Source organism: Sphingomonas sp. Leaf357 (genome assembly GCF_001423845.1).
Taxonomy (GTDB): domain Bacteria; phylum Pseudomonadota; class Alphaproteobacteria; order Sphingomonadales; family Sphingomonadaceae; genus Sphingomonas.
Genome location: NZ_LMPM01000001.1, coordinates 1,606,869 through 1,664,539, shown reverse-complemented (window position 1 = coordinate 1,664,539; position 57,671 = coordinate 1,606,869). Strand labels below are relative to the sequence as shown.

Here is a 57,671-nt window from a genome sequence, read left to right as displayed (position 1 = left end):
GTCGGATCGTGCACCAATGGCCGGATCGAGGATCTTCGCGCCGCCGCCGGCGTCGTCACCGGACATCGTGTCGCGGACGGGGTGCGGGCGATGATCGTGCCGGGGTCCGGGCTGGTCAAGCGCCAGGCCGAGGCGGAGGGGCTGCGCGACACGTTCGAGGCGGCCGGGTTCGAATGGCGCGATCCGGGCTGTTCGCTATGCGTTGCGATGAACGACGACCGGCTGCGACCGGGGGAACGCTGCGCCTCGACCTCCAATCGCAATTTCGAGGGGCGGCAAGGCGTCGGCGCGCGCACGCACCTGATGAGCCCGGCGATGGCGGCGGCGGCGGCGATCACCGGATGCATCACGGACGTCCGGAGGCTCGGCCAGTGACGCCCTTCACCAGCCTCACCGCGATCGCCGCGCCGTTGCCGGAGGACAATGTCGATACCGACATCATCGTCCCCGCGCGCTTCCTGCTCATCACCGAGAAGAAGGGGCTGGGGCGGTATGCCTTTTACGAACGGCGTTACGAGACCGACGGGCGACCCAAGCCCGATTTCGTGCTCAACCAGCCGCGTTTCGCCAGCGCGGCGATCCTGATCGCCGGGGCGAATTTCGGCTGCGGATCGAGCCGCGAACATGCCCCCTGGGCGCTTGCCGATCTCGGCTTCCGCGCGATCATCGCCCCCAGCTTCGGCGAGATCTTCGCCGGCAACTGCATCAAGAACGGCATGCCGCCGGTCGTCGTCGCCGATGTCGCGCCGCTGATCGCCGATGCCGAGGCGGGCCGCGCCGTCACTATCGATCTCGTCGCACGGTCGGTGGTGCGCGCCGGCGGGACCGTCATTCGCTTCGCGATCGGCGACGGCGCACGCGAGGCGTTGCTCAACGGCTGGGACGATATCGAGACGATTCTCGGCCGGCACGGCGGCGACATCACCAATTTCGAAACCCGCCAGCGCGCCGACCAGCCCTGGCTCTGGAGCAACGGATAATGGCCACCCCCCTGCTGCGCGGTCGGCTGACCGCCGGACAGTTCATCACCGCGCCCGGCGTGCAGGACATGATCGCCGCGGTGGTGGCGGGCAAGGTCGGCTTCGACGTGCTGTACGGCAGCGGCTATTGGCTCACCGCCTCCGCCTATGGCCTGCCCGATGCGGGGATCGCGACCTACACGCAGATGCTCGACCGGATGGCGACGTTGGTCCGCACCACCGACGCCGCCGTGATCGCCGATGCCGACACCGGCTATGGCGGCCTGCTCAACGTGCATCACACGGTGCGCGGATACGAGGATGCGGGGATCGCCGCGATCCAGATCGAGGACCAGGAATTTCCCAAGAAATGCGGCCATACGCCGTTCAAGCGCCTGATCGCCGAGGACGACATGGTCGAGAAGATCCGCGTCGCGGTCGATGCACGGCGCGATCCCGATTTCCTGATCATCGCCCGCACCGATGCGCGTGCCAGCGAGGGGCTGAACGGCGCGATCGGGCGGGCTCGGGCCTATGGCGAGGCGGGGGCCGACATCCTGTTCGTCGAGGCGCTGGAGAGCGAGGACGAGATGCGCCAGGCCTGCGACACGCTCGACCGTCCGATGATGGCGAACATGTCGAACGGCGGGCTGACGCCGATGCGCACCGCGCCCGAACTCGCCGATATCGGCTTCGCGCTGGCGATCTTCCCGGCGATGACCAGCCTGGTCGCGGCGGCGGCGATGGAACAGGCGTTGCGGCGGTTGAAGGCGGACGGCGAAGGCCATCCGGCGGAGATGCCGATCTTCGATTTCAAGGAATTCTGCGGCCTGATCGGGTTTCAGGAGGTGTGGGATTTCGAGAAGAAATGGGCGCGGTGAGGCTATTTGCCAACAAACCAATTCGTCACCCCGGACGTGTTCCGGGGACCACCGTGCCGCAAACCCAGCGATCACATCTCTACGGATATCGAAAGCCGCTTGGTGGACCCCGGAACACGTCCGGGGTGACGGCCGTGGTGATCGATCGTGATGTTCGTGAGTGTTCACATCGGCGCGGTTACCGGATCATAGCCCAAGATCGACGGATCCGCCGCCGGGGCCGCGGCGTGCACGTAATGATCCGGATCGCGCGCCTGGGTCAGCGCGCCCTGCTCGACCGACTTGGCGTGGATCAGCGTCGTGCGCGGCACCCGCGCCGCTTCGTAGCGGGCGAAGGCGGGGGCGACATCGCCCTCCGCCGCGAAGGCCCGCGCGAGGATCATCGCATCCTCGATCGCCATCGCCGCGCCCATGCCGAGGAACGGCAGCATCGCGTGCGCCGCATCGCCGAGCAGGGTCACCCGGCCCCTGCTCCAGCCGGGCAGCGGGGCGTGATCGAATATGCCCCATTTGATCAGGCGATCCGCCTCGCCCATCAATCCGGTGGCGGCGGGATGCCAGCCATGGAACGTCGCCAGCAATTCGTCGCGGGTGGCGGGCGTCGACCAGCCTTCGCCGACCCAGGCGTCAGTCGCGGCGATGCCCACGCAATTGAGCACGTCTCCGCCGCGCAACGTGTAGCGGTTGAAGGTCGCGCCGGGGCCGAGGAACACCGCCCCCCGGCCATGGTCGAGAAACGGCACGGCGCGCGCGCGATCGACCAGGAAGCGATACGCCATCTGGCCGGTGAAGCGCGGCGCGCTTTCGCCCCACAAGATCGCGCGTGCCACCGACCGCACGCCATCGGCGGCGATCAGCGCATCGCCCTCCGCGCTGCCGCCATCGGCGAAGCGGGCGCGGACGCCGTGCGCGGTTTCCTCGATCCCGATCAGGCTGTGGCCGAGATGCAGCGGGCCATCGAACGCCGCCGCGAGGACGCCGTGCAGATCCGCGCGGTGGCATTGGCGCGAGACGTCGGCAATGCCGTCGTCGGGCAGGCCCACGCCGTGATCGATCGCGCCGGCCAGCACCGCGCCGGTGCGATAGTGCAGGAAGGGGAAGCCACTCGACGGCGTCGAGAAGCGCGCCACCGCATCCTGCACGCCGACATGGCGGAACACGCTCTGCGCGCCCCGGCTGAGCGTCAGCCCCGCGCCGACCTCGCCCAGTTGCGGCGCGGCCTCGTGCACCTCGACCGCGAACCCGGCCTTGCGCAGCGCGAGCGCGGCGGTCAGCCCGCCCAGACCCGCGCCGATCACCAGCAGCCGCGCGCTCATGGCTTGGGCCCCAGATTGATGCTGATCGCCTTGGTCTTCAGATAGCCGTCCAGCCCCTCGCGTCCGAACTCCCGGCCCCAGCCCGACTGGCGGTTGCCGCCGAACGGGGTCTCCGCGCTCATCGCGGCATGGATGTTGATCCCGACCTGCCCCGAATCGACCCGCTTCGCGACCCTGAGCGCGCGGGCGATGTCGCGCGTCCATACCGATCCGGACAGGCCGTAGGGCGTGCCGTTGACCGCATCGACCATCGTATCCTCGTCGTCGAAACGGATCGCGGACAATACGGGACCGAACACCTCCTCCTGCTCGATCCGCATGCCGGGCGAAACGCCGGTCAACAGAACCGGGCCGACGAAATGGCCAGGGCCGTCGAAGGTGGCGCTGTCGAGCGCAGCGGTCGCGCCTTCGGCCTTGGCGATGTCGATATAGTCGAGCACCCGCGCCTTCTGCCGGGCGGAGATCATCGGACCCAGCACCGTAGCGGGATCGAGCCCGTCACCGACCTTGAGCGTCCGCGCGAACGTGGCGACGCCCTCCACGACGCGGTCGTGGATATCGGCATGCAGGAACAGGCGCGAACCGGCCATGCATTGCTGCCCGGTCGAGAGATAACAGGCCATCGCCGCCGCCGGGATCACCGCATCGAGATCGGCATCGGGGAACACGATCACCGGGGATTTCCCGCCGAGTTCGAGACTGACCTTCTTCAGATTGCCGGTCGCCGCCTCGACGATCCTGCGGCCGACGGCGGTCGATCCGGTGAAGGCGATCTTGTCGATGCCCGGATGCGCCGCCATCGCCGCGCCCATATCCTCGCCGTGCCCGTGGATCAGGTTGAACGCGCCCGCCGGGCCGCCCGCCTCGATCCACAATTGCGCGAACAGTTCGCCGACCAGCGGCGCCAGTTCGGCGGTCTTCAGCACCAAGGTGCAACCCGCCGCCAGCGCGGGCGCCATCTTCAGCGCCATCATGCCGGGCGGCGCGTTCCACGGCACGATCGCGCCGACCACGCCGATCGGATCGCGCGTGGTGGCGACCATGATGTCGAGCGTGGGCCGCGCGGTGAGGCTCGGCTGGAAACTCTCGCCGGCGATCTTGCTCGCCCAGCCGGCATAATAGCGGAACAACTCGGCGGCGAGGTGCTGCACGACCATCCGGGACGACAGCAACGGCGATCCGTTGTCGAGCGTCATCACCTCGCCGATCAGATCGGCGCGCGCCTCGAGCAGATCGGCGAAGCGATCGAGGATCACGCCGCGATCGCGCCCGCCGAGCCGGCTCCAGTCGCCATGCAAGGCCGATCGCGCCGCGCTCACCGCCTGGTCGAGCTGGTCGAGCGACGCAGCGCGCACCTCGGCGATGATCTCGCCGCGCGCCGGATTTTCCACCGCGATGCCGCGCCCCTCCCCCTCCACCCACTCGCCGCCGATCAGCAGGCGGTGCGGGCCATCGAGAAAGGCGCGGGCGGCGGCGGAGGGAGCGATGGTCATGATCGGGAGATGGGGACGGCGGCGGGTGGTTCGCTATCCGTGCGGTGGATGGCAACCGAAATGCGGAGAGGGCGACGGGTGCGGAAGTTCACACAAGTTCACACGATCTGGCGGGTGGCGAGTGAAGTGCGGAGGGGGTGACAGCGGCGAAGCTCACACAAGTTCACACGATCTGGCGCATGGAAATCGACATGCGGAAAGGGCAGCAGGGTGATCAGGACAAAGGACTGTGACGGAACCGCTCATCCGACAATTTATGCGCGATTTGTGATCGTGTAGGACAGCGAAAATCATGCGCGGCGGGTTTCGACGCTTCCCCTTGAAACAAGTCCATCGACATTAATTGGCTCGGTGGGTTCATCCCAAATTCCCGTCACCCCGGACCGGTTCGGCGCTTATACCTCTCGAGCAAGTATAAGGCCGTCATCCCCGCGAAGGCGGGGATCCGTCAGCTCTGACGCCGCTTACGAAGCGAAAGGTAAGCCAGTGTGGATTCCCGCCTGCGCGGGAATGACGAATACTCGTTCGAAGGGGATAAGCACCGACTAGTTCCGGGGTCCACCGTGCCGCGAACTCGGCGATCATGCCGTTACCTGTATCGAAAGCCGCCTGGTGGCTTCCCGGAACCAGTCCGGGGTGACGGTTTTGATGGGGGAAGCCCCCTCAAATCACCGGCGCGGGATTTTCCTGGAAGGCCAGGCGTTCGATGTCCGCCGCCATCGTCTTCAGGCGTGGCACGAAATCGCGCACGACCTGTTCGTGGGTCAGGCCGCGCGCGATGAAGACCATCAGCAGCACAGCCTTCACCTGTCCGCGTTCGAAGATCGGCACGCTGACGCTGCGTTCGGTGCCGAGATCGAGGCCGAAACTGTAGCCGCCCTCGCGCGCCTGTTGCAGCGCATAGCCGATGCGGTTCGCATCGCGCGCCGCTTCCTGCATCGGATCGTCCGATTCGCGCAGGATCTGCAGCATGATCCGTTGCTGTTCGGGATCGAGGAACGCGAGGTGGACGATCCCGCTGGACGACACGCCCATCGCGATTTCGGAGCCGATATGCCGACGGTGGATGTTGAGCGAGGTCGCCGGATCGGTCGTCAGCCGCGTGCGCATATATTCGCCCGCCGGAGTCGCGATGATCAGCGGCCAGCCGATCTCGCGCGTCGTTTCGAACAGCATCGGGGCGGCAACATGCGCGATCCAGCTTTCGTCCGAATAGCCGCCCGACAGCGCCCGGACCCGATCGGTGAGGAAGAAGCGCTTGGTCTGCGGATCGCGATCGACGAACCCTTCGGCGAGCAGGGTCATCAGCACCCGCTCGGCGGTCGTGCGCGGCAGGCCCAGACCGCGACTCAGTTCGGAAATGGCAAGCGACCCCTGGGCGTTGATGAGCATCATCGCCTTCAGGCCGCGCTTGAGCGATTTGAGTTCCTGGTCGGCTTCCATGCCGCCATGATGTTTCGGTCCGCGATGCTTGGCAAGCTTGCCGGATGCGCAATCCAATATGCGCATTCCGGCGTGGCGTGATGCCGGTGCTGCGATCAGGGTGAAGATGGAGGGCCGATGAAGACCGTTGCCGCGATACTCGACCAGATCGGCCATGCCGGGCCGTTTGCGGACTCCACGCCCTTGCGCTTGGCCGATGTCGATCTCGATCCGCCGCGCGCCGGCGAACTGCTCGTGCGGATCGATGCGGCGGGGCTGTGCCATTCCGACCTGTCGGTGATCAACGGCGATCGCCCGCGCCCGATGCCGATGGCGTTGGGCCACGAAGCGTCGGCGACAGTGGTGGCGCTGGGCGATTCCGACGACCGGATGTTCGCGGTCGGCGATCGGGTCGTTCTCGCGTTCCTGCCGGCGTGCGGCGAATGCGTCGCCTGCGTTTCGGGCGCAGGCTATATGTGCGCCAATGGCGCGGCGGCGAACGGGCGCGGCGAACTGCTCGGCGGCGGCTTCCGTTTGCACGATTGCGGTGCCGACGTGCATCATCACCTCGGCGTCTCGGCGTTCGCCAAACATGCCGTGGTCGATCGCCGATCGGCGGTGAAGATCGATGGCGACATACCGCCCGAGATCGCCGCTTTGTTCGGCTGCGCGGTGTTGACCGGGGTCGGCGCGGTGCTCAACAGCGCGGCGCTGCGGCCGGGCGAGAGCGTCGCGATCTACGGGCTGGGCGGCGTCGGTCTGGCGGCGTTGCTGGGCGCGGTCGCGGGGGGCGGCCATCCGATTTCGGTGATCGATCCGATGCCCGGGAAACGCGCGCTGGCGCTGGAACTCGGCGCGGCGGCGGCGTTCGCGCCCGGCGAGGAAGGCGGCATCGCCCCGCCCGATCTGGTGGTGGAAACGGTGGGCAAGGCGGTGGTGCTGGAACGCGCCTACGCGCTGGCCCGGCGCGGTGGCCGCGTCGTGACGGTCGGCCTGCCCAACCCGGCCGAGCTTTTCTCGATCCCCGCCGTCAGCCTGGTCGGCGACGGCAAGACGATCATCGGCAGCTACATGGGCAGCAGCATCCCGGCGCGCGACATCCCGCGCTATATCGGCCTGTGGCGCGCGGGGCGCTTGCCGGTCGAGCGGCTGCTGACCTCCGTCTCGCCGCTCGGCGACATCAACGCTTTGTTCGACACGCTCGCCTCCGGCCAGGCCGTACGGCAGGTCGTGATTCCATGAGGAAGACAGCATGACACCAGCCACCGACCTGTTCATCCCCGGCCGCGCCGGCAAGCTTTCCGTGCGGACCAAGGGGCTGGAGGGAAAGCCCGATCATGTCGTCATCCTCGTGCAGGGTGCGAACCTTTCGGGGCAATTGGGATATGATTTCAGCTTCGACGGGCGCAGCGATTATTCGTTCATGGAGGCTCTGGTCGCGCGCGGCTTCGGCGTCGTCACCTTCTCGATCCGCGGCTACCGCGACAGCGATCTGACCGACCATCCGCACAGCGTGCAGACCGAACAGGCGATCGAGGATACCGCGACGGTGATCGACTGGGTGATCGCGCAAGGCTTCGCGCGACCGCATCTGCTCGGCTGGTCGTGGGGCGGACGGATCGTCGCGCGCTATGCCGAGACCCGCGCCGATACGATCGGACGGATGGTGATGCTCGATCCCGCGATCGGCGGCGGCAACATCGTGCCGTTCCCGGAGAAGCATGATTGGTGGTCGAACACCGCCGCCTATTTCCGCGATCGGCTGGAACTGGAGTTCATGGAGGCGTCGGCGCACGAAGCGCTCGCCGCGCAGGCCGAGGCGGAAGAGCCGCGCTCGCCCAACGGCATCCGCGTCGAGAACGAGAATGGCAGCGTCGCGGCGGTCGCCGATCGCATCACCTGCCCGACGCTGATGCTCTACGGCTTCGCGGCGGGGATGCAGAATTACATGCAGGGCGGATCGGGCCGCGCGGATTTCTTCGAACGTCTGGCGACGCACGACAAGGCGCTGGTGATCGTGCCCGAGGGCGGCGATTACGGCCACCTGCAGAATGCGCGTTATCGCATGTGGAAGACGATCGCCGACTTCCTCGATGGTTGAGCCGTTCGACGCGTGGGTCGGCCGGTCGATCGAGGCGATCGATACGGTCACCGCCGCGCCGCTCGACCGGCTGGCGGCGACGCTCGATCGCGACCGGGCGCATTGGCCGGCGGGCGAACTGCCGCCGCTCGGGCACTGGCTGTTTCATCTGCCCGACGCCCCCCAATCGAAGCTCGGCGCGGACGGGCATCCCGCGAAGGGTGACGACGGCGGGTTCATGCCGCCGATCCCGCACCCGCGCCGCATGTGGGCCGGCGGGCGGCTGCACTTCCTCGCCCCGGTTCCGATCGGCGCGGTGCTGGTCAAACGCACCACGATCACCTCGATCATCGACAAAGGCGGCATGATCTTCGTAACATTGCTGCACCAGATCATGGCCGACGGCGTGACCGCGATCGAGGAAGAGCAGGACGTGGTCTATCTGCCGATCGCCGCGCCCAGCCCGCCCAAATCGGTCGATCGCCCTGCGCCGGACAGCACGCGCGAACTGCGCATCGACGCACCGTTGCTGTTTCGCTTTTCCGCGCTGACGTTCAACGCGCATCGCATCCACTACGATCTCGCATATGCGCGCGACGTCGAACTCTACCCGGCGCTGGTCGTGCATGGGCCGTTGCAGGCCATGGTGTTGCTGGATCATGCCATGCGCGAGGGCGTGCGGCCGAACCGCTTCGCATTCCGCGCTCGCGCGCCATTGTATGCAGGACGCCACGTCACGATCGCGCGGGCGGGCGAAAGCTTGTGGGTGCGTGACGAAACGGGGACCGTGACCATGACCGCGACGATCACGTGATCCGCCGGCGCTATGGCGATGGCCGATATGGCCAGGTACATGTACGCGAGAATATGGCCGTCGCCGGCACGCCGCTCGTCTGCCTGCACGCGACGGCCTATTCGTCGCGCAGTTTCGGCGCGTTGCTCGACGCGCTCGACGGGAAACGCCATGTCATCGCGCTCGATACCCCGGGATATGGCGAATCCGACGCGTTACCAATCGGAGGCACGATCGCCGATTATGCCGAGGCGATCGCCGACATGCTGCCCGGGCGGTGCGATCTGTTCGGCTATCATACCGGTGTGTCGATCGCCGTTGAACTGGCGCTGGCGCATCCGGCGCGGATCGGCCGGATGACGTTCATAGGCGTGCCCTATTTCCAGGCGCTGGATTTCGCCGCGTGGCGCACGAAGCTGGCGGCACGGCACGAACTTGGCGAGACGCTGGAGCAGTTCGAGGAACGCTGGCGCTTTCTGGTAACGGATCGCCCCGCCGGCCTGTCGCTGGAGCGCGGGTTCGAGAATTTCGTCGATGAACTGAAGGCCTGGCCGGACGGGTGGTGGGCGCATGAGGCGCTGTTCGAGCATGACCTGCCCGAGCGGCTGGCGGAGGTGACGCAAACGGTGACGGTGCTCAATCCGGCGGGGCATCTGGCCGGGCCTTCGCGGCTGGCGGCGGGATTGATGCGCAATGCAACCGTCGTCGAACTGCCGGAATTGCGTGGCGCGGTGCTGGATCTGCATGCCGATGTGATTGCGGGGCATGTGCTGGAGTTGGCCGAGGTGTCCGCCTAACCGAAGACCGATTTCCGTCATCCTCGCGCAGGCGAGTATCCCGCTTCTCCTTCCCAGTGCGGGGCAAGGCAGCGGGATCCCCGCCTTCGCGGGGATGACGGGAGGAGCGTTCTACTTCCAGCGCGGCAGGATCGTGTCGCCGTCGAAATAGTGCGGGAAGAGCTGTTTCAGGTCGGCCCAGCCGCGCGGATTGAGCGGATTTTCGAGCGGGGCCTTGTGCATCAGGCCCTTGACCGAAAACACGCCCGGGCGGCCGTCCATCCCCAGCCAAGGCGGCGCGCCGATCGTGAAGCTGTAGATGCCGGTGGAGGGCACGCTGGGCAAGTCGCCGGCCAGATCGGCCGCGTCGGCAAACCATTGCAGCACGGTGCGCGAGCGGGTGCCCTGCCCCTGGTCAAGATCCGGAATGCCATCGCGACCGGGAAAGGAGCGGACCTTTTCCTCGACCTGGCGAATGCTGATGCGACCGTCCTGCTCGGTGACGGTCAGTTCGGCCTTGTCGAGCCGCGCGAAGGCCTGCACGGCATCAGTCAGCGCGATGCCGTCCCCCTGGCGGCGGATCGTATAGCCCGATGGCCCCTCCTCGAAGGTCCGCCCGGCTTCGTGCGTCGCCCCGGTCAGCGGATTGGTCCAGTCGCGGGCGACCTCACCGGTGATCGCGTCGCGGAACAGGCCGATTTCCCACCACGGCACGCGGAAGGCGTCGTCGTCGACCGGCTCGGCTCGATAGAGCATCACCGTCTCGACATGGTTCACGACGATCTCGGGCACCCCCTCCGCCGCGAAGGTCGTCGTGCCGAGATACCACCAAGCGGTCGGCTCCGGCCCCAGCGACGTGAGCGTACGGCGATAGCAATCGAGTGGATTCATTTTACGGCAGCCAATCGTGGAAGGTCGGGTACGATTTCGGGTGTGTCGGCGTGCCGCGCCACGGCGGCGCGAATGCCCTGCACGACAACGTCGGCCTGCGGCGTGATTAATCCACCGTCGCGGAAGATCAGGCCGATCCGCGTGCGTTCGACCGGCGTTTCGCAATCCAGCGCGACCAGCACGCCCGAATCGATCTCGCGCTGGACCACGGCCTGCGGCAGGATCGTCAACGCATCGGACGCGACGACGACGTGGCGGATCATGGCGATCGAATTGCTCTTGAGCATCTGCGGCGCGACCGCCAGACCGCGTGTCTCGAAAAACAGGCCGAAGCCGCGCTGCACGCTTTCGCTGCTCAGCATCGCCCATTGCGCGCCGGCGAGATCCTTGATCGAGATGTCGCTCTTGCCGGCCAGCGGATGATGGCTGCCGGCGAAGACGCGCGAGCGATTCTCCATCAACGGTTCGATGACGATCCCGTCGCTATGGTGGATGCGCCCGATCAGGCCGAAGGCGAAATCGATCTCCTCCGACTTCACCTTGTCGACCAGTTCGAGAAACCCGTCCGCGACGACGTTGACGTGCAGGCCGGGCCGTTCAGCGTGCAGCGCCGCGAGCAATTCGGGCATTAGATAATTGGCGTAATTCTGGGTGATGCCGAAGGTCGTCTCGCCGATCCGGCCCTGTTCCAACGCGCGGACCTCGGCGATCGATTTGGCCACTTCGTTGAGGATGACCTTGGCCCGCCGGATCACGGTGAGACCGTAGATGGTCGGCTCCACGCCCTTGGGGCCACGGATCAGCAGCGGCACGCCGAGCCGATGTTCGAGACTCTTGAGACTCCGGCTCAGCCCGGATTGCGAGATATACGCCTTGTCCGCAGCCTTGAGCAGGTTGCGATGCTCGACCGCGGCGATGAGGTGACGTAGCTGTTGGATCTCCATGACGACCTCCGATCCATGTCGCGTGACATGCCTTCGAGGCAAGGATGACAGGTTGGCGATGCGTTTCGCGCAAGATTGCATCGGTGACCGCTATCCGGGTGTCACAGGCCGAGCGATCCCGGATTGACCAGCCGGTCCGGATCCACCGCGCGCTTGAAGGTCTGGATCAGCGCCTGCGCCGCGGCACTCCGCGTTTCCAGCCAGGGATAGGACTTGCCGATCTGGACATGGGCGCTTTCGTACCGCGCATAGATCGCCACCAGTTCCTTGCGGATCGCGGCGACGAGGTCGGTCGCGGCCGGCGTTTGCTGTTCGTCGAGCGCGACGAGATCGCTGCGTTCGGCGATGCGATCATGCTGGTAATGCTGGTGATCGTCCCAATAGAATAAGGGTTCGGCGCAGACCGCCTGCATCCCGACCCCGAAATAGATCACCCCGACTTCGATGCCGTTCCGCTCCATCGCCTCGCGGTGGCGATCGAACAGCGCCCGGATCTCCCGGCTGACGGCGGGAAGGCGGGAGTGCGGCAACAGACCGTGGGTCGGCAAGTTGCGCATCGGCCGGCGCCGGTCGGGCGTGTTGAAGTCGATGAACGGCGTGCCGCGCATCGCCATCGGCGCGGATGCGGTCATCTCGCGCCCCCCGGCCTCGCTCGCGATCTGCTTCAGCACGGCGATGCGTGCATCCGCACCGGCGCGCGTCGGATCGTCGGCCGTCAGGTTCAGCATATAGATGTCGCCGTCGAACGAACTCTTGCCCGCCGCCGCCAGCCGCGCGGCGTTGAACAGCCCGCGCACCTTCGACGCGCCGCCACCGCGCGCGACGCCGGCGAGCAGCTTCAGGTCTTCGGCGAGACCGGTCGTCGCGCTCGCCATGATCTTCACGAAATACGGATCCCAGCAATAGCATTCGCCGGCGATGCCGGTGCGAGCGATCGCGGACACGGCGGCGATCGCGGTCGCTTCGTCGTTGAAGGCGAAGCTGGCAAAGCCCTGCGCGGCGGGAAAGGGAATGAGCTTCAGCACAGCCTTGGTCTTGAAGCCGAACGCGCCGGTATCGCCGAGGAACAGACCGGTCAGATCGGGTCCGTAGCTGCGATAGAAGGGAGAGGCCCCTGCCCCGCCGCCCCACGATCCGGTCCGCAACAGCGTGCCGTCGGCCAGCGCGACCTCGATCGCCAGCACGGATTCGGCGACCGGCCCATATTGCGACGAGCCGAGGAAGAACGAGCCCTGGCTGAGCGCCCCGCCGACCGTCGCATGATAGCCCGACATCGGCCCGAAATACGGCGTGCGCAGCCCCTTCGCCTTCAGTGCCTCGTACAGGCGCTGCCAGGTACAGCCGGTTTCGACCACGACGTACATGTCGTCGCGGTTGATCTCGACGATCCGGTCGAGCCCGCGAAGATCGACGATGACGCTTTCGGCCCGATCCGGAACATAGCCCCCGGTGTAGGAAAAGCCGCCGCCGCGCGGGATGACGGGCACGCCGCGCGACGTGCAGAGCTTCACCGCCGCCGCCACCTGATCGGCATCGCCGGGCCGGATCACCGCCGCCGCGGTCGGGCCACGGCGGCTGAGATCGGTCGAGAAGAAGGTCCGTTTTTCAAGATCGGTTTCGACCCGCTCGACGCCGAGCAGCGCGAGCAGATCGGCGGCGATCGCACCAGCGGCCGTGTCGGCGGCAAGTGGTGGCGGCGGTTGTGAGATCGAGGACATGAAATTGGTGTGGGTGGGGCCGGGCCGTTCAACCAGCACGGCGAAATTCGTCCCCGCTATTCGGGCACCTTTTCCGGCCCGGCGTCCGATCGATCGGCGAATTCCGCCCGGATCGCCGCGCTGTCGCCTCCCAGTGCCGGGATCGGCAGGGCAGCCGCGGCAATGCCCGCCCACCGCACCGGCGACGCCGGCAGCGCGACCGGGCCGGTCGGCGAGTCCGCCTCGACGCGGCGAAGTTGCGGATGGACCGAGAGATCGGCGACGTCGTTCAGCGAGGCGTAGGCCGTGCCGGCGGCGGCCATGCGCGCGATCACGGTGGCGGCGTCAAGCGCGCCGAACACCGCATCGATCGTCGCGTCGAGCGCGGGACGATGTTCGCAGCGCAGCGAATTGGTCGCGAAGCGATCGTCGGTCGCGATCCCGATATCGCCCAGCACGTCCGCGCAGAAGCCGCGCCATTCGCGGTCGTTCTGGATCGCCAGGACCACCTGCCGCCCGTCGCCACAGGCATAGGCGCCATAAGGCGCGATCGTCGCATGATGCAGCCCGGCGCGCCGCGGCGCGCGGCCGGCATAATCGTGATGCAGCAACGGCACCGTCATCCAGTCGGCGATCGAATCGAACAGGGATACGGCGATGCCGGCACCTTCGCCGGTCCTCTCGCGCGCCAGCAACGCCTGCAGGACCGCGGCATGCGCGTTCATTCCGCACGCGATGTCGGCGACCGACACGCCGACGCGACCCGCTTCGGTGACGCCCCCGGTGATCGACGCGAGGCCGGTCTCGCACTGGATCAGGAAATCATAGGCCTTCATGGCAGCGGCGGGGCCGTCCTCGCCGTAGCCGGAGATATCGACGGTGACGAGGCGCGGATGGCGCGCGCGGAGCGCGGCCGATCCGATCCCGGCCCGCGCCGTCGCGCCCGGCGCGAGGTTCTGCACGAACACGTCGGCGCTCTCGATCAGGCGATCGAGCAAGGCCGAGTCTCCCGCCTGCTTGATGTCGAGCGTCAGGCTTTGCTTGCCGCGATTGAGCCAGGCGAAATAGGCGCTCTCGCCGTGGACGACATGGTCGTAACCGCGCGCGAAATCGCCTTCGGCGCGTTCGATCTTGATCACGCGGGCACCCGCTTCGGCGAGGCGCATCGTGCAGAGCGGTGCCGCGACCGCCTGTTCGAGCGCGATCACGAGGACGTTGGCGAGGGGACCGTTGGTCACGATGTGACCCTCACCCTTCCCACGACGCTGCGTGTCGCGGGCCCCTCCCTCTCCCGTTGGGAGAGGGAGGGAGGAGCGCAGCGACGGAAGGGTGAGGGTGAGCGTAGGGCATCAGAAACTTTTCGGCAGCTTGAGCGCGTGGGTCGCGACGTGGCTGAGGATCAGGTTCGTGCTGATCGGGGCGACCTGATACAATCGCGTCTCACGGAACTTGCGCTCGATGTCGTATTCCTCCGCAAAGCCGAACCCGCCATGCGTCTGAACGCACATATCGGCGGCGTACCAGCTCGCCTCGGACGCCAGCATCTTGGCCATGTTCGCCTCGGTGCCGCACGGTTTGCCCGCGTCGAACATCGCCGCCGCCTTGTCGACCATCAGCGCAGCCGCCGAGAGTTGCACGTGCGCGCGCGCGATCGGGAATTGCACGCCCTGGTTTTCCCCGATCGCGCGGCCGAACACGCTGCGCTCGCCGGCATAGGCGCTGGCGCGATCGATGAAGAATCGCCCGTCGCCGATGCATTCGCTGGCGATCAGGATGCGCTCGGCATTCATGCCGTCGAGAATGTAGCGGAACCCCTTGCCTTCCACGCCGAGCAGATTGCCGGCGGGCACGCGCAGATTGTCGAAGAACAATTCGGTCGTCGCATGGTTGAGCATCGTGCGGATCGGGCGGATGGTCAGCCCGTTGCCGATCGCGTCGCGCATGTCGACCAGCAGGACGCTCATTCCGTCGGAGGGCTTGGCGCACTCCTCGCGCGGCGTGGTGCGAACGAGCAATACCATCAGATCGCTATGCTCGGCGCGGCTGATCCAGATCTTCTGGCCCGACACGACATAATCGTCGCCATCCCGCCGGGCGAAGGTGCGGATCCGCGTGGTATCGGTACCGCTGGTCGGTTCGGTCACGCCGAACGCCTGAAGCCGCAGCTCGCCGCTCGCGATCCTGGGCAGGTACGTCCGCTTCTGCGCGTCGGAGCCGTGTTTCAGCAGCGTACCCATCACATACATCTGCGCGTGGCATGCGCCGCCGTTGCAGCCCGAGCGATGGATTTCCTCGAGGATCGCGGTCGCCGCCCCCAGGCCGAGGCCGGAGCCGCCAAATTCCTCCGGGATCAGCACCGACAGGAAGCCGGCGTCGGTCAGCGTGCGGACGAATTCGGTGGGGTAGGCGCGTTCGCGATCCTTGGCCTGCCAGTAGCTGCCGGGGAAATCCGCGCACAGACGGCGGACGGATTCGCGGATGTCATCATGGGTCTCGGTCATCGAAGGGCCTTACGCGCTCGGCGGGATCGCGACCATGTATCGCGCACGCATCGCGGAATGCGAGTTCTGCATAATGGGTTGATCGCATGGCGGGTGCCACCGACAGTCGGGCGATGACCGAAACCGCCCACAGCATCGCGGCGAAACGCCAGCGACTCGACCGGATGCTCGATCAGTTTCCCCAGGAAATGGCGAAGGCCGCGCACCTGGCGGCCGAACAGGCGGCGGCGATCGCGGTGCTCGCCGTGCCAACGGAGCCGGCGCCGTGACGCCGCATCACCGCCTGAGCCTTGCCGAGATCGCGAGCGGCTTCTGCAGCGGTGCGTTGACGCCGGAAGTCCTGGTCGAATCCTTGCTCGCCCGCGTCGATGAGATCGACGGCCGGCTCGCCAGCTTCGTATCGGTGGACACGGACGGTGCCCGGCGCGCGGCGCGCGAAGCCGGCGCGCGCTGGGCCGGCGGCGTGGCGTTCGGTCCGCTCGATGGCGTGCCGGTCGGGATCAAGGACGTGATCGACGTCGCGGGCATGCCGACGCGGTGCCATTCGCGCACGACGAGCGACGCACTGGCGACACGCGACGCCGGGATCGTGGCCCGCCTGCGCGCGCAGGGGGCGGTGATCGTCGGGAAGCTGGCGACGCACGAATTCGCGATCGGCGGCCCGACGTTCGACCTGCCGTTTCCGCCGGCACGCAATCCGTGGAACCTCGATCATCACCCCGGCGGCTCGTCGTCCGGCGCGGGCGCGGCGGTGACCGCCGGTCTGGTCCCGCTGGCGATCGGCACCGATACCGCCGGATCGGTGCGCAATCCGGCGAGCGCGTGCGGGATCGTCGGATTGAAGCCCGGACGCGGCGTGCTGCCGGTGGACGGCGTGGTGCCGCTGGCCTGGACGCTCGACCATGTCGGGCTGCTGACCCGGAGCGTGGAGGATATGGCGATCGCCGCGACGGCGCTCGGCGTCGATCTTGCCGCCGATGCCCCGGGCCGGGTCGGCTATGTCCGCCATTTCCACGATCGCGACATGACGGCGAGCGCGGAGGTCGCGGCGGCGCTGGATCGCGTGGCGGAGGCGCTGGGCGCGACCGAGGTGACGCTGCCGCCGCTCGGCGATTTCGCTCTGGTCAACCGGGTGATCCTGCAGAGCGAAGGGTTCGCGGCGCATGCCGAGCGCTTCCGCGAGCGGCCCGAACAGCTGTCGGCACTGACGCGCACGGCGCTGCTGGCGGGCGCGTTCACCTCGGCGGAGACGCTGATCGCGGCGTATCGCCAGCGCGATGTCCTGACGGCGGCGGTCGACAGGGCGTTCGACGCGGTCGATCTGCTGCTGACCGCGAGCAGCCTGGAGGTCGCCTGCCGGATCGACGATCCGGAGGAGATCGCGCGCACATACATGCTGCAGGCGCGCGGCCCGTTCAACGTGACGGGGCACCCGGCGCTGGCGATGATGGCCGGGCTGTCGACGGGCGGGCTGCCGCTGTCCGTGCAGTTCGTGAGCCGGATGGGCGAGGAAGGCCGGCTGCTGGCCGCCGCCGCGACATGGGAAGCGGCGCTGGGCGGGCCGGCCTTCCCGCCTATCGGCTGAAGAACGACAGGATCTTCCCGGTCGCGACCTCCGGCTGCTCGATCACGAGGTAATGACCGCTTTCGGGGATGACGTGCAGTTCCGCCTGGGGCAGCGCCTCGGCGATCCGGCGCATGCCGAAGCCGCTCGGTGCGGTGTCGAAGGCGGTCATGTTGTCCTCCGCCCCGGCCAGCAGCAGGACCGGCATGGTGATCCTCGGGAGCAACGGCGAAAGATCCGTCGCCTCGATCGTCTCGGTGCCCGCGATGAATGCCTCCGGCAGCGTCCTGCTGTTGGCCTCGCGGATCTGCTCCAGCACGGCCTCGGCATCGGGGCGATCGTAGAAGCCGCGCGCGAAGCCCGCGACCGAGGTGATGTCGGCGACCGCGACCATCCCGCTGTCGCGGGCGCAGCGCTTCCACGTCTTGCGCATCAGGCGGGCGGCATTGTCGTAGCGTGCGAGGAAGCAGCTGAGCACCAGCCGATCGACCACGTGCGGGTGCGACGCGGCGAGCGTCAGCGCGACCATCGCGCCGAACGACGTGCCGTGGATGCTGACCTTGTCATAGGGCAACAGTTCGATCAGCTCGAACACCAGATCGGCAATGCCCTGCATCCCGCCCGGACGGGGCGCCCCCCGGCTCTCGCCGTAACCCGGCAGGTCGAAATCGATCACCGCGAAATCGCGCGCGCACAGCGGCGTCATCTTCTCGAAATTGCGATGGCCGAAGGCGGAACCGTGGATCTGGAGCAAGGGCGGGCCATCCCCGGTGATCTTGTACCAAATCGTCTCGCCGCCCGGCAAAGTCACGATGGTCATGCGGCGATCCTCAGCAATCGGGTGAGCGAGCGGATGTCGGGCACCATGTCGAGCGCCCAGACCGTTTCGATGATCGTATCCGCGCGGCCCGCCGGCAGCGCGCCGGCATAGTCGCGGAACAGCTGCGCCAGCGTGTCGTCGGGCACGCGGTTGCCGGGCGTCCCCAGGAAATTGTCGATCGCATGCGCCTCGCGGCTGCCGTCGGTGAACGCGACGTCCAGCGAACAGCCCTCGAACGTCTTGCGTGCCTCGTCGGCGACCAGGTCGATCCGGTCGCGCAGGGCCAGCACCTCCGGGTCGGAATAGCAAGCGGGCGCGGTCTCAGCGGTGGTGAAACGGCCGCGCAACCATGCGGCGGCGGCGCAGTGGCGCAGGTCGAACGTCGCCTCGCTTTCGCTGGACGGCGCGCCGAAGCGTTCGCGGCGTTCGTCGGCGATCGACTGGACCAACGGATTGACGTGGAAAGTCATACGCTCGACCGTGCGGCCAACGGCGCGCGGCAGGATCGCGAGGACGCATTCGACCGGCCCGTGCGTGATCGTCTCGGTCGGCACGACCTTGTAGGTCTGGCCGAACAGCCGCCATTCCTGTCCGAGCGTGGCGAGCGTTGGGGCGATCTTGGCGCGATCCTCATCGCACAGCGCCTGGAACATGCCGCGATCGCCCTCGAACGCAGTGGCCGGTGCGGTCAGGCCGCGTTCAGCCAGTTCGAACGCCGAAAGGCCGCTGCGCGCCGTCGCACCGGTGATGTAGCTGAGCGTCATGCTGCCGACCGAGGCGTACAGCCCGAAGGCGGTGCACATCGCGATGCCGAGCGCATGCGTCGTGCGCGCCTCGTCCAGTTCGGCCAATACGCAGCACGCCGCCGCCGCGCCGACGCCGCCGGTGATCCCCGCCGGCACGCCGCCGCGATAATAGGCCGTCGGCATCAGGATCGTCGCCACCGCCAGCTCCGCCTCGACGCCCAGCGCCAGCGCGCGCAGCAACGCCGCGCCACCTGCGCCGCGCGCCTCCGCCAGCGCCAGAACCGCGGGCAGCACGGCGGACACGGCGTGCATGAAGCACGGGATATAGGTGTCGTGGAAGTCGAGCACCTCGTATAGCGCGCCATTGACCATCGCCGCACCCTGCGGGCTGGTCTCGGTGCCATGCCAATGGACGTGCGCGCCGCCACCGTTTCTCGGCCCGCCATCGTCGGTCGCCCAATCGTGCAGGATGCGGATCGCGGGATGATCCGCCGCGCCGACCGATGCCTTGAACTGGTTGAGCAACAGGCGCTTGGCTTCGTGCAGCACGTCGGCGGGCAGAGCGGGCGCGGTGCAGAGGAACCGGGCGAGGGTCTGCGATACGGTGGCGGTCATCGCGACACCGGCTCGAGCGTCACGCCATCGGCGACCGGGCCGAACATCCATTTCATGATCGCGGGCTGCGCCTGATTGTAACCGCCGATCGTGGTCAGCGCATCCCAGGCGGGATAGCCGCGCAGCCCGACGAACGTGGGCCTGCCGTCGTAATTGGACGTGTAATTGGCGGCGACGGGATAGGCGTGCACCGCGCGGATATGATCGGTCATGCCGTCCGTAGCGAGCGTGGCGGCGACGGCCGGATCGTCGATCGCGAGGTCGATCCACGCCTGATATTGCCGCTCGGGCGGATGGGTCTTGATCGGATAGCCGGCGGCGCGTTCGGCGGCGACATCGGGTGCCTCGAGTAGGCTGTAGCGCACGCGCCGCACTCCCGGCGTCGCGGCCCAGCGCCCAGCCAGCGCGACCACGAAGGCGCGAAAGTCGGGCTCGGCGCTGCGGCTGCGCAGGAACAGTCCGAACGCCGGAACCGGGGGCTGGCCCTGCGGCGGGACCATCGCGCTGTCGTCCACCAAAGTGCGCGCCATATCGTCGACCGCCTTGTAGGTCGTGCTCTGGTCGACGATCAGGTCGATATCGCCGAGCAGTTCGCCGCGCACATTGTCGGCCGGTTCGGCGGCGAAGATCGCCAGCGCGGCATCGTCGGCATAGCGCACGTCGGACAGCCACATGAGCTGTTCGTCCGCCGAGCAGGATTGGTCGATCCCGTCGAGCGGAGCGAATAGCGGCTGCACCGCATCGAACTGATAATGGCGATATTCCCAGATGCCGGGCCGCCGCGCGATCGCCGGGCTGTGCACGTCGCGCCAGTAGCGCCGCACCGCATCGAGCGGCAGGCCGGGCTTCTTCCAGCCGCAGGTGATGCGGCAGATGCCCGCCTTGTTCTCGATCTCGACTGCCGTTCCGGGCATATGGTCCCCCTGGTCTTGCCTGGACCAGGGCATGAAATCCCACGCCCGGGGACGCAACGCCGCGTTGGCGTCTATGACTAAAAGACGCGGCGGTGTGCGGATCGATCCTATCGCGCCGACGCGATATGGATGCCCGATATACGGGTAGCGCCGACGTTGCGAATTGCCGGTATGGCAACCCTCGCCAAGCATGCCGCCCACGATCCCGAGGAGTGCCGAATGTACGACAGTGCCTGTCCAGATCACCGGCAGTGAGCGGGAGCGAGATGCGGATCAGCCGGCGCTTCCTGCAGGTCGGCGAACGGCGCGTGCACTATTTCCGTGCCGGCGATGGCCCGCCGGCGGTGCTGATCCATTCCTCTCCGGCGAATGCGCGGCTGCTGTTCAAGGAGATCGAGCGGCTATCGCCAGACTTGACGATCTTCGCGTTCGACACGCCGGGGTTCGGCCTGTCCGATCCGCTGCCGCTGGCAACGATGACGGTCGCCGATCTCGCCGATGCCATGGCCGATACGCTCGCCGCCATCGCCATGCCGTGCTGCCCGGTGTTCGGCACGCATACCGGCGCGGCGATCGCGCTGGAACTCGGGGTGCGGCATCCCGATCGCGTGACCGGGCTGGTGCTGGACGGCGTGCCCGCCTTCACCGACGCGGAATGCGCGGTGTTTTTCCGCGATTATTTTCGCGCCCTGCCGGTGAGCGATCTCGGCGGACATTATGCCGAGACCTGGACGCGGTTCCGCGATCAATCGATCTGGTTTCCGTGGAGCGAGCGCATCCCCGAGCATCTCAACCCCTACGATCTCAGCCCCCCGCACAGCACGCACCTGTGGGTCGCGATGTATTTCGAGGCGGCCGAACATTATGCCCCGGCCTACAAGGCCGCCAGCTTCTACGGCGCCCGCGCGATCGCGGCGACCCGCGAGCTGAGCGTGCCGGCGATCTTCACCGCGACCGACACGGACATGCTGTATCCGCATCTCGAACGCCTGCCCCCGCTCAAGGACGGGCAGGAGATCGTCGAGATCGGCAATTCGTTCGAACGCAAGCGCACCCTGATCGCCGAAGCGTTCGCCCGATATGGCGCACGCGGCCCGGCACCGGCAGACCCGGACACGATCGCCAGCGAGACGGGCATCGCGCGGCAGTTCGTCGATGGCGCGCACGGGCAGGTGCATGTCCGCCATGCCGGCGATCGCGCGCACCCGCCGCTGTTGCTGGTCCACGACGCGCCCGGATCGTCCGAGCAGGCCGAGCCGCTGATCGCCCGGCTGGCGACGCGCTTCTTCGTGGTCGCGCCCGACCTGCCCGGCAGCGGAGATTCCGACGCCCTGCCGGACACTCCGGCGATCGACGATTTCGCGGACGTGCTGGCAGGAGTGCTGAACCTACTAGGGGTGGCAAGTGCCACGCTGTACGGCATCGGCTTCGGATCATCGGTCGCCCTGGCCATGGCCGGGCGCCATCCGGGAAAGGTCGCGATGCTCGCGCTACAGGGCGTGCTGCTCCCCGACGAGGCCGAGCGTCGGGCGATGCGCGCCGGTTACGCCCCACCGATCGAGATCGTGGCGGACGGGTCGCATTGGTATCGCACCTGGCTGATGTTGCGCGATACGCAGATCTATTGGCCGTGGTACGATCGCCGGCTGGCGGCGTTGCGCAGGGTGGCTGCGGACTTTTCGGCGCGTCCGTTGCATCGCTGGACGATGGACGTCATGCGCGGCCGCGAGCGCTATGGCGACGCGATCCACGCCGCGCTCGATCACGATGCCGCCGCCGCCCTGTCGACGATCGACCGCCCGCTGATCCGCGTGATCGATCCGTCGACGCCCTTGTCGGCCCATGACGACCGCCTGGCAGCATTATGTCGCGACAAGCCGGTTTTGCAGGCGTCCTCCGCAGATTTCGCAGCCGAGCTCGCAACGATCGTCGCGATGGTATGATCTTCGGTCATCGAACCGAGACAAACCGGGTCTGTTCTTACACAAAAGTGACGAGCAGATTGCGATTGCGGTCTTAGCTCTGCCCATTCCGGGCGCAGGTCGCGTTATCGGCGGACCGGCATACCGGCCCCGGGAGCGTGCTCTGGCATGGCCATTTAAGGGGAATTTCCATGCGCTCTGTTGTCGACACGCTTTCTCCGTTCCGAACCGCATTGTTGAGCAGTGGCGCGATACTGGCGCTGGTCGTGCCGGCCCTCGCCGCCGCCCAGACCGCACCGGCCCCCGCGCCGGCCCCCGCCCCGACCGAGACGAGCACGAAGGACGATGGCGACATCGTCGTCACCGCGCGCAATCGCGAGGAAAAGCTACAGGACGTGCCGCTGTCGATCACCGCGCTCACCACCAAGGCGCTGGTCGACGGCAACGTCCGCAACCTGCGCGACATCGCCTATCTCACCCCCGGCCTGCAGGTCACCAGCGGCGGTTCAGAATTCGGCGCCAACCCGATCATCCGCGGCCAGACCAACCTGAACGGCGGCTCGGGCGATCCCAACGTCGCGGTGTTCTTCGACGGGATCTACATTTCGAACAACACCGCGATCAACCTGAGCCTGATCGATCTCGAGCGGGTCGAAGTGGTCAAGGGCCCGGTCAGCGCGCTGTACGGCCGCAACGCCTTTGCCGGCGCGATCAACTATGTGTCGAAGAAGCCGTCGCTGACCGAGCCGCACGCGAACATCACCGCCTTCGGCGGGAATGATGGCCAGTACAGCGTCAGCGGCGCGATCAGCTATCCGCTGATCAAGGACGTGCTCGCGCTGCGCGTGGCCGGCGGGTACGAACATTTCGACGGCAGCTACAAGGATTCGGTGACCGGCGCGCGCGCCGGCGGGTTCAAGAAGCGCGACGGCCAGGCCTCGCTCTACTTCACCCCGACCCCGGCTTTCTCGGTCGCCGCCAGCTATTATTACGGCAACGACACGTTCGGTGAATCGGCGATCGCCTACAACGTCAACAATTGCGGCACGCGCGCCGTGCCGGCCTCGGGCTTCGATCCTGGCGGCACCGGCTATTCGACGTTCTGCGGCAAGTTCAACCCCGACATCCACGCCGTGGAAGTGCCGCCGCAGCCGAAGTTCGGCGGAGCCTCGGGCAACGATCGCCGCGTCAACCTCGCCAGCCTGAACGTCAGCTACGATTTCGGCCTGTTCAAGATCAGTTCGCTGACCGGCTATACCAAGATCGATCAGCAGCGCCTGACCGACTTTATCGGCCGCCGTAACGGCATCCCGTTCCTGCTGACCAACGGCACCTATGTGAACCTGCTCGAACAATTCGGTTCGAACACCAACAACAAGGATTTCAGCGAGGAGGTTCGGCTACAGTCCGATGCCAGCAAGCCGATCCGCCTCCAGCTCGGCGGCTTCTATTATAGCGGCAAGACCTTCTCCACGACGATCGTCGGCATCGACGGATCGCGCATCCCCGCCGGCCAGACGCTCGCCGCCGCCAACGGCTTCGGCCAGGCGATCGACTATCTGACCGCGGATGGCAATTTCAGCACGACGCGCATCAGCCAGTCGCTGTCGCACGACCGGCAATATTCCGGCTTCGTCGGCGCCGAATGGGATATCGTCGAGGGCCTGACGGCATCGGGCGAATATCGCTACACTCATCAGAAGAAGGATCAGCTGATCATCCGGTCGACCGGTTGCCCGTCCTATCTCGTGGCGAACACGGCGAGCTGCACCGGCCCGGCGCCGACGCCGTATCTCTACCCGAACGGCCCGGTCGCTCCGTCCGCGACGTTCAACTTCAGCAATTATCGCGGCTCGCTGAAATACGCGATCAGCCCGAGTTCGAACCTCTATGCCAGCGTCGCCAACGGCACCAAGGCCGGCGGCTTCAACCAGCGCGCGGTGGCCGCCGCCGATGGGTCGCAGCCCGATCTGACGTTCGATCCCGAGGTGAACACGACATACGAAATCGGCAGCAAGAACAGCTTCTTCGACAACAAGCTGCAGGTCAATCTGGCAGTCTATCACATCGATACCAAGGGCATCCAGATCTCGGGTCCGTCCTCAGTGCCGACCAATGCCGGCCTGGTGACCAAGAATTTCGGCAGCGTCCATACCACCGGCTTCGAGGCGGACGTGGCGTTGCATCCGATCCGCGAACTGACGCTGCGCGTCGGCGTCGGCTACGCCAATCCGAAGTTCGGCAAGGACGCGTTCGCGGTCGCGTCCAGCTCCGCGACCGCCACCAGCGTTGCCGTCTCCGGCTGCGGCACGATCAACCTGACGACCGGGGTCGTCACGCCGACCCTTCCGCAATGCGCCGGCCGGGTGGTGCTCCTGCCCGCCAATTCGCAATACAATGTCAGTGCCTTCAACAAGGGTGCGCTGTCGCTGAGCGGCCTCAGCGTGCCGCGCGAGAACAACCTGCAGGTGACGACCGGTGCCGATATCGCCATCCCGCTAGGCTCGGGCGACTGGAAGCTCGTCGGCAACTATACCGGCCGTTACGAATCGAAGAATTATTACGATAACACTAACATCAGCTGGTACGGGCCGCGCGTGATCGTAAACCTTCGCGCCGGGTTCGAGAACGATCGCTATTCGATCGTCGGGTACGTCAACAATCTCACCAACGATCACACGCCGGAAATCGTCTCGGTCAATGCGCGCCTGAGCGATTTCGGCGGCGATCTCAACGGCTACCTGCCGATCGGCCGCCAGTACGGCATCACGGTCGGTGCGAAGTTCTGATGTCTCCTCGGGGGCGGATCGTGATCCGCCCTTGTATCCAACTCTAGGGTCGCGCCGCTTGCCGGGGCGGCCCTTTTTATGTCCCCCCCAACGACCATGCCAGGAGCCTGATGCCATGACGACGATCGCCAAGACCGGCCTGACCCTCGCGGCGCTCGGCGCGGTGCTCGTCGCGCCGGCGGCGCTGGCGGCCAAAAGCCGCGCGCCGGCATGCCCGCCGACCACGGCCTTCACCACCGACCTCGATCATCTGGAAGGCTACCGCGTGTTCGTCGGGCCGGATGGGGATTCGGCGGTCGAGCCGTTTCGCATCGACGCGCGGATCGTGCCGCTGTTCAAGACCGGCAAGAAGCTGGGCATCATCGAACTGCCCAAAGAGGCCGATCGTAGCGCGGAGATCGTGGTCGGCGCGGCCGATGTCGATCTGCCGATGCACGCCGCGCCGTACAAGGAGATGTTCGTGCTGCTCGGCGGATCCTTCACCTTCCGCACCGCCAAGTTCAGCGCCGCGATGAAGCCGGGCTCCGTGCTGCTGTTCGACGATGTCGGCGCGAAGATCGGGCATGGCGGGACGATCGGCCCGTGCGGTTATATCTCGCTGTCGATCAAGCCGGCTTCTTAAGGCTTGTCCGGCGGACGGATCGGGTTCGATCATATCACCCTCACCCTTCGCCGCCTTCGGCGTCTTTTCCCTCTCCCGTCGGGAGAGGGAGGGAGTGCGAAGCGCGGCAGGGTGAGGGTGACGCCCTAGATCAGGCCACAGGCGCATCCCGCATCGCCGTCAGTTTGCGCTCGTCGAGATTGTACCCGATCAGCGCCGCTATCCCCGCCAGCGTGATCGCGGTCGGCACGTAGGCCATCGTCACGCGGATCGCCCATAACGCGCTCTCCGGCTGCACCACGGTAGCGCCGCGCGATTGGATGTAGCCGTACGCCCCGAGCAGCGCGCCGACCAGCGCGACGCCGACCGCGCCGGACAGTTTCTCGACCGTGGTGTAGAGCGCGGCGAACAGCCCTTCGCGGCGCAGGCCGGTTTTGCGGAAATCATATTCCATCGTGTCGGGCAGCATTGACTGGCCCATCAGGATGATGCCGCTGCCGCTGATGCCGATGATGATGCCGCGCAGATAGACCAAGGCCAGCGCCTCGCCGTGCACCGCCAACGACCAGCTTAGCCAGGCCGGTACGCTGATCGCGAGCGCGGCGAGGAACGTCGCCTTCTTGCCGACCCGCGCCGACACCCACAGCCAGAGCGAGGGCGCGACGAGGAACATCGCCGACTGGCACAGGAAATAGGTGCCGAGCACGCTGTTCGGCACGCCCAGGATACGTTCGAAGAAGAACGGGAAGATCGATTGCGTGCCGAGCGACATCAGGGTAATGAACTTGACCGCCACGAGGATGACGAACGGCCGGTTGCCCGCCGCCGATCTGATCTGCTGGCCGATCGTATAATGCGTCGCCACCCGCGCGGCGGAGGGCGCACGCGCGGTGCCGAGGAACGCGACGATGCCGGCACCGATCACGATCGGCGCGAACACCAGCGCCATCCTGGCATAGGCGCCCTGCCCGCCCCCGAACCAGTCGAGCAGTTTGGGCCCGAGCGCGGTCGCGATGATGATCGACAGGCCGACGGCATAGACGCGCCAGCGCATCAGTTCGCTGCGTTCGTGATAGGTGCGCGTCATCTCGCCCGGCATCGCCATATAGGGCACGTTGAAGACGGTGTAGGCGGTGGCGTAGAACACGAGGATCGCCGCCATGTAGACGAGCCGCGTCGTCTCGCTGGCAAAGCTGGGCGCGGCGAAGATCGCGACGATCGAGATCGCCAAAAGCACCGCGCCGAGCACGAGATAGGGGCGGCGGCGGCCCATCTTCGATTTCGTGCGATCGCTGACCACGCCCATCGCGACATCGGCGAACGCGTCGTAGAATTTGGACACCGCGATCAGCGTGGCGGCGACCCCGGCGGCCAGCCCGTAGAAATCGGTGAGGAAGCGCAGCAGCAATGCGTTGGTCGCCGTCAACACCGTCACCGGGCCGAGCGTACCGATCCCCCAAGCGATCATCGTCCGTCGATCGAGCGCCGCTACGGGGCCGGCAGCGGTGGCGGGAACGTCGATCGGGCGGGCGGCCATGCAGGTCTCCTTGAGCAGAGGCGCACGATACGCGAAGGCAGGGCTTTGCGAAGGGGGTGGGAAGAGACCTCCGAATGTCGGTTGCATCGGATCAGCGATGCCGCGTGGACGCGGTGGTGATGCAGGTTAGGCGTGCCATTATCGTCATGCCGGACTCGTTCCGGCATCCACTGCGCCGCAGGATCGAGAAGCTTTGGTTTGCGGCCTCGTGGACCCCGGAACACGTCCGGGGTGACGGGTTCTTAAATGTCGGAGGCGTGATGATTCGCTTGTTCACGATCGTTGGCGCGATGCTTTTGCTTATCACAGGTGGCCACGCTTCGGCTCAGGCCGCCGCAGCCCCGGTCGATGCCGCCAAGGCCTGCGCCGCCGTCCGCGCGACCGATTTCGGCACGCTGCAGGATGCGCCGACCAGCATCGTTTCCGCCGCGATCATCACCTACGGCCCCGACAAGCGGGAGGTCTGCCAGATCGACGGCGTCATCAACCCGACGATCGGCTTCAAGATCGTGATGCCGACCACCGGCTGGAACGGAAAATACATTCAGGGCGGCTGCGGCGGCGCGTGCGGAACGACCAAGTTGTTCTGGTGCGACGATCCGCTCCGGCGCGGCTATGCCTGTCTCGGCTCGGACATGGGGCATCAGGGCAATGTCGGCGACTGGCGCTGGGCGTGGAACAACATCCAGCTGCAGGGCGATTTCGGTTTCCGCAGCACGCATGTCGCCGCGCTCGCCGGCAAGGCCGTGGTCGCCGCCTTCTACGGCAAGCCGGCCAGGCTCAGCTATTATTGGGGCTGCTCGACCGGGGGACGGCAGGCCTATCACGAGGCGGAATTCTACCCGGAGGACTTTGCCGGGATCGTCGGCGGATCGCCGCCGCTCAACGAAACCGGTTCGGCGGTGCAGATCGCCTGGACGGTGAAGGCGAACCTGCGCGCGGACGGCAGCGAGATCCTCGGCGTGCCGGAGGCGCAGTTGTTGCACGCAGCGGTGGTCGCGCTTTGCGACAAGAATGACGGCATCAAGGATGGCGTGATCGGCGACGCGCGGCTGTGCCGGTTCCGGCCGGAGACGATCATGTGCAAGGCCGGGCAAGCCGCCGGCACCTGCCTCACACCCGAACAGGCCGAGGCGGCGCGGCGGATGTATGCCGGGCCGCATGACAGCAAGGGCAAGCCGATCGGCTTCTACGGCGGCGTCATGCCGGGATCCGAACTCAACTGGATCGGCGATTATATCGATGGTCCGTCGCGCAAGGCGCAGTACCGCGACTTCATCGCCAACGTGTTCCGCTATATCGGCTTCAATCCCGGTCCGGGGCCGAGCTGGACGCTGAAGGATCTCGATTTCGATCGCGATCCCCAACGCCTGCAGATCAACGAAGCATTGTACCGCGCCGACAATCCCGATTTCCGCCTGTTCAAGGCAGCCGGCGGCAAGTTCATCGGGTATCAGGGATGGAGCGACACCTCGATCGTCCCCATGGGGACGGTCGATTTCTACGAGACCGTTGCGCGGACGATGGGCGGCTATGACCGGACGAAGGAATTCTTCCGCTTCTATGCCGTGCCGGGGATGCGGCATTGCTCGTCCGACGGCGACGGCGCGGACAATATCGATTTCCTGACCGCGCTCGAGAATTGGGTCGAACAGGGCAACGCGCCCGACATGCTGGTCGGGTATAATTTCGACTGGCGCGGCGTGACCTATGTCGCGCCGATCTGGCCGCGGCCGGTCGACCAGATCCGCTTCACGCGACCGCACTTCCCCTATCCCGACCGGGCCGTCTGGTCGGGCAAGGGCGATGCCGACGATCCCAAGACGTGGCGCAGAGTGCGGCCCTCCCCGGATAACGGTTAGCCCGGGAGCGGCGGTTGTCGCCCACGCGGCTTGGCCTAGCGTCGGCTGCGATGAATCAGGAAACTCCTCGCACGCCCCGCCGGCGTTTCGCGCGCGGCCAGTCCCGGCCCGATTACCTTCAGCCGGGCGATGTCGATGCCGTGATGATCATGCTCGTCGCTTTGATGTCCGAGGTCTCGGCGCTGCGCGACCGGCTCGATACGCATGAGGCTGTCGCCGATCTCGGCGGCAGCGTGACCACGGCGGCGATCGAGGCGTACGAACTGACCCCCGAGCGCCACGCCGCGCGCGAGGAGAACCGGCAGGCGATGCTCAAGCGCGTGCTGCGCGTCATAACCGAGGAGCGCGATGCGGCGGCCTTCGATGGTGCCGCGCTGGCCGAGGTGGTCGGCTGATGGTCGCGCTCGCCACCGCCACGCAGATCGCGCAGACCGCATTCACCGAGGGCGAGAAGCACGGCGTCACCGTCATGTCGGTCGTCGTCACCGATGCCGGCGGGCATATCCGCCTGGCGATGCGCAGCGACAGCCAAGGCATCTTCGGCGTCGATACCGCCACCGGAAAGGCGCGCACCGCCTTGGGGTTCAACCGCACGTCGCTGCACCTGAGCAAGATCTTCACCGACCCCTGCGCGGTCGCCGCGATCACCGCCGCGACCGGCGGCGCGTTCGTGCCGCTCGGCGGCGGCGTCGTCGTCCAACAGGACGGCGTCACCGTGGGCGCCGCGGCGGTTTCGGGCGGGCTGCCCGATGTCGACGAAGCCATCATCGTCGCCGCGGTGGAAGCCGCGGGCCTCACCGTCCTGCGCTGAAGGAGACACACCGTGATCCAGGAACGCCACGCCCTCTTGCCATCCGAAACGCATGACGAGGCGGCGCGCTATGCCTTCGTCTCGTCGCTGCGCAAGATGTTCACCGTCGAACTCTTCCCCGGCATGCGCACCGTCTATCAGGAGCGTCAGCGCCCCGTATTCGAAACCAGGCATGGCCGCGCGCCGGGCACCGTGCGCGAGGCCAAAGCGCTCATGGAGGAGAGCTTCTACTATCGCGGCGCCAACGTCATCGGGCGCGCGGCGCAGGAACTGCTCTGGGATACGGTCGGCGAAAGTGTCGAACGGCAACTCGACACGATCGACGAAGCGGCCAAGCCCAGGCCGGGCGATCTCGGCACGCTGCGCACCAATCCCGACCTGCCGATCCCGCGTTATGTCGACGCGGTCGACATCCACGTCATGCCGGGCAATTTCCACACCGAACTGAGCGCGGACGATACGTTCGCCGGCGCGCTCTACGATCGCGGCGTGCATGTGTTCTCGTTCGGCGGACTGGGCCCACGCAACGACGGGCTGGGCGTGGCGCATGCCGCGTTCGTCAAGGAACGCTTTCCCGATCTGAAGCCGAAGCGCATCCTCGACATGGGCTGCGGCCCCGGCTTCACGACCCTTCCGTGGAAGGAAGCCTATCCCGATGCCGAGGTCTATGGCGTCGACGTCGGCGGCCCGCAGGTGCGCTACGCGCATGGCCGCGCGGAATCGATGGGCGTTCCGATCCATTTCAGCCAGCAGGACGCGACCGCGACCGACTTTCCGGACGGCTATTTCGACATCGTCGTGTCGATGCTCGTCACGCACGAATGCCCGCAACCGGTGATCCGCGGCCTGTTCAAGGAGGCAAACCGCCTGCTCGCGCCGGGCGGCGTGACGATCCATGACGGCGGTGCCTCCTACGCCTCCGATCCGTTCGAAAACCTGCTGACCAGCTGGTTCGGTAACAATGCCAACGAGCCGTTCTCGGCCGGGTTCAAGAGCCTCGATTACGACCAGGCGTTCCTCGACGCCGGGTTCACCAAGGACAATTTGGTCCGCGGCACGCGCGACCCGGTCTACCTCAAGGGGCAATTGCCGCCGATCAGCTTCATCGGCGCGATCAAAGACCAAGCAAGCAAGGGCTGAACGACATGGGGTATCGCTTGGGCGTCGATGTCGGCGGCACGTTTACCGATCTGCTGCTGTTCGATGAGGGCAATGGCGATTTCTGGCGGCACAAGACGCCGTCCACGCCGGCCGAAAGTTCCGAAGGCATCCTGACCGGTGTCGAGGCGCTGTGCGCGGCGGCCGGAGTGTCGCCGACCGAGATCGCGTATTTCCTGCACGGGACGACCGTGGCGACCAACGCGGTGCTGGAGGGCAAGGGGGCGCGCGTCGGCCTCGTCACCACCGAAGGCTATCGCCAGATCATGCAGATCGCGCGCAGCTTCGTGCCCGGCGGCCTCGCCGGCTGGATCGTGTGGCCCAAGCCCGAGCCGCTGGCCAAGCTGGAGGATACGGTCGAGATCAAGGGCCGGATCAACGCCGCCGGCCAGGAAGTGCGGCCGACCGACGATGCTGACATCCGCGCCGCGCTGGAAACGCTGAAGGCGCAGGGCATCGAGGCGCTGACCGTCAGCCTGATCAACGCCTATGTGAACGGGACGCACGAGGACCGCGTCGCGGCGCTGGCGGCGGAGATCCTGCCCGGCGTGCCGATCTCGCTCAGCCATCTCGTCCTGCCCGAGATGCAGGAATATGAGCGCACGTTGACCACGGTCGCCAATGCGGCGGTGCGGCCGCTGGTCGGGCGCTATGTCCGCAATCTGCGCGACAAGCTGGCCAAGGTCGAGATGACCGGGCGGCTGTCACTGCTGCGCTCCGATGGCGGGCTGATGTCGAGCCAGAAGGCCGAGGAGCATCCGGTCGGGTTGCTGATGTCCGGGCCGGCGGGGGGCGTCACCGGCGCCCTGTGGGTCGCGAAGAATGCGGGCCTCAAGAACATCCTGACGCTCGACGTCGGCGGCACCTCGACCGATGTCGCCTTGATCGAACATGGCGAGCCGCGCCGCGTGCGGACGACCGAGGTCGGCCATCTCTCGGTGCGGGCCTCGTCGCTCGACGTGAAGACGGTCGGCGCCGGGGGCGGGTCGATCGCCTATGTGCCCGAACTGACCAAGGCCTTGCGCGTCGGCCCGCAGAGCGCGGGCGCGGTGCCGGGGCCGGCGGCATACGGCAAGGGCGGCACGCTGCCGACCGTGACCGATGCCAATGTCGTATTGGGCTATCTGCCGGAAAATCTGCTCGGCGGGGCGTTCAAGCTCGATCGCCCGGCCTCGACCAAAGCGGTGCAGACGATCGCGGATGCGCTCGGCATCGGCCTGATGGAGGCCGCGCGCGGCATCATCGATATCGTAAACGAGAACATGTTCGGCGCGCTGCGCATGATCTCGGTGCAGCAGGGTTATGACCCACGCGACTTCGCGCTGATGGGCTTCGGCGGCGCTGGCCCGTTGCATGTGAATGCGGTCGCGCGCCTGATGGGCAGCTATCCGGCGGTCTCGCCGGTCAGCCCCGGCGTGCTGTGCGCGCTGGGCGATGCCACGACTCGGATGCGCACCGAAACCGCGCGCTCGCTGTCGAAGCGCCTGTCCGAAACCGATCTGGCGGCGGTGCTGACCCTGTTGCGCGAGATGGACGCCCAGGTGCGCGCGCAATTGGTGCAGGATGGCGTGGCCGAGGAGGAGATCGAGACCGGGTTCGAGATCGACGTGCGCTATTCCGGCCAGGCGTTCGAAGTACCGATGACGATCGACCTCGCGACGCTGGAAGCCGAAGGTCTTTCCGCGCTGACGCAACGGTTCGACGAGGAACATGCGCGGCTGTTCACCTTCAACATGGATTCCGAACATGAGCTGGTGAACCTGCGTGCGGTGGCATCCGGCCGCGCACTGGAACTGCCCGCGCTCGAACTGGCCAGGGGCGACGGCGATCCCGCGCAGGCCAAACTGCGCGATCACACGCTTTGGATGGACGGCGCGCAGCAGGCGGCGGTGATCTACGACCGATCGAAGCTGGAGGCGGGCGACGTCATCCCCGGCCCGGCGATCGTCACCGAAATGGATTCGACCACGCTGATCGAGACCCGCCACATCGGCACCGTCGATGCGTTCGGGAACATCCTGATCACGCCGGTGTGACTTGATCCTCCCCGKYMCGGGGAGGAACGCAGGAAGAAACCGATGCCCGCAACGATCGTCCAGACCAACGCCAAGCCGTTCAAGCAGGTGCCGATCGATCCGGTCACGCTCGACATCATCGAGAATGCGCTGCGCAACGCCCGCATCGAGATGGATGCGACGCTCGTGCGCACGGCGATGTCGCCCGGCATCCGCGAACAGGGCGACGCTTTCCCGCTGATCGCCGATCACAAGGGCCGGATGATCGTCGGCCAGTTCGGCAGCTATATCGGCCCGTTCCTCGATGGCTATGACGGCACGGTCGAGGAAGGCGACATGATCTTCCTCAGCGATCCCTATTCGGTGCAGGGCGCGATCAGCCATCTGAACGACTGGCTCGTGCTGCTGCCGGTGTTCAAGGACGGGCGGATCATCGCCTACACGTCGATGTTCGGGCACCAGAGCGACATCGGCGGCAAAGTGGCGGGATCGATGCCGATCGATGCGACGAGCATCTTCCAGGAAGGTGTGCGCATTCCGCCGGTCAAGATCTGGAAGAAGGGCGTCTATAACGAGGATCTGATCAAGCTGGTGATGCACCAGACGCGATCGCCGGAATGGTGCAAGGCCGATCTGAACGCGCTGATCGCCTCGTGCCGCGTCGCTTCGCGCCGGGTGATCGAGATGGCCGAGCGGTTCGGCGACGACGTATTCGTCTCGGCCTGCGAAGACCTGCTGGCGCGCAACCACCGCGCGATGAAGGCGCTGATCGAAAGCGCGATCGGCGAGGCCCCGGTCAGCTTCGAGGATTATATCTGCGACGACGGGCTGGGTTACGGCCCGTACAAGATCAAGTGCACGATGTGGCGCGAGGACGGGCGCGTCGTGCTCGATTTCGACGGCACCGATCCGCAGTCCAACGGCTCGATCAACTTCCTGCTCAACGAGAACATGATGCGGATGTTCTTCGGCATCTACATGATCATGGTGTTCGATCCGCAGATCCTGTTCAACGATGGCTATTACGACCTGATCGACATCCGCATCCCTGAGGGGTCGCTGCTCAAGCCCGCCTTCCCGGCGGCGCTGTCCGGCCGCACCCATGCGCTGGGGCGGTTGTTCGACATCCTCGGCGGGCTGCTGGGACAGAAGACGCCGGAATTCCTCAACGCCGCCGGCTTCTCGTCCTCGCCGCACCTGTTCTATTCGGGGCGCGACGCGAAGGGCGAGTGGTTCCAGCTGTTCCAGATCGGCTTCGGCGGCATCCCCGGCCGGCCGCTGGGCGACGGACCCGACGGGCATTCGCTGTGGCCCAATTTCACCAACGTACCGAACGAGTTTCTCGAACGCTATTTCCCGCTGATGATCGAGCGCTACGAGACGGTGCCGGACAGTGGCGGCGCCGGGCTGCATCGGGGCGGCAACGGCATTTTGATGACGTACAAGTTCCTCGAACCCGGGCTGATCGCGATCCACGACGATCGCTGGCTGACCTATCCCTGGGGCGTGAATGGCGGCGCGCCGGGCGCACGGGCGCGCAAGGTGCTGCGCCGGGCGGACGGGACCGAGGAGATCGTCGGCAACAAGCGCGAGGACATGACCGTCGAGGCGGGCGACGAACTCGACTTCATCACCTGGGGCGGTGGCGGCTGGGGCGATCCGCTGGAGCGTGATCCGGCCTTGGTGGCGAAGGAAGTGCGCCAGGGCTTGGTGACGGTGGACGGGGCACGCGCCTACGGCGTGGTGATCGCCGAGCGCGCGGTGGATGAGCGCGCGACCGAAGCGCTCCGGGCCGAGATGCGCAGCGCACGCGGCGATGCGATCCCGTTGTTCAACTATGGCCCCGGTATCGAAGCATTGCGCGCCAACGCACTGGCCGAAACCGGGCTCGAGGCCCCCAAGCCGCCCGTCCGCCAGCCGAGCTATGCCATCGCCGCCGAGTGAGCGTCCGGTCGGCGGGATGCAGCGGATTTGCGGGGTTGCGCCGCCATTGCCGTTGCGGCAACGGCCTTCCGGCGACCTACAAGGATTGTGGCAATGACGGCATATGACGCGAAGCTCGGCCTCTATATCGACGGCAGCTGGCTGACCGGCGAGGGGCGTGACACGCAGGACGTGCGCAATCCGGCGACCGGTGCGGTGCAGGCGGCGTTGCCGCTGGCGACCGCCGCCGATCTCGACGCGGCGCTGGACGCGGCGCAGCGCGGCTTCCTGCTGTGGCGCGCGACCGCGCCCGAAGCGCGCGCGGCGATCCTGACGAAGACGGCGGCGCTGATCCGCGAGCGCGCCGATCATCTCGCCCGCGTCGCCACTCTGGAACAGGGCAAGATCCAGGCCGAGGCCAAGGGCGAGGCGCTGTTCGCCGCCGCGTTGCTCGATTTCCACGCAGGGGAAGCGGTGCGGATCTACGGCCGCGTCCTGCCGCGCGCGCCGGGCAGCCGCAGCTTGGTGTTGCACCAGCCGGTCGGGCCGGTGGCGGCTTTCTGCGCGTGGAACTTCCCGATCATGAACGTGGTGCGCAAGATCGCCCCCGCGCTGGCGGCAGGCTGTTCGATCATTCTCAAGCCGAGCGAGGAGACCGCCGGTTCCGCGGTCGAGGTGATGCGCTGCTTCCAGGATGCCGGCTTGCCCGGCGAGGTCGCGCAATGCGTGTTCGGCGTGCCCGACATGGTCTCGCGCCAGCTGCTCGCCTCGCCGATCACGCGCAAGCTGAGCTTCACCGGATCGGTGCCGGTCGGCAAGCATTTGATGAAGCTCGCCGCCGACACGATGATGAAGACGACCATGGAACTGGGCGGGCACGGACCGGTACTGGTGTTCGACGATTGCGATCTGGACAAGACGCTGGACCTGCTCGTCGCGCACAAGTTCCGCAATGCCGGGCAGGTCTGCGTCGCGCCGACGCGCTTCCACGTGCAGGAGGGGATCTACGACCGCTTCGCCGCCGGGTTCGCCGAGCGGACCAGGGCGCTGAAGGTCGGCGACGGCATGGCGGCGGATAGCCAGATGGGTCCGATGGCCAATCCCCGCCGGCCCGAGGCGATCGGCGCGCTGGTCGAGGACGCCCGGGCGAGGGGCGCGCGCGTGCTGGCCGGCGGGGATGCCGGCGCAGGCAGCGGCTTCTTCTACAACCCCACAGTGCTGGCCGATGTGTCGCTGGACGCGCGGGCGATGAACGAGGAGCCGTTCGGCCCGGTCGCCCTGCTTCGCCCGTTCGCGACGGTCGACGATGCGATCGAGCAGGCCAACCGACTGCCATTCGGCCTGGCCGCCTATTGCTTCACCGAGAATGGCCGGCGGCAGAACCTGCTCGGCGACGCGATCGAGGCCGGGATGATCGGGATCAATTCGGTGAAGCTCAGCGCGCCCGACAGCCCGTTCGGCGGCATCAAGGATAGTGGCCACGGATCGGAAGATGGCCCCGAAGGCGTCGCCGCGCATCTCGTCACCAAGACCGTCCATATGGTGTGACCGGCGGGATGATGTGACCGGGGGGCATCGTGACGATGCCGGCTCGCCTCGTGACCTTGCCCGGGCGTTCGGGCCGAACCGGTAATTTCTCGCCGGATGTCACGGCTGCGTAACGGATGGGTCACGAGCCCGTAACGGCCCTCGGCCACGGGAGGTTTTCCGGTAAGAGAAAACCAAAGGGCACCACCATGATCGCGAAGTTTCTGATGCTCGCAGGCGCAGCGCCTGCGGCCCTCTCCGTGCAGGTCGCGCAGGCGCAGGATACGCCTGACCCGATCGCGGTTGCCGCCGCCCCGCAGGACGATGGCGGCACGAGCGAGGAGATCGTCGTGCTCGGCTTCGGACAGAGCCGCCAGGTGCAGACCGTCAGCGCGATCGACATGGAGCGTCTCACACCCGGCACCTCGCCGCTAAAGGCCATCGCCAAGCTGCCCGGCGTCAATTTCCAGTCGTCCGACGCGTTCGGCGCGTATGAATGGTCGACGCGGATCAGCCTGCGCGGGTTCAATCAGAACCAGTTGGGCTTTACGCTGGACGGCGTGCCGCTGGGCGACATGAGCTATGGCAACGTCAACGGGCTGCATGTCAGCCGCGCCGTCATCTCGGAAAATCTCGCCTCCACCACGGTCGCGCAGGGTGCGGGCGCGATCGGCACCGCCTCCACCAGCAACCTCGGCGGTACGCTCCAGTTCGTCAGCCGCGCGCCGTCGGACACGTTCGATGTGGTCGGCTCGGGCACCTATGGCAGCGACCGGACCTATCGCGGCTTCGCCCGCCTCGACACCGGCGATCTCGGCGACGGGCTCAAAGGCTATATCAGCTACGGCTTCCTCCAGACCGACAAGTGGAAGGGCTATGGCAACCAGCGCCAGCATCAGGCGAATGCGAAGCTCGTCAAGGAGATCAATGCGCTGGGCAGCATCACCGCCTTCCTGAACTTCTCCGATCGGCGCGAGACCGATTACCAGGATCTCAGCTACGACATCATCCGCCGTCGCGGGCTGACCAATGACAATATCGGCGACAATTACGCGCTCGCGCTGCAGATCGCGAAGGTCTACGCCAACCAGAACGCCACGAGCGCCGCGACCCGGCCGTATCCGACGGCTGGCGTGGTCTTCCCGGCCGGTATCGGCACCGTCGACGATGTCTATTTCGACGCTGGCGGCCTGCGCCGAGACTGGCTCGGCGGGGTCACGTTCGACGCGACGCTGACCCCCGAGCTTTCGCTCACCTCGACCAGCTATTACCACAAGAACAAGGGCCAGGGATCGTGGATCACGCCCTATGTCGGCACCCCGGCGGGCGCACCGGACGGTAATGGCGGTACGATCGCGACGGCATCGCCGCTGTCGTTCCGCACCACCGAATACGGGATCGATCGCGCGGGCAACCTTACCCGGCTCGCGTACGAGACGGGTGTCAACCGCCTCGAACTCGGCGGCTGGGTCGAGAGCAACAGCTTCACCCAAGCGCGCCGCTTCTACGGCATGGCCGACGCGGCGACGCCGAACCGCGACACCCTGGCCTATCAGAAGGATCCGTTCTTCACCCAATGGGCCGGCAAGTACGACACGTTCACGCTGCAATATTACGTCGCCGACACGCTGACGCTGGGCGACCTGACGATCAATGGCGGATGGAAGGGCATGCGGGTCCAGAACAGCGCGAACCTGACGACCGGTACGCTCGTCGCGGGCAAGATCGAGGCGAAGGACTGGTTCCTGCCGCAAATCGGCGCGGTGTACCGCCTGGACGGCGGCGCGGAGGTGTTCGCCAGCTATACCGAGAATATGCGCGCCTTCGTCTCGTCGGCGACCACCGGCCCCTTCTCGATCACCCAGGCCGGCTTCAACGCGATCCGATCGACGCTGAAGCCCGAAACGTCGAAGACCGTCGAGGGTGGCCTCCGCCTGCGCAGCGGCGCGCTGCAAGTGTCGGCGGTCGGCTATTACGTCGATTTCTCCAACCGCCTGCTCACCTTCGCCAACGGTGCCGGGATCATCGGCAACCCGCCCACGCTGAACAATGCGGGCAGCGTGCGAAGCTACGGCGCGGAACTGTCGGCCTATTACCGGATCGCCGGCGCCTTCTCCGTCTTCGCCAGCTATTCCTACAACAAGGCGACCTATCGCGACGACGTGCGCAGTGTCGCCGGCGCGGTGCTGACCGCGACGAAGGGCAAGACCGTCGTCGATACGCCCGAGAGCATGGCGAAGGGCGAGCTGGTCTATGACGACAAACGCTTCTTCGCGCGCGCCGGTGCGGATTATATGTCGAAGCGCTATTTCACTTATCTCAACGACCAGTCGGTCGGCGCGCGCGTGCTGGTCGATGCCAGCATAGGCTATCGCTTCCCGACGCTCGGCGGGCTGGCGATCGAGGGCAGCGTGACGAACCTGACCGACAAGTCATACATCTCGACCATCGGTTCGAACGGCTATGGCGCCAGCGGCGACAACCAGACGCTGCTGGCGGGTGCACCGCGGCAGGTCTTCGTCACGCTGCGCAAGGGGTTCTGAGCATGCTGCGCGCCATCACGATTGCGATCGCCGGACTGGTGGCGGGCGTACCGGCGATCGGCGAGGCCTCCGCCTCGCCGGTGCTGCTGATCTCGCTCGACGGGCTGCGGCCCGACGACGTGCGCGAAGCGAAGGCGCGCGGGCTGAACATGCCGGTGCTGTCCGGGCTCGCCGAACACGGCGCGTCGGCACGGGGCGTGACCGGCGTGCTGCCGACGCTGACCTATCCCAGCCACACGACGCTGATCACCGGGGTCTCGCCGGCAAAGCACGGCATATCGAACAATTTGACCTTCGATCCCGACGCGAAGAACCAGACCGGCTGGTATTGGTACGCCAGCGACGTGTGCGTGCCGACCCTGTGGACGGCGGCGCACGCCAAGGGGCTGACGACCGCCAACGTCCATTGGCCGGTCTCCGTCGGCGCCCGTGACGTGGATGCGAACCTGCCGCAGATCTGGCGGACGGGCACCGCCGACGACGCCAAGCTGCTCGCCGCGCTCGCGACGCCGGGGCTCTTGGCGGATCTGCAGCGGCGTGTCGGCGAACCCTATGCGCAGGGGATCGACGAGAGCGTCGAGGGCGACGCCAACCGCGTCCGCTTCGCCGCCGCGATCCTGGCGACGCGCAAGCCCGCGTTCATGACGGTGTATCTCGCCGGGATCGATCACGAGGAGCATGGCAGCGGTCCCGGCTCGGCCGCCGCCAATGCCGCGATCGAGCGGACCGATTCGCTGGTCGGGCAGCTGGTCTCGGCCGCCCGTGCGGCGATGCCGGACGTGACGATCGTGCTGGTCTCCGATCACGGTTTCCAGTCGGTCGCGACCGATATCAACCTGTTCAAGCCGTTCATCGACGCCGGCCTCATCACGCTCGGGCCGGACGGCAAGCCCACTGCGTGGCAGGCGATGCCCTGGCTGGCCGGCGGCACCGCGGCAATCCGGCTGGCCCGCCCCGACGATGCTACGCTGGTGGAGAAGGTGCGCGGCGTGCTGGGGACGATGGCGACCGACCCGGCCTATCACATCACGCAGGTTCTCGACCGCAGCGCGATCGCTAGGGCCGGCGGCGCGAGCGAGGCGAGCTTCTTCATCGCGCTACAGCCCGGCTTCGAAACCGGACGCGATCCCGCCGCCCCCGTCTCGAAACCATCGACATACAAGGGGATGCACGGTTATCTGCCGAGCGATCCCGCGATGCGATCGACGCTGATCGTCGCCGGCCCAGGTATTGCGCACCGCGACCTCGGAATCGTCGACATGCGCGCGGTGGCACCCTCGATCGCGCGGGTGCTCGGCGTGCAATTGCCCGACGGAGAGGTCGGTCCGGTTTTCTAGGCCCGGCGGGTTCAGACCTTTTTCACATCACACGCAAAGACTTGAACGCCGATCCCAGCGCACCGCGCCACAGTGACGATTGGCGATCATACGAAAAAGCCCGCCATCTCGAAGAGATGGCGGGCTTTTAATGGTGGGCGTGGCAAGGATTGAACTTGCGACCCCTGCGATGTCAACACAGTGCTCTACCACTGAGCTACACGCCCACGAGGAGGGTGCCTCTAGCCGGGGTTTGGCGGGGACGCAAGGCGGTTACGCGCCGCGATGCGCTTTTATCGCCAGCCCCTTCTACAGGCCGCCGGTGGCGCTCTCCGTTTCGAACATGCGGTCCACCTCCAGCACCAGATCACGCAGGTGGAACGGCTTGGAAAGGACGCGCGCCTGCGGCATCTGCTTGCCGGCCTTCAGCGTGACGGCGGCGAATCCGGTGATGAACATCACGCGCAGATCGGGCACCATCTCGCCGGCCTTCTGCGCCAGTTCGATGCCGTCCATTTCGGGCATGACGATATCGGTGAGCAGCAGATCGAAATGCTCGGTCTCGAGCAGCGGAATCGCCGCCGTGCCGCGATCCACCGCGCTGACCGCATAGCCGGAGCGTTCGAGCGCGCGCGTCAGATATTCGCGCATAACGCGGTCATCTTCGGCCAGCAGGATCCTGATCATGTAATGCGACACCCGATTTTTCGTGTGCGTGTCTTATGCGCAAAGCCCTTAAGAATTTCCAGCCGCAACGTAAGCATTTGCAGCCGCACGCCCACGGGCATAGGCTGTAGCGCAGATGCACCCCCCCGCCTCCCATCCCCCAGCCTCTTTCGACATTTACGGCGCAAGCGAACCGGCCAGCCCGGTGATCCTGTCCGTGCCGCACGGCGGGCGCGATTATCCGCTGGCGCTCCGGGCGGCGCTGCGCGTGCCGGTCGAGGCACTCCGGCCGTTGGAGGATCGTCATATCGATACGCTGGCGCTGGCAGCGATCGGCGGCGAGACGATGCTGGTGCAGCGCCGCGCACGCGCCTGGATCGACCTCAACCGGGCCGAGAACGAGCGAGATCCGCATATCGACGGCGGCGCGGACCGGCGCGCGCTGGGGCTGCAATCCGCCAAGGTGCGCGGCGGGCTTGGGCTGATCCCACGACGCATCGCCAGCGCGGGCGAGATCTGGCGGCGCAAGCTCGATGGCGAGGAGGTGATGGCGCGCATTGCCGGGGATCACCGCCCCTATCATGCCGCGCTGGGAGCCGCACTGACGGCGGCGCGGGGCCGGTTCGGCGTGGCGGTGCTGCTCGACGTACATTCGATGCCGTCGCTGGCGAGTGGCGCACAGATCGTGCTGGGCGACCGGTTCGGGCAATCGGCCGGGGGGCGGTTCGTCCACCGGCTCGAAGCGGAGGCGCGCGGCGCCGGGCTGAGCAGCGCGATCAACACGCCCTATGCCGGCGGCCATATCCTCGATCGGCACGGCGCGCCGGGCAAGGGCGTGCACGCGGTGCAGCTGGAATTCGATCGCGCGCTGTATCTGGACGCGGCACGCGACGCACCCGGGCCGGGGCTGGATGCGGTGGCGAAGTTGCTGCGGCGCATGATCGATGCACTGGCCGACGAGGCGCTCGCGCTGCCCGCGACACTGGCGGCGGAATAACCAAAAAAAACCACCTCGCGCTTACGCACGAGGTGGCCAAGGTTCAGGGAGGAGGTACGCTGAAAGCGTACCGCAAGGCCCGCGAAAGGGGGGGACACGAGCCTTGTAAAACCGATATAGGAGAGCGGATTTCGCGGTTCAAGGGAATAAATGTCGCGAAATGTAGCAGCAATACTTTTCCGGCTGCCAGGCCCTCATGGCCGGTCCTGAACCTCCGCAAGAGCCATGCTCGTATCGCCTTTCGCTGTGGCGATCGCCCGAGCCCGTCGAGCGGAAAGCATTGCTTCCGTGTCTTTTCGGCAGCGCGTCACCGCATTCTGCCCCGCCAGATCGAGATCGGATGCCGTGCCGCAGGCGGCGCGGACGGCGATGCCGATGCGGCGATCGAGCCGACGAATATCGCTCGCCCGGCGCAGATCGAGATCGGCATGGCGGACGATCTGGCTCCGTGGTGCCGGCGTGATCTCCTGGCCGAACGCGGGCGTGACGAGGGTTCCGGCAACCACGGCCGCCAGCGTGAAAACGATCTTCATGTCATGTCTCCGAATGGGTGAGATTCGGCACCGGTGCGTGAGCTCAGATAGGCCCGCTCGCCCGGTTCGACGAACAACGATGTTGCGCTGCCGTTATGCAAAAGTGCAGAATGCGCGGATGATCGACTGGAACGACCTGCGCCACTTCCTGGCTGTGGCGGAAAGCGGCAGCACGCTCGCCGCGGGGCGCATGTTGCGGGTCAGCCAGACGACGACGGCGCGGCGGGTGGCAGCGCTGGAGGACGCGCTGGGGCTGACCCTGTTCGAACGCAGCCCGGCAGGATATCGGCTGACCGAAGCCGGTGCCGACCTGTTACCGCATGCCCGGGCGGTCGAGCGCTCCATTCACGCGTTGACCGATACCGCCGCCGCGCAGGGCCGCGAGGTGAGCGGAACGGTGCGCGTGACGTGCCAGGAGATCCATGCGGTGACGATCCTGACGCCGATCCTGCGCGATCTGCACGCCGCCTATCCGTCGATCCGGATCGATCTGGATACCAGCGAGGCGATCCGCGATCTGGCCAGCGGCGCGGCGGACGTCGCGCTGCGCAATGCCGTGCGGCCGTCCGGCGGCGGGCTGGTCGGGCGACGCATCGCCGACGATGCGTGGACGCTCTATTGCAGCCGTGCCTATGCCGCCGAACACGGCCACCCGACGCGCCGCGACGAGCTGGCCGGGCATCCGCTGATCGGCGGCGGCGAACGGCTCTTGTGGGAATTGTATCGCGCCTGGCTGGTGACGAACGGGCTGGAAGGCGGCGTGGCGATGCACAACAGTTCCGCCACCGGCCTGCTCGCCGCGGTGCGCTCCGGGTTCGGGCTCGCGGTGCTGCCGTGCATTGCGGCGGACAACGATCCCGACCTGTTGCGCTGCCTGCCGCCGATGCGCGGCGAAGAGCGGGGATTGTGGCTGCTGACGCACGAGCGACTTCGTCATACGCCGCGCGTGCGGGTCGTGGTGGATTTCCTGGCGGCGCGATTGACGGCGCTGGCCAGAACCTCTGGCTAAATCAATCTCCTCAGCCCCCTTCGCCCTGAGCCTGTCGAAGGGCGTGTTCGGCGCATGTGCTTCGACAAGCTCAGCGCGAACGGAGGTGGGAGTTGCGCTCGATCAGCCATCTACGCCCGCAACGGCATCGCGGGCAAAGGCCGCGCCGTCGGTCGGCGCTGAAGCGCCGCCGGCCGATCTCATCGCGTAAAGTCGAGCGTTGGCTTCGCTCAAGCTCGGCGCGATCAGATATGAATGGCCTTGCCCCGCACCGCCATCGCGGCTTCCTTGATCGCTTCGCTGTGCGTCGGATGCGCATGGCACGTATAGGCGATGTCCTCGCTCGTCGCGCCGAACTCCATCGCTTGCGCGACCTGGGCGATCATCGTGCCGGCAGGCACGGCGATGATCCACGCGCCGAGTACGCGATCGGTCTTAGCGTCCGAGATGACCTTCACGAAACCGTCCGGCTCGTGATTGGTCTTGGCGCGGCTGTTGCCGGCCATCGGGAACTTGCCGACCTTCACCTCGCCCTTCTCGCGCGCGGCTTCCTCGGTCAGGCCGACGCCGGCGATCTCGGGCCAAGTGTATACGACGCTGGGGATGATATCGTGGTTCACGATGCCGGTCAGCCCGGCGATGTTCTCGGCCACCGCGATGCCCTCGTCCTCGGCCTTGTGCGCCAGCATCGGGCCGGGGACGACATCGCCGATCGCCCACACGCCGTCGACCGACGTGCGGAACTCGTGATCGATCTCGATCTGACCGCGCGGGTTGGTGGACAGCCCGGCCTTGTCGAGCGCGAGGCCATCCGTGTTCGGGCGGCGGCCGATCGAGACCAGCACCACATCGGCCTCGAGCGTGGTCGCCTCGCCACCGGCAGCAGGCTCCAGCGTCAGCGTGGCCTTGTCACCGTTCACGGCCACGCCGGTCACCTTGGTCGACAGCTTGAACTCGATCCCCTGCTTCTTGAAGATCTTGTTCGATTCCTTGCGGATCTCGCCATCGAAGCCGGGCAGGATCTGGTCGAGGAATTCGACGCAGGTCACCTTCGCCCCCAGACGGCGCCACACGCTGCCGAGTTCGAGGCCGATCACGCCGCCGCCGATCACGACCATGTGCTCCGGCACCTTCTCCAGCTCCAGCGCGCCGGTGGAATCGACCACGATCTTCTGATCGATCTCGACGCCGGGCAACGGCGTGACCGACGATCCGGTGGCGATGACGATATCCTTGGCGGTGACGGTCTTGTCACCGACCTGCACGGTGTGCGCATCGACGAACGCTCCGCGGCCCTTGATCCATTCGACCTTGTTCTTCTTGAACAGGAACGCGATGCCGCCGGTCAGCTGCTTGACCGCATCGATGCGCTGGCCGTGCATCGTCGGCAGATCGAGCTCCGGCGTGACCTTGATGCCGAGCTTGGCCATCGTGCCGTTCGCGGCATGATCGAACAATTCGGACGCGTGCAGCATCGCCTTGGACGGAATGCATCCGACGTTGAGGCACGTCCCGCCCAGCGTCTCGCGGCTCTCGACGCACGCGGTGCGCAGCCCGAGCTGCGCCGCCCGAATCGCGGCGACATAGCCGCCGGGGCCGGAGCCGATCACCAGAACGTCGAAATCATAGTCAGCCATCACACACTCCGTTCGCCCTGAGCTTGTCGAAGGGCTGCACTTTTCTTCCGTTCGAGAAAGAACGGTGCTTCGACAAGCTCAGCACGAACGGAATATGGGTATTCGGTAAGGAACTTACAGGTCGATCAAAATCCGCGTCGGATCCTCGATCGCGTTCTTCAGCGCGACCAGGAACGTCACGGCCTCGCGACCGTCGATCAGGCGGTGATCGTAGCTGAGCGCGAGGTACATCATCGGGCGGATCACGATCTGGCCGTTCACCACCACGGCGCGGTCCTCGATGCGGTGCAGGCCGAGCACGGCGCTCTGCGGCGGGTTGATGATCGGGGTCGACATCAGCGATCCGAACACGCCGCCGTTGGAGATCGTGAAGGTGCCGCCCTTCATCTCGTCCATCTTCAGCGTGCCGTCCTTGGCGCGCTTGCCGAAATCGCCGATCGTGCGTTCGATCTGCGCGACCGACATCTGGTCGGCATCGCGCACCACCGGGACGACCAGACCGCCCGCGCCGGACACGGCGACCGAGATATCGGCATAATCGTGATAGACGATCTCATCGCCCTCGATCGAGGCGTTGACGCTCGGCACGTCCTTCAGCGCCATGCACGCGGCCTTGGCGAAGAAGCCCATGAAGCCGAGGCGGACGCCATGCTTCTTCTCGAACAGATCCTTGTACTTGGCGCGCGCCTCGATCACCGCGGTCATGTCGACGTCGTTGAACGTCGTCAGCATCGCGGCGGTGTTTTGCGCTTCCTTCAGGCGCTTGGCGATCGTCTGGCGCAGGCGCGTCATGCGCACCCGCTCCTCCTTTCGACCCGAAGCGGCGGCGACCGAAGGCGCTACGGCCGGCTCGGCGGGTGCGGCGGGGGCAGCGGCGGGCTTGGCCGAGGCGGCGGCGGTCACGTCTTCCTTGGTGATGCGGCCATCCTTGCCGGTGCCCTTCACGGTCGCCGGATCGACGCCGAATTCGAGTACCGCGCGGCGCACCGACGGGCTGAGCGCGGCCGGGCCGTCGTCGGACGGCGCGGAAGACGGTGCGGCGGGGGCTTGCTGGCCGGCGGTCGCGGCCGGTGCCGGCTCGGCGGCCTTGGGCGACTCCGTCACGGCGGGCTGAGGCGCTGCGGCCGTCGCGGGCGCGCCGTCTCCGGCATCGATCGTCGCGATCATCGCGCCGACCAGCACCGTATCGCCGACCTGAACGGCATGCGCGCCCATCACGCCGGCGACGGGCGACGGCACCTCGACCGAGACCTTGTCGGTCTCGAGGCTCGCGATCGGCTCATCCATCGCGACCTTGTCGCCCGGCTGCTTGAGCCACTCGCCGAGCGTCGCCTCGGTGATCGATTCGCCCAGAACGGGGACTGTTACTTCGGTTGCCATCTCTTGGGTCTTCCTACTGTGCCCCTGCGACCGCGGGAGCCTAGAGTTGCGTTGCCGGCGCCCTGGGTTCCTGCCTGCGCAGGAACCCAGGGATTCGGCGCTAGTTCTTCTTCGTGCGGCGGAATTCCTCGCGCACATTGTGGCCGAGCGCATCCGCGATCAACGCCGCCTGTTCGAGCTGGTGCCGCTTCATCAGGCCGGTCGCCGGAGAGGCCGACGCCGCACGACCCGCGTAACGCGGACGCTGCGCCTTGCAGCCGGCCTCGACCAGACACTCCTCGATGAACGGCTCGACGAACGTCCAGGCACCGTTGTTGCGCGGTTCCTCCTGCGCCCAGACGACTTCCTCGACATTCGTCATCCGCTTGAGCCGCGCGACCAAAGGTTCGCCCGGGAACGGATAGAGCTGTTCGAGCCGGACGACCGCGGTGCCGGTGTCGCCGGCCGCGTCGCGCGCTTCCATCAGGTCGTAGGCGACCTTGCCGGTGCACAGAACGAGCCGCTTCACGTCGGCATCGGCCGGGGCCGAAGGATCGCTCAGGATGCGCCGGAAGTGACTGTCGCCGAGGAAGTCCGATGCCTTCGACACCGCCAGCTTGTGGCGCAGCAGCGACTTGGGCGTGAACACGATGAGTGGCTTGCGGAACGAGCGATGCATCTGCCGGCGCAGCAGGTGGAAGAAATTGGCCGGCGTGGTGCAGTTGGCGACCTGCATGTTGTCCTGCGCGCAGAGTTGCAGGAAGCGTTCGGGACGGGCGGACGAATGCTCCGGCCCCTGCCCTTCGTATCCGTGCGGCAGCAGCATGACGAGGCCGTTGGCGCGCAGCCACTTGGCTTCACCGCTGGCGATGAACTGATCGATCATGATCTGCGCGCCGTTCATGAAGTCGCCGAACTGCGCCTCCCACAGAACCAGGGTCTTGGGGTCGGCGAGTGCGTAGCCATATTCGAACCCGAGCACGCCATACTCGCTCAACGGGCTGTCCAGCACCTCGAAGCTGCCATGCTCGACGGTCCACAGCGGTACGTATTTATGCTCGTCGGTCTGGTCGACCCACACCGCATGACGCTGGCTGAACGTGCCGCGGCCCGAATCCTGGCCCGACAGACGCACGCCGTACCCTTCCGACAGCAACGAGCCGAAGGCCAGCGCCTCGCCGGTCGCCCAATCGAAGTTGGCGCCCGACTTGAACATCTCGCGCTTGGCATCCAGCACGCGGTTCAGCGTCTTGTGGACGGTCAGGCCTTCCGGAACCGTGGTCAGCGTGCGGCCGAGCGAATCGAACAACTTCTGCTCGATGCCCGTCTCGACATTGCGGCGCGACGAACCGCCGTCGGCCGGCGCGTGCAGGCCGGACCAGCGACCGGCGAACCAATCCGCCTTGTTCGGCTTGTAGTTGGCACCCGCCTCGAACTCGCCTTCGAGCAGGGTCGTGAACTGCTTGACGTTGTCGTCGATCCAGGCGCGATCGATCACCTTCTGCTCGATCAGCTTGGCGGCATACACTTCGCTGACCGGCGGATGCGACCGGATGCGATCGTACATCAGCGGCTGCGTGAAGCTCGGCTCGTCGCCTTCGTTATGGCCGTTGCGGCGATAGCACCACATGTCGATCACGACGTCGCGGTGGAAGGTCTGGCGATATTCGATCGCCATCTTGCACGCAAAGGTCACCGCCTCGGGATCGTCGCCGTTGACGTGGAAGATCGGTGCCTGGACGCCCTTGGCCACGTCGCTGGGATACGGCGAAGACCGCGCGAATTGCGGGCTGGTCGTGAAGCCGATCTGGTTGTTGATCACGAAGTGCAGGCAGCCACCGGTATTGTAGCCGCGGATGCCGGAGAAGCCGAGGCATTCCCACACGATCCCCTGCCCCGCGAACGCCGCGTCGCCGTGGATCAGCACCGGCAGTGAGGCGCTGTGCGTTTCGAGATCGTTCGCGATGGTCTGGATCGCCCGAACCTTGCCGAGCACGACCGGATCTTCGGCCTCGAGATGCGAGGGGTTGGCGACCAGCGACATGTGTACGCTGATGCCGTCGAACTCGCGATCGGTGCTGGTGCCGAGGTGATATTTCACGTCGCCCGAACCGGCCACGTCGTCGGGATTATCCGATCCGCCGCCGAATTCGTGGAAGATGATGCGATACGGCTTGGCCATCACGTTGGTCAGCACGTTCAGGCGGCCGCGATGCGCCATGCCGAACACGATCTCGTTGACGCCCAGCTGGCCGCCATATTTGATCACGCTTTCCAGCGCCGGAATCATGCTCTCGCCGCCGTCGAGGCCGAAGCGCTTGGTGCCGACGAACTTCTTGCCGCAGAAGCGTTCCCACTGCTCGGCCTCGATCACCTTGTTCAGGATCGCCTTCTTGCCGAGCGGGCTGAACTCGATCGCCTTGTCCTTGCCTTCCATGCGATCCTGCAGGAAGCGGCGCTCGTCGACATCGGCGATGTGCATGTATTCGAGGCCGACATTGCCGCAATAATTGGCGCGCAGGATGTCGACCAGCTCGCGCACGGTGGTCCATTGCAGGCCCATCGTGCCGCCGAGATAGACCGGGCGATCGATATCGGCGTCGGAAAAGCCGTGATATTCGGTCTTGAGATCCGACGGCAGTTCGCGCGTCGCGTTCAGACCGAGCGGATCGAGATTGGCGGCGAGATGCCCGCGCACACGGTAGGTGCGGATCAGCAGCATCGCGCGGATCGAATCCGCCGCCGCCTTGACGATCGCGTCCTGCGACGGGGGTGGCGCCGCGGCCGCGGCCGGCTTCGCGCCGCCCTTTGCGGGCTTCGGGGCCGGCTCCATCTGCGTCGGATCGAGCGCCGATGTCAGATCGTCGGTGCTGGTCAGCGGCCAGCTCGCCTGCTCCCAGCTCGGCCCCTGCGCGGAGCCTTCCAGCCCTTCGAACCACGACCGCCAGGCCGGCTCGACGCTCTCGGGCGAATCCTTGAAGCGGGCGTACAACGTCTCGATAAACGCCGGGGAAACACCCCCGGCGATATCCGCGAAATCCTGGCCTTCATAGCCCATTGGCTGTTCCTCGGCGCATCCCTGGGGAGGTCAGACGATGCTCTTGGTCCCGCGCATAAGCGGGATATTGTTAACCGTTCAGTACCGCGAGCAACGTGGTGCCCAATTCGGACGGGCTGGCCGACACCTTGATGCCGGCCGCTTCCATCGCCGCGATCTTGCTTTCCGCGTCGCCCTTGCCGCCCGACACGATCGCGCCGGCATGGCCCATGCGGCGGCCCGGAGGCGCGGTGCGACCGGCGATGAAGCCGGCCATCGGCTTCTTGCGGCCACGCTTCGCTTCGTCGATCAGGAATTGCGCGGCCTGTTCCTCGGCATCGCCGCCGATCTCGCCGATCATGATGATCGACTTGGTCGCCTCGTCGGCCAGGAACAGCTCCAGCACGTCGATGAAGTTCGTGCCGTTGACCGGATCGCCGCCGATGCCGACCGCGGTCGTCTGGCCGAGACCGGCGTTCGACGTCTGGAACACCGCCTCGTAGGTCAGCGTGCCGGAGCGCGAGACGACGCCGACGGACCCTTCCTTGAAGATGCTGCCGGGCATGATGCCGATCTTGCACTGGTTCGGCGTCAGCACGCCGGGGCAGTTCGGCCCGATCAGCCGCGACTTGGAACCGCTGAGCGCGCGCTTCACCTTGACCATGTCGAGCACCGGAACACCCTCCGTGATGCACACGATCAGCGGCACTTCGGCGTCGATCGCCTCGAGGATCGAGTCCGCCGCGAAGGGCGGCGGCACGTAGATCACGCTGGCGGTCGCGCCGGTCGCCTGCACCGCCTCATGCACGGTATCGAAGTTCGGCAGGCCGAGATGCGTCGTCCCGCCCTTGCCCGGCGTCACGCCGCCGACCATCTGCGTGCCGTACGCCAGCGCTGCCTCGGTATGGAAGCTGCCGGTTTTGCCGGTCATCCCCTGGGTGATGACCTTGGTGTTCTTGTCGACGAGGATGGACATTGAAAAACTGCTCCGTCTCTATGGGCGGGTTATGCGTCGAGCGAGTATTCGCGCGACGTTATGGCATCCCAATCGAATGGGTTCTCGGCAGGAAACGAAGTAAGCGGCAGGTTGGTCTCCGCCGCCGCCCGCGCGGTGGCGACATCGAAAGCCCGGGCCACCGCAACGTCGCGACGCGATTTGAAACTTGGGCTGTCCTCAAGCGCCTGCGCAAGACGCCGCCGGTGTTCCACGATCGATCCAACCCAACTCCGGCTGCGCCGTTCGGGCTGACAGTCCCACTTCAGCATATGGACGAGGATGATTTCGATCGCACTGACAAATGCGCTGAATTCCGATTTGCCCAAATCCTCGACCTCGTCGATCAGATGCTCGGCGTCGAGTTCAACCCAGCGCCCGGCCTTCATCAGACCGACCTGATACTGCAGCCATGCGGCATAATCCTCGGCGTAACCCGGGGACCGTCGCCGAAGACCGCCGATATGTTCGCGCTCAGCCATGCGACCTCAGTATCACGTTCCGCAAGGTATCGAAATCAGTTCAGCGAACCGTCGATCGCCTTGCACGCGACCAGCAGTTCCTTGACCGCGTCGACCGAGACGGTGAGGTTGCCCTTGGCCTCCTCGTCCAGCGCGATCTCGACCACCTGTTCGACGCCGCCCGCACCGATCACCACCGGCACGCCGACATAGAGGTTGTCGATGCCGTACTGACCGGTCAGGTGCGCCGCCGCCGGCAGCACGCGCTTCTGGTCGTAGAGATAGGCCTCGGCCATCGCGATGCCGCTCGTCGCCGGAGCATAATAAGCCGAGCCGGTCTTGAGCAGTGCGACGATCTCGCCGCCGCCCGAGCGGGTGCGCGCCACGATCGCGTCGATCTTCTCCTGCGTCGAACGGCCCATCTTGATCAGGTCCGGCACCGGGATGCCCGAGACGGTCGAATAGGAGATGACCGGGACCATCGTGTCGCCATGCCCGCCGAGCACGAAGCTGGTGACGTCCTTGACCGACACGTCGAACTCTTCCGCGAGGAAGTGGCTGAAGCGCGCCGAATCGAGCACGCCCGCCATGCCGACGACCTTGTGATGCGGAAGCCCTGAGAATTCACGCAGCGCCCACACCATCGCATCCAGCGGGTTGGTGATGCAGATGACGAACGCATCGGGCGCGTTGGCGGCGATGCCCTCGCCGACCGCCTTCATCACCTTCAGGTTGATGCCGAGCAGATCGTCGCGGCTCATGCCGGGCTTGCGCGCCACGCCGGCCGTGACGATGATCACGTCGGCGCCGGCGATGTCGGCATAATCGTTCGTGCCGGTGATCTTGCCGGAAAAGCCTTCGACCGGGCCGCACTGGCTGAGATCGAGCGCCTTACCCTGCGGCACGCCTTCCACGACGTCGAACAGCACGACATCGCCGAGATTCTTGAGGGCCGCGAGATGCGCGAGCGTCCCGCCGATGTTACCGGCGCCGATCAGCGCGATCTTCTTGCGGGCCATCCCTTGTCCTTTTTCGGAAGTTTGCGAAGTTGGCGCGCTTTAGGCTCGATTCGGCTCAGGGGCAACCGCTAAAAGGAGACCGCTCGCCCTATTATTGCAACTAATTCGCAATTGCATTAGAGCCATGGCCCGCCGACAGATACTCCTCGGACCGCATCTCTTCCAAGCGGCTGACGGTGCGATCGAACTCGAAACGGCCATCGCCCTTCTCGTAGAGTTGATCGGGTTCGGCATCGGCGGCGACGAGCAACTTGACCTTGTGTTCGTACAATGCGTCGATCAGCGAGATGAAGCGCGCCGCCTCGTTGCGATTCTCCGGCCCGAGCTTGGGGATGCCGACCAAAATCACGGTGTGGAAACGCCGCGCGATCGCGAGATAGTCCGCCGTACCGCGATTGGCCTCGCACAGCCGCTTGAAGCTGAACACCGCGACGCCCTTGAGCGCCTTGGGTACGTGCAGCGCGCGGCCCTGCACGACGATCTCCTCGCTCGGCACATGCGCGCGGTCCTCGACCGGAAAATCGGTCAGGCGGAAGAAGGCGTCGGACAATTGCCGCGTCGCCTCCGGCCCGTTCGGCACCAGCCAGGTCGGCTGGTTGCCGAGCCGGTCGCGGCGATAATCGACCGGGCCGTTCAGCGTCAGCACGTCGAGCTTCTGTTCCAGCAACGCGATGAAGGGGAGGAAATGCTCGCGGTTCAGCCCATTCTTGTAGAGATCGGCCGGCGCGCGGTTGGACGTCGTCACCACCGTCACGCCGCGTGCCATGAGTTCGGTGAACAGCCGCGACAGGATCATCGCGTCGGGGCTGTTGGTCACCATCATCTCGTCGAACGCGAGCAGCCGCGCTTCCTCCGCCAAGGCTATGGCGACCGGCGGGATCGGGTCGCCCAACTCCTTGGCGCGCTCGACCGCGATGCGCTGATGCACTTCCAGCATGAATTCGCCGAAATGGACGCGGCGCTTGCGGGTGATGGCCAGGCAGCCGAAGAACAGGTCCATCAGCATCGATTTGCCGCGCCCCACCCCGCCCCACATATAGACGCCACGCGGCGCCTCGGGCGTCTTGCCCAGCACCTTCCACAAGATGCTGCCGCGCTTCGGCGTGGCTTCGAGTTCGGCGGCGAGCGCGTCGAGCCGAGCGGCGGCGGCGGCCTGTTCGGGATCGGCGCGCAGTTCGTTCGAGGCGACAAGCGCGGTGTAGGCGGCGAGGACTTTAGTCATGGTTCATGCAACCGCCCCAAGTCCCGTCCGTGTCCGAGGCCCGTTCGTGCTGAGCCTGTCGAAGCACTGCCTTTCCTTGCCGTCGAAAAGAAAAAGCCGTCCTTCGACAGGCTCAGGACAGACGGTGTTCTGGAATTCCGTCACGGCCGAACCACATCCGTTCAGGCTGAGCCTGTCGAAGCCCAAGCGCTGCGCTTGCCCTTCGACAAGCTCAGGGCGAACGGAGGGGAGGGTCACGCCGCCCCGCCCGTCGGTGACGCCTTCCGCAACGTGCCCGTAAAGCTCGCGATCGTCGGCAGGCCCTTCTGTACGATCAGCCCGCGCAGGAACAGCATGCGTTTGGTCTCGCGCAGCAGTTCGATATGCGCCTCCAGCGGCTCGTCGATCGTGCCCGCGCCGATGAACTGCGCCGACAGATCGAGCGTCACAGCGCCGCCCGCCGACAGCACCCCGAACGCGCGCGCGGCGGCGAACAGGGCGACGTCCATGAAGCCGAGCAGAGCGCCGCCATGCACCGCATCGCGCATGTTCGAATGCTCGCGCCGCGGCACCATCCGCACGCGCGCCAGATCGCCGTCGATGCGCACCTGAAGCGGCTCGATGAAGGAATTGTACCGCGTCGGATCGCGGAACTGCCAGCGTTTCCAGCCGGGAAGGTCGGGATCGTCGTCGAAGGAGAAGAGGGGGCTGGTCAAGGAACAATGATCCCTTCTTTCCTTCTCCCATCGGGAGAAGGTGGCGCGGCAGCGCCGGATGAGGGTGATCGGGGGGACTAGGTGTCACCCTCACCCTTCCCACCGCAACGCGGCGGGCCCCTTCCCTCTCCCGATGGGAGAGGGAGGAAGGATCAGACGACCCGCTCGACTTCCATCTTCTTGATCTCGGCGATCGCCTTGGCCGGGTTCAGGCCCTTGGGGCAGACGTTGGCGCAGTTCATGATCGTGTGGCAGCGATAGAGGCGGAACGGATCCTCCAGCTCGTCGAGCCGCTCGCCGGTCATCTCGTCGCGGCTGTCGGCGAGCCAGCGATAGGCCTGCAACAGGATCGCGGGGCCAAGGAACTTGTCGCTGTTCCACCAATAGCTCGGGCACGAGGTCGAGCAGCAGGCGCACAGGATGCACTCGTACAGCCCGTCCAATTTCTCGCGGTCGGCCGGCGACTGCAGCCGCTCCTTGCCCGAGGGCGGCGGCGTGACGGTCTGCAGCCACGGCTTGATCGAGCTGTACTGCGCGTAGAAATGCGTGAAATCGGGAACGAGATCCTTGATCACTTCCATGTGCGGCAGCGGCGTGATCGTCACGTCGCCCTTCACGTCCTCGATCGCGGTGGTGCAGGCGAGGCCGTTCTTGCCGTCGATGTTCATCGAGCAGGAGCCGCAAATGCCCTCGCGGCAGGAGCGGCGGAAGGTCAGCGAGCTGTCCTGCTCCGACTTCATCTTGATCAGCGCATCGAGCACCATCGGGCCGCAATTCTCGGTATCGATCTCGAACGTGTCGTAACGCGGGTTCTCGCCGCTATCGGGATCGTAGCGATAGACCTTGAAATTCCGGATCGCTCCAGACCCCGCAGGCGCCTTATGGACCTTGCCGTTCTTCTTGACTTTGCTGTTCTTCGGCAGGGAGAATTCGGCCATTGCCCGTTGATCCTTCATGGCGGCGGCGTGGGATGAAATCCGGCTATGCCTTTCAGGGCCGCCGTGCAACCCCGTTTGCGCAGTGCAGCAAAGCAAGGCTGCGCACCCCACATCGATCACAGGTAAGACCTTGCAGCCGACAAACAAGAACTATCCATGCCTGCAAGCCATTGAAACTTCGCAACTCCTTGCTCCAAGCGGGACGGGCCGTCCGAACCGGCGATTGAAAGCCCCGCCCCCGCCCCCATCTGCCCGGACCAGCGCCGAAGACCCGCAATCGCGGGCCGCGCGACAAGGACACGGAACATGAGCAACAGACTCGAGGGCAAGAAGGCGATCGTCACCGGCGGATCGCGCGGCATCGGCGCGGCGATCGCCAGGCGGCTGGCGGCGGAGGGCGCGGACGTCGTGATCACCTATGCCGGCAACAAGGACGCCGCGCAGCAGATCGTGGCCGCGATCAGCGCGGCGGGGCGTAGCGGCCATGCGATCCAGGCCGACAGCGCCGATGCGACGGCGCAACGCGCGGCGATCGCCGAAGCGGCGAAGACGCTCGGCGGGCTCGACATCCTCGTCCACAATGCCGGCATCGCCGATTTCGCCTCGATCGAAACCGACCCGGCGGATTCCTACGCCAAGCAGTTCGGCGTCAACGTGGACGGCGTGTTCGCCGGCACGGCGGCGGCGGTGCCCTTGATGGCGGATGGCGGGCGGATCATCGTGATCGGCAGCGTCAACGCGCATACGATGCCGATCCCCGGCGGCGCGATCTATGGCGCGACCAAGGCGGCGGTGGCCGGCCTGGTGCGCGGCTGGGCGCGCGATCTCGGCCAGCGCGGCATTCTGGTCAACGTGATCCAGCCGGGGCCGATCGATACCGACCTGAACCCGGCCGATGGCGATTGGGCCAAGACGCTGATCCCGGGGATCGCGCTGGGCCGCTACGGCCGCGCCGAGGAAGTTGCCGCGCTCGCCGCCTTCCTGGCGAGCGAGGAGGCGTCGTTCATCACCGGCGCGGCGATCGACATCGACGGCGGTTTCTCGTTGTAATGCGCGCACTTCCGTCATCCTGAACCCGTTTCAGGATTCAGGCGCGGTCACTCGCCACGGGGACGGTGTCCGTCGGACAGATGACCGCGCATGGATGCTGAGACAAGTTCAGCATGACGGTATCGCAAGGTCGAGGGCGGACATACGACCGCCCCGCCCTCAGATCACGTCCAGCACCAGACCCAGATCGCGCGCCTGCTCCGCCTCGATGTACCAATTGGCGGGCGCGCGTTCGCGCAGATCCTCGAAATCGACGCGACTGCCCTTTACGATGTCGCGGAAGCCCTCTTCCTCGATCAGGATCGAATGCTCCACCTCGTGCAGCGCCGCCTTGATCGAGGCGACGACCATGCGCAGCGGGCCGTCGAGATTGATCTGTTTCGAGATCTTGCGTTCGTGGATCATCAGCCGCGTGTGCCGCGTCAGGAAGCGGCGATCGACCGGGAACGCCGCCATGAAGGTCGCGCCGGCGGAATAGACCGCGACCTTGCCGAGGAACAGGATCTCGCGATCGTCATGATCCTCCAACAGGCGGATATCGTCGGCCATCGTACGCGCGACCTCGGGATCGCCGCCCAAGGTGGTGAGCGCGATGACCAGCGTGCCGCTTTCCGGGCAGGCTTCGAGCTGCTGGCGGAAGCTCTGATACATGAACTGATCGACCGGTCCGGACAGGCGGATGTTCGGCTTGGCGAGAAGCGGATATTTGGTGGCTTGGGGCATGCGCGTCGGAACAGATGCGCAGGGGTGAGGTTCCGTGCGCGGGGCGAATAGTTTGCTCGAACTGCTCCCTATACGCTCCCCCGGGGGAGGCCGTGGCCCGGTCGCGAAACGATAGTTGGCGAGCACCCCGCGCAGTTACATTGGCCTCGCCGACTGGGGCCCGGCCTTCGCTGGGGAAGCTGTAACGCCGGGAAGCGTGCAAAGGCGCGTTACTTGGCGTCGAGCAGCGACACCGCCGGCTTGCCCACCGGTGCTGTGACCTCCTTCGGCCGCCGCCGGTCCAGCGCCGCCAGCCACACGCCCGCATTCGCGCCGATCGAGACCTGCGGCTGAGACGGCTTCAACTGCCCCCGCGTTTCCCATTCGCCGATCAGCCGCACCGCCTCCGCGCCCGCCGCCGCGATATCCTGCGGTTTGCGCAATGCGTGGTTGATCAGCGCATCGCCGAAGAACGTCCAGTCGCTGTCCGCCTGGCAGCCGAACGAGGTGCGATCGTCCGACGATGCGGTGATGACCACGCTGTCCACGTTCGACAGTAACGGCACGAACACGCCCGAGAAGCACGCGCTGACCAGCACCATGCGCCGTTCGATCCCGAGCGCGCCGAGCATCGTCCACAGGCGCTGCGGCGAGATCATGCCATAGCCCTGATCGCCGTCGTTATAGACGATGCCCATCGGCGCGCCGTGACTCGTCGTGTAGAGGATCAGCACGTCCTCCTTGGGGTCCATCACCTCGGCCACGCGGGCGAGCGCGGCGGCGATGTTGTCGGGCGATCCGCGCGGCAACGTGCTGTCGCCGCTGCCGTCCGTCCCGGCCAGCACGATCGTGCGTCCGGCGGCATCGTAGCGGCGCGCCAGCACCTTGCCCGCCTCGCGCGCCTCGCGCCCGAACACCGGATCGCTGTCCAGCGCGACCGCGACGACATAGGCGTCG

The 57,671-nt window shown here is 66.5% G+C and carries 49 protein-coding genes and 1 tRNA gene (2 of these 50 cut by a window edge); 24 read left to right on the top strand and 26 right to left on the bottom strand.

Going from position 1 to position 57,671, the window contains the following annotated elements:
- The 3 genes in view from leuC to ASG11_RS07680 are tightly spaced (each overlapping or abutting the next) and all read left to right on the top strand, a layout consistent with a single transcriptional unit that may run on beyond the window.
- On the top strand, positions 1–375 hold the 3' portion of the coding sequence (gene leuC / locus ASG11_RS07690; RefSeq protein WP_055777318.1) for a 3-isopropylmalate dehydratase large subunit. Its footprint begins 996 nt before the window's first position; 375 of the gene's 1,371 nt are visible here — the last part of the coding sequence; the start codon falls outside the window, past its left edge; its stop codon occupies positions 373–375.
- The gene (leuD, locus tag ASG11_RS07685; RefSeq protein WP_156363686.1) at positions 372–980 is read left to right on the top strand and encodes a 3-isopropylmalate dehydratase small subunit; all 609 of its coding nucleotides are present in this window, start codon (positions 372–374) and stop codon (positions 978–980) included. The genes leuC and leuD overlap by 4 nt, the downstream gene beginning before the upstream one ends.
- Positions 980–1,840, top strand: coding sequence for an isocitrate lyase/PEP mutase family protein (locus ASG11_RS07680; protein ID WP_055777312.1), 861 nt, complete (start codon positions 980–982; stop codon positions 1,838–1,840). The genes leuD and ASG11_RS07680 overlap by 1 nt, the downstream gene beginning before the upstream one ends.
- 164 nt (positions 1,841–2,004) lie before the next feature.
- Here ASG11_RS07680 and ASG11_RS07675 read toward each other — a convergent pair whose 3' ends face one another.
- The 3 genes from ASG11_RS07675 to ASG11_RS07665 all read right to left on the bottom strand — a co-directional run bounded on the left by ASG11_RS07675 (position 2,005) and on the right by ASG11_RS07665 (position 6,248).
- A complete protein-coding gene (locus tag ASG11_RS07675) occupies positions 2,005–3,156 on the bottom strand; it encodes an FAD-dependent monooxygenase (RefSeq protein ID WP_055777309.1) in 1,152 nt (383 codons plus the stop codon).
- A complete protein-coding gene (locus tag ASG11_RS07670; protein WP_055777306.1) occupies positions 3,153–4,649 on the bottom strand; it encodes an aldehyde dehydrogenase family protein in 1,497 nt (498 codons plus the stop codon). Before ASG11_RS07670 ends, ASG11_RS07675 begins: the two co-directional genes overlap by 4 nt.
- Before the next feature lie 663 nt (positions 4,650–5,312).
- On the bottom strand, positions 5,313–6,248 hold the full coding sequence (locus tag ASG11_RS07665; RefSeq protein WP_082472800.1) for a helix-turn-helix domain-containing protein: 936 nt from the start codon (positions 6,246–6,248) through the stop codon (positions 5,313–5,315).
- On the opposite strand from ASG11_RS07665, the gene ASG11_RS07660 reads away from it, so the two are divergent.
- From ASG11_RS07660 to ASG11_RS07645, 4 genes are read left to right on the top strand one after another with little or no spacing between them, the layout of a single operon-like run.
- Entirely contained in the window at positions 6,210–7,313 is a 1,104-nt protein-coding gene (locus ASG11_RS07660; RefSeq protein WP_055777300.1) for an alcohol dehydrogenase catalytic domain-containing protein, read from the top strand. The genes ASG11_RS07665 and ASG11_RS07660 overlap by 39 nt on opposite strands.
- 10 nt (positions 7,314–7,323) lie before the next feature.
- Positions 7,324–8,172: an alpha/beta hydrolase gene (locus tag ASG11_RS07655; RefSeq protein ID WP_055777297.1), complete on the top strand. Its 849-nt coding sequence runs from the start codon at positions 7,324–7,326 to the stop codon at positions 8,170–8,172.
- On the top strand, positions 8,165–8,965 hold the full coding sequence (locus tag ASG11_RS07650) for a hypothetical protein (protein ID WP_055777294.1): 801 nt from the start codon (positions 8,165–8,167) through the stop codon (positions 8,963–8,965). Before ASG11_RS07655 ends, ASG11_RS07650 begins: the two co-directional genes overlap by 8 nt.
- Positions 8,966–9,018: 53 nt before the next feature.
- Positions 9,019–9,741, top strand: coding sequence for an alpha/beta fold hydrolase (locus ASG11_RS07645; RefSeq protein WP_156363685.1), 723 nt, complete (start codon positions 9,019–9,021; stop codon positions 9,739–9,741).
- Between the two features lie 111 nt (positions 9,742–9,852).
- Here the strand turns inward: ASG11_RS07645 and ASG11_RS07640 are convergent, their stop codons facing one another.
- From ASG11_RS07640 to ASG11_RS07620, 5 genes are all read right to left on the bottom strand, one after another.
- On the bottom strand, positions 9,853–10,611 hold the full coding sequence (locus ASG11_RS07640; RefSeq protein WP_055777288.1) for a hypothetical protein: 759 nt from the start codon (positions 10,609–10,611) through the stop codon (positions 9,853–9,855).
- Complete coding sequence (locus tag ASG11_RS07635; RefSeq protein ID WP_055777285.1) at positions 10,608–11,555, bottom strand: LysR family transcriptional regulator; 948 nt, start codon at positions 11,553–11,555, stop codon at positions 10,608–10,610. The genes ASG11_RS07640 and ASG11_RS07635 overlap by 4 nt, the downstream gene beginning before the upstream one ends.
- Positions 11,556–11,656: 101 nt before the next feature.
- Positions 11,657–13,312: an FAD-binding oxidoreductase gene (locus ASG11_RS07630; protein WP_055777282.1), complete on the bottom strand. Its 1,656-nt coding sequence runs from the start codon at positions 13,310–13,312 to the stop codon at positions 11,657–11,659.
- Between the two features lie 17 nt (positions 13,313–13,329).
- Positions 13,330–14,490 carry a CaiB/BaiF CoA transferase family protein gene (locus ASG11_RS07625; protein ID WP_055777277.1) on the bottom strand — a complete coding sequence of 387 codons (1,161 nt, stop codon included), beginning with the start codon at positions 14,488–14,490 and terminating at the stop codon, positions 13,330–13,332.
- Positions 14,491–14,601: 111 nt separating this feature from the next.
- Positions 14,602–15,753 carry an acyl-CoA dehydrogenase family protein gene (locus ASG11_RS07620; protein ID WP_055777273.1) on the bottom strand — a complete coding sequence of 384 codons (1,152 nt, stop codon included), beginning with the start codon at positions 15,751–15,753 and terminating at the stop codon, positions 14,602–14,604.
- An 86-nt stretch (positions 15,754–15,839) separates the two neighbouring features.
- Between ASG11_RS07620 and ASG11_RS07615 the strand changes: the two genes are divergently transcribed.
- Together ASG11_RS07615 and ASG11_RS07610 are read left to right on the top strand one after the other, a co-directional pair.
- On the top strand, positions 15,840–16,022 hold the full coding sequence (locus ASG11_RS07615; RefSeq protein ID WP_055777270.1) for a hypothetical protein: 183 nt from the start codon (positions 15,840–15,842) through the stop codon (positions 16,020–16,022).
- Positions 16,019–17,338: an amidase gene (locus ASG11_RS07610; RefSeq protein WP_055777267.1), complete on the top strand. Its 1,320-nt coding sequence runs from the start codon at positions 16,019–16,021 to the stop codon at positions 17,336–17,338. Before ASG11_RS07615 ends, ASG11_RS07610 begins: the two co-directional genes overlap by 4 nt.
- On the opposite strand, the gene ASG11_RS07605 is transcribed toward ASG11_RS07610, so the two are convergent.
- The 3 genes from ASG11_RS07605 to ASG11_RS07595 are packed head-to-tail and all read right to left on the bottom strand — an operon-like array spanning position 17,328 to position 20,412.
- Entirely contained in the window at positions 17,328–18,137 is an 810-nt protein-coding gene (locus ASG11_RS07605) for an alpha/beta fold hydrolase (protein WP_055777264.1), read from the bottom strand. The two genes, ASG11_RS07610 and ASG11_RS07605, sit on opposite strands and share 11 nt — an antisense overlap.
- A complete protein-coding gene (locus ASG11_RS07600; RefSeq protein WP_055777261.1) occupies positions 18,134–19,498 on the bottom strand; it encodes an MmgE/PrpD family protein in 1,365 nt (454 codons plus the stop codon). Before ASG11_RS07600 ends, ASG11_RS07605 begins: the two co-directional genes overlap by 4 nt.
- A complete protein-coding gene (locus tag ASG11_RS07595; RefSeq protein WP_055777258.1) occupies positions 19,495–20,412 on the bottom strand; it encodes a hypothetical protein in 918 nt (305 codons plus the stop codon). The genes ASG11_RS07600 and ASG11_RS07595 overlap by 4 nt, the downstream gene beginning before the upstream one ends.
- Before the next feature lie 266 nt (positions 20,413–20,678).
- On the opposite strand from ASG11_RS07595, the gene ASG11_RS07590 reads away from it, so the two are divergent.
- The 3 genes from ASG11_RS07590 (at position 20,679) to ASG11_RS07580 (ending at position 25,745) form a co-directional block, all read left to right on the top strand.
- Complete coding sequence (locus ASG11_RS07590) at positions 20,679–22,355, top strand: alpha/beta fold hydrolase (RefSeq protein ID WP_055777255.1); 1,677 nt, start codon at positions 20,679–20,681, stop codon at positions 22,353–22,355.
- 170 nt (positions 22,356–22,525) lie between these two features.
- Complete coding sequence (locus tag ASG11_RS07585; protein WP_082472650.1) at positions 22,526–25,123, top strand: TonB-dependent receptor; 2,598 nt, start codon at positions 22,526–22,528, stop codon at positions 25,121–25,123.
- Positions 25,124–25,238: 115 nt separating this feature from the next.
- A complete protein-coding gene (locus ASG11_RS07580; protein WP_055777251.1) occupies positions 25,239–25,745 on the top strand; it encodes a hypothetical protein in 507 nt (168 codons plus the stop codon).
- Between the two features lie 130 nt (positions 25,746–25,875).
- Here ASG11_RS07580 and ASG11_RS07575 read toward each other — a convergent pair whose 3' ends face one another.
- Complete coding sequence (locus ASG11_RS07575) at positions 25,876–27,261, bottom strand: MFS transporter (protein ID WP_055777248.1); 1,386 nt, start codon at positions 27,259–27,261, stop codon at positions 25,876–25,878.
- A 260-nt stretch (positions 27,262–27,521) separates the two neighbouring features.
- Here ASG11_RS07575 and ASG11_RS07570 point away from each other — a divergent pair, with 260 nt between their 5' ends.
- The 9 genes from ASG11_RS07570 (at position 27,522) to ASG11_RS07530 (ending at position 40,437) form a co-directional block, all read left to right on the top strand.
- Positions 27,522–29,123 carry a tannase/feruloyl esterase family alpha/beta hydrolase gene (locus ASG11_RS07570; RefSeq protein ID WP_055777243.1) on the top strand — a complete coding sequence of 534 codons (1,602 nt, stop codon included), beginning with the start codon at positions 27,522–27,524 and terminating at the stop codon, positions 29,121–29,123.
- Positions 29,124–29,173: 50 nt separating this feature from the next.
- A complete protein-coding gene (locus ASG11_RS07565) occupies positions 29,174–29,518 on the top strand; it encodes a hypothetical protein (RefSeq protein ID WP_055777239.1) in 345 nt (114 codons plus the stop codon).
- Complete coding sequence (locus ASG11_RS07560) at positions 29,518–29,934, top strand: GlcG/HbpS family heme-binding protein (RefSeq protein ID WP_055777236.1); 417 nt, start codon at positions 29,518–29,520, stop codon at positions 29,932–29,934. Before ASG11_RS07565 ends, ASG11_RS07560 begins: the two co-directional genes overlap by 1 nt.
- 12 nt (positions 29,935–29,946) lie before the next feature.
- Complete coding sequence (locus ASG11_RS07555; RefSeq protein ID WP_156363684.1) at positions 29,947–31,074, top strand: class I SAM-dependent methyltransferase; 1,128 nt, start codon at positions 29,947–29,949, stop codon at positions 31,072–31,074.
- Between the two features lie 5 nt (positions 31,075–31,079).
- Complete coding sequence (locus ASG11_RS07550; protein ID WP_055777230.1) at positions 31,080–33,128, top strand: hydantoinase/oxoprolinase family protein; 2,049 nt, start codon at positions 31,080–31,082, stop codon at positions 33,126–33,128.
- Positions 33,129–33,170: 42 nt separating this feature from the next.
- The gene (locus ASG11_RS07545; protein ID WP_055777227.1) at positions 33,171–35,051 is read left to right on the top strand and encodes a hydantoinase B/oxoprolinase family protein; all 1,881 of its coding nucleotides are present in this window, start codon (positions 33,171–33,173) and stop codon (positions 35,049–35,051) included.
- 93 nt (positions 35,052–35,144) lie between these two features.
- On the top strand, positions 35,145–36,578 hold the full coding sequence (locus ASG11_RS07540) for an NAD-dependent succinate-semialdehyde dehydrogenase (RefSeq protein ID WP_055777224.1): 1,434 nt from the start codon (positions 35,145–35,147) through the stop codon (positions 36,576–36,578).
- Positions 36,579–36,766: 188 nt separating this feature from the next.
- Positions 36,767–39,100 carry a TonB-dependent receptor gene (locus tag ASG11_RS07535; RefSeq protein ID WP_236697419.1) on the top strand — a complete coding sequence of 778 codons (2,334 nt, stop codon included), beginning with the start codon at positions 36,767–36,769 and terminating at the stop codon, positions 39,098–39,100.
- A gap of 2 nt (positions 39,101–39,102) precedes the next feature.
- Complete coding sequence (locus tag ASG11_RS07530) at positions 39,103–40,437, top strand: alkaline phosphatase family protein (RefSeq protein WP_055777221.1); 1,335 nt, start codon at positions 39,103–39,105, stop codon at positions 40,435–40,437.
- Between the two features lie 131 nt (positions 40,438–40,568).
- Here the strand turns inward: ASG11_RS07530 and ASG11_RS07525 are convergent.
- Positions 40,569–40,643 (bottom strand) — tRNA-Val (locus ASG11_RS07525).
- Positions 40,644–40,725: 82 nt separating this feature from the next.
- Positions 40,726–41,103 carry a cell cycle two-component system response regulator CpdR gene (gene cpdR, locus ASG11_RS07520; RefSeq protein WP_055780516.1) on the bottom strand — a complete coding sequence of 126 codons (378 nt, stop codon included), beginning with the start codon at positions 41,101–41,103 and terminating at the stop codon, positions 40,726–40,728.
- Positions 41,104–41,218: 115 nt separating this feature from the next.
- Here cpdR and ASG11_RS07515 point away from each other — a divergent pair, with 115 nt between their 5' ends.
- Complete coding sequence (locus ASG11_RS07515) at positions 41,219–42,079, top strand: N-formylglutamate amidohydrolase (protein WP_055777220.1); 861 nt, start codon at positions 41,219–41,221, stop codon at positions 42,077–42,079.
- A 194-nt stretch (positions 42,080–42,273) separates the two neighbouring features.
- Here ASG11_RS07515 and ASG11_RS07510 read toward each other — a convergent pair whose 3' ends face one another.
- On the bottom strand, positions 42,274–42,612 hold the full coding sequence (locus ASG11_RS07510; RefSeq protein ID WP_055777217.1) for a UrcA family protein: 339 nt from the start codon (positions 42,610–42,612) through the stop codon (positions 42,274–42,276).
- Positions 42,613–42,730: 118 nt separating this feature from the next.
- Between ASG11_RS07510 and ASG11_RS07505 the strand changes: the two genes are divergently transcribed.
- Positions 42,731–43,621 (top strand): LysR family transcriptional regulator, encoded by an 891-nt coding sequence (locus ASG11_RS07505; protein WP_055780514.1) that lies wholly within the window; start codon positions 42,731–42,733, stop codon positions 43,619–43,621.
- 224 nt (positions 43,622–43,845) lie between these two features.
- Here the strand turns inward: ASG11_RS07505 and lpdA are convergent, their stop codons facing one another.
- From lpdA to ASG11_RS07460, 9 genes are all read right to left on the bottom strand, one after another.
- Entirely contained in the window at positions 43,846–45,237 is a 1,392-nt protein-coding gene (gene lpdA / locus ASG11_RS07500; RefSeq protein ID WP_055777214.1) for a dihydrolipoyl dehydrogenase, read from the bottom strand.
- Between the two features lie 114 nt (positions 45,238–45,351).
- The gene (gene odhB / locus ASG11_RS07495; protein ID WP_055777211.1) at positions 45,352–46,617 is read right to left on the bottom strand and encodes a 2-oxoglutarate dehydrogenase complex dihydrolipoyllysine-residue succinyltransferase; all 1,266 of its coding nucleotides are present in this window, start codon (positions 46,615–46,617) and stop codon (positions 45,352–45,354) included.
- A 100-nt stretch (positions 46,618–46,717) separates the two neighbouring features.
- A complete protein-coding gene (locus tag ASG11_RS07490) occupies positions 46,718–49,654 on the bottom strand; it encodes a 2-oxoglutarate dehydrogenase E1 component (protein ID WP_055777209.1) in 2,937 nt (978 codons plus the stop codon).
- 70 nt (positions 49,655–49,724) lie between these two features.
- Positions 49,725–50,609 carry a succinate--CoA ligase subunit alpha gene (gene sucD / locus ASG11_RS07485; RefSeq protein ID WP_055777206.1) on the bottom strand — a complete coding sequence of 295 codons (885 nt, stop codon included), beginning with the start codon at positions 50,607–50,609 and terminating at the stop codon, positions 49,725–49,727.
- A 29-nt stretch (positions 50,610–50,638) separates the two neighbouring features.
- A complete protein-coding gene (locus ASG11_RS07480) occupies positions 50,639–51,109 on the bottom strand; it encodes a DUF29 domain-containing protein (RefSeq protein WP_055777203.1) in 471 nt (156 codons plus the stop codon).
- A gap of 35 nt (positions 51,110–51,144) precedes the next feature.
- Positions 51,145–52,107, bottom strand: coding sequence for a malate dehydrogenase (gene mdh, locus ASG11_RS07475; RefSeq protein ID WP_055777201.1), 963 nt, complete (start codon positions 52,105–52,107; stop codon positions 51,145–51,147).
- A 100-nt stretch (positions 52,108–52,207) separates the two neighbouring features.
- Positions 52,208–53,329 carry a cell division protein ZapE gene (gene zapE / locus ASG11_RS07470; protein ID WP_055777198.1) on the bottom strand — a complete coding sequence of 374 codons (1,122 nt, stop codon included), beginning with the start codon at positions 53,327–53,329 and terminating at the stop codon, positions 52,208–52,210.
- Positions 53,330–53,562: 233 nt separating this feature from the next.
- Positions 53,563–54,024 (bottom strand): PaaI family thioesterase, encoded by a 462-nt coding sequence (locus ASG11_RS07465; protein ID WP_055777195.1) that lies wholly within the window; start codon positions 54,022–54,024, stop codon positions 53,563–53,565.
- Between the two features lie 152 nt (positions 54,025–54,176).
- Complete coding sequence (locus ASG11_RS07460; protein WP_055777192.1) at positions 54,177–54,962, bottom strand: succinate dehydrogenase iron-sulfur subunit; 786 nt, start codon at positions 54,960–54,962, stop codon at positions 54,177–54,179.
- 306 nt (positions 54,963–55,268) lie between these two features.
- Between ASG11_RS07460 and ASG11_RS07455 the strand changes: the two genes are divergently transcribed.
- Positions 55,269–56,012 carry an SDR family NAD(P)-dependent oxidoreductase gene (locus tag ASG11_RS07455; RefSeq protein ID WP_055777190.1) on the top strand — a complete coding sequence of 248 codons (744 nt, stop codon included), beginning with the start codon at positions 55,269–55,271 and terminating at the stop codon, positions 56,010–56,012.
- Between the two features lie 159 nt (positions 56,013–56,171).
- On the opposite strand, the gene ASG11_RS07450 is transcribed toward ASG11_RS07455, so the two are convergent.
- Positions 56,172–56,735 carry an ATP-dependent Clp protease proteolytic subunit gene (locus tag ASG11_RS07450; protein WP_055777186.1) on the bottom strand — a complete coding sequence of 188 codons (564 nt, stop codon included), beginning with the start codon at positions 56,733–56,735 and terminating at the stop codon, positions 56,172–56,174.
- A gap of 209 nt (positions 56,736–56,944) precedes the next feature.
- Positions 56,945–57,671 carry the 3' portion of a C13 family peptidase gene (locus ASG11_RS07445; RefSeq protein WP_055777183.1) on the bottom strand. It continues 266 nt past the right edge of the window, so 727 of the gene's 993 nt are visible here — the last part of the coding sequence; the start codon falls outside the window, past its right edge — the gene reads right to left on this strand; its stop codon occupies positions 56,945–56,947.

What these genes read in the sequence shown, in the direction of transcription:
- ASG11_RS07665 (WP_082472800.1), bottom strand. Translation starts at nt 6,248, where the DNA reads ATGGCCGATCTGGTCGAGTATCGCGGCAACGGTCTTCATCGGCCCTCC.
- ASG11_RS07460 (WP_055777192.1), bottom strand. Translation starts at nt 54,962, where the DNA reads ATGGCCGAATTCTCCCTGCCGAAGAACAGCAAAGTCAAGAAGAACGGC.
- ASG11_RS07530 (WP_055777221.1), top strand. Translation starts at nt 39,103, where the DNA reads ATGCTGCGCGCCATCACGATTGCGATCGCCGGACTGGTGGCGGGCGTA.
- ASG11_RS07455 (WP_055777190.1), top strand. Translation starts at nt 55,269, where the DNA reads ATGAGCAACAGACTCGAGGGCAAGAAGGCGATCGTCACCGGCGGATCG.
- ASG11_RS07615 (WP_055777270.1), top strand. Translation starts at nt 15,840, where the DNA reads ATGGCGGGTGCCACCGACAGTCGGGCGATGACCGAAACCGCCCACAGC.
- ASG11_RS07640 (WP_055777288.1), bottom strand. Translation starts at nt 10,611, where the DNA reads ATGAATCCACTCGATTGCTATCGCCGTACGCTCACGTCGCTGGGGCCG.
- ASG11_RS07535 (WP_236697419.1), top strand. Translation starts at nt 36,767, where the DNA reads ATGATCGCGAAGTTTCTGATGCTCGCAGGCGCAGCGCCTGCGGCCCTC.
- cpdR (WP_055780516.1), bottom strand. Translation starts at nt 41,103, where the DNA reads ATGATCAGGATCCTGCTGGCCGAAGATGACCGCGTTATGCGCGAATAT.
- ASG11_RS07675 (WP_055777309.1), bottom strand. Translation starts at nt 3,156, where the DNA reads ATGAGCGCGCGGCTGCTGGTGATCGGCGCGGGTCTGGGCGGGCTGACC.
- ASG11_RS07490 (WP_055777209.1), bottom strand. Translation starts at nt 49,654, where the DNA reads ATGGGCTATGAAGGCCAGGATTTCGCGGATATCGCCGGGGGTGTTTCC.
- odhB (WP_055777211.1), bottom strand. Translation starts at nt 46,617, where the DNA reads ATGGCAACCGAAGTAACAGTCCCCGTTCTGGGCGAATCGATCACCGAG.
- ASG11_RS07545 (WP_055777227.1), top strand. Translation starts at nt 33,171, where the DNA reads ATGCCCGCAACGATCGTCCAGACCAACGCCAAGCCGTTCAAGCAGGTG.
- ASG11_RS07540 (WP_055777224.1), top strand. Translation starts at nt 35,145, where the DNA reads ATGACGGCATATGACGCGAAGCTCGGCCTCTATATCGACGGCAGCTGG.
- ASG11_RS07670 (WP_055777306.1), bottom strand. Translation starts at nt 4,649, where the DNA reads ATGACCATCGCTCCCTCCGCCGCCGCCCGCGCCTTTCTCGATGGCCCG.
- ASG11_RS07450 (WP_055777186.1), bottom strand. Translation starts at nt 56,735, where the DNA reads ATGCCCCAAGCCACCAAATATCCGCTTCTCGCCAAGCCGAACATCCGC.
- lpdA (WP_055777214.1), bottom strand. Translation starts at nt 45,237, where the DNA reads ATGGCTGACTATGATTTCGACGTTCTGGTGATCGGCTCCGGCCCCGGC.
- zapE (WP_055777198.1), bottom strand. Translation starts at nt 53,329, where the DNA reads ATGACTAAAGTCCTCGCCGCCTACACCGCGCTTGTCGCCTCGAACGAA.
- ASG11_RS07655 (WP_055777297.1), top strand. Translation starts at nt 7,324, where the DNA reads ATGACACCAGCCACCGACCTGTTCATCCCCGGCCGCGCCGGCAAGCTT.
- ASG11_RS07635 (WP_055777285.1), bottom strand. Translation starts at nt 11,555, where the DNA reads ATGGAGATCCAACAGCTACGTCACCTCATCGCCGCGGTCGAGCATCGC.
- ASG11_RS07680 (WP_055777312.1), top strand. Translation starts at nt 980, where the DNA reads ATGGCCACCCCCCTGCTGCGCGGTCGGCTGACCGCCGGACAGTTCATC.
- mdh (WP_055777201.1), bottom strand. Translation starts at nt 52,107, where the DNA reads ATGGCCCGCAAGAAGATCGCGCTGATCGGCGCCGGTAACATCGGCGGG.
- ASG11_RS07585 (WP_082472650.1), top strand. Translation starts at nt 22,526, where the DNA reads ATGCGCTCTGTTGTCGACACGCTTTCTCCGTTCCGAACCGCATTGTTG.
- ASG11_RS07595 (WP_055777258.1), bottom strand. Translation starts at nt 20,412, where the DNA reads ATGCCCGGAACGGCAGTCGAGATCGAGAACAAGGCGGGCATCTGCCGC.
- ASG11_RS07510 (WP_055777217.1), bottom strand. Translation starts at nt 42,612, where the DNA reads ATGAAGATCGTTTTCACGCTGGCGGCCGTGGTTGCCGGAACCCTCGTC.
- ASG11_RS07580 (WP_055777251.1), top strand. Translation starts at nt 25,239, where the DNA reads ATGACGACGATCGCCAAGACCGGCCTGACCCTCGCGGCGCTCGGCGCG.
- ASG11_RS07660 (WP_055777300.1), top strand. Translation starts at nt 6,210, where the DNA reads ATGAAGACCGTTGCCGCGATACTCGACCAGATCGGCCATGCCGGGCCG.
- ASG11_RS07650 (WP_055777294.1), top strand. Translation starts at nt 8,165, where the DNA reads ATGGTTGAGCCGTTCGACGCGTGGGTCGGCCGGTCGATCGAGGCGATC.
- ASG11_RS07505 (WP_055780514.1), top strand. Translation starts at nt 42,731, where the DNA reads ATGATCGACTGGAACGACCTGCGCCACTTCCTGGCTGTGGCGGAAAGC.
- ASG11_RS07550 (WP_055777230.1), top strand. Translation starts at nt 31,080, where the DNA reads ATGGGGTATCGCTTGGGCGTCGATGTCGGCGGCACGTTTACCGATCTG.
- ASG11_RS07620 (WP_055777273.1), bottom strand. Translation starts at nt 15,753, where the DNA reads ATGACCGAGACCCATGATGACATCCGCGAATCCGTCCGCCGTCTGTGC.
- ASG11_RS07560 (WP_055777236.1), top strand. Translation starts at nt 29,518, where the DNA reads ATGGTCGCGCTCGCCACCGCCACGCAGATCGCGCAGACCGCATTCACC.
- sucD (WP_055777206.1), bottom strand. Translation starts at nt 50,609, where the DNA reads ATGTCCATCCTCGTCGACAAGAACACCAAGGTCATCACCCAGGGGATG.
- ASG11_RS07645 (WP_156363685.1), top strand. Translation starts at nt 9,019, where the DNA reads ATGGCCGTCGCCGGCACGCCGCTCGTCTGCCTGCACGCGACGGCCTAT.
- ASG11_RS07600 (WP_055777261.1), bottom strand. Translation starts at nt 19,498, where the DNA reads ATGACCGCCACCGTATCGCAGACCCTCGCCCGGTTCCTCTGCACCGCG.
- ASG11_RS07565 (WP_055777239.1), top strand. Translation starts at nt 29,174, where the DNA reads ATGAATCAGGAAACTCCTCGCACGCCCCGCCGGCGTTTCGCGCGCGGC.
- ASG11_RS07480 (WP_055777203.1), bottom strand. Translation starts at nt 51,109, where the DNA reads ATGGCTGAGCGCGAACATATCGGCGGTCTTCGGCGACGGTCCCCGGGT.
- ASG11_RS07605 (WP_055777264.1), bottom strand. Translation starts at nt 18,137, where the DNA reads ATGACCATCGTGACTTTGCCGGGCGGCGAGACGATTTGGTACAAGATC.
- ASG11_RS07515 (WP_055777220.1), top strand. Translation starts at nt 41,219, where the DNA reads ATGCACCCCCCCGCCTCCCATCCCCCAGCCTCTTTCGACATTTACGGC.
- ASG11_RS07570 (WP_055777243.1), top strand. Translation starts at nt 27,522, where the DNA reads ATGATTCGCTTGTTCACGATCGTTGGCGCGATGCTTTTGCTTATCACA.
- ASG11_RS07590 (WP_055777255.1), top strand. Translation starts at nt 20,679, where the DNA reads ATGCGGATCAGCCGGCGCTTCCTGCAGGTCGGCGAACGGCGCGTGCAC.
- ASG11_RS07575 (WP_055777248.1), bottom strand. Translation starts at nt 27,261, where the DNA reads ATGGCCGCCCGCCCGATCGACGTTCCCGCCACCGCTGCCGGCCCCGTA.